Genomic DNA, 57,671 nt, shown 5'->3' with positions numbered 1-57,671 from the left:
GTGAACCATGGGCGGCGCAGGCGTCATCGACAATTTCCTCGGGGTCTTCACCTCCTACATCAACAGCGGCTTCGGACTGCTCGGCGGCGAGGTCGCGTTCATCGCGACAACGCTGATCGTCATCGATGTGACGCTTGCCGCCCTGTTCTGGAGCTGGGGCGCGGAAGACGACATCATCGCCCGGCTGGTGAAGAAGACGCTCTTCGTCGGCGTCTTCGCCTATCTCATCGGCAACTGGAACAACCTCGCCAAGATCGTCTTCGACTCGTTCGCGGGCCTCGGCCTCAAGGCTTCCGGTACCAGCTTCACCGCGCAGGATCTGATGCGACCCGGCAAGGTCGCGCAGACCGGGCTCGACGCCGCGCGCCCCTTGCTCGAATCCATCTCCGACCTGATGGGCTGGATCGCGTTCTTCGAGAACTTCATCCAGATCGCCTGCCTGCTGTTCGCTTGGGCGCTAGTGCTGCTCGCCTTCTTCATCCTCGCGATCCAGCTCTTCGTTACCCTGATCGAATTCAAGCTGACGACGCTGGCGGGCTTCGTCCTCATCCCGTTCGGCCTGTTCGGCAAGACCGCCTTCATGGCCGAGCGGGTGCTGGGCAATGTCGTCTCATCCGGCATCAAGGTGCTGGTGCTCGCCGTCATCATCGGCATCGGCTCAACGCTGTTCAGCCAGTTTACGGCCGGCTTCGGCGGCGCAACGCCCACAATCGACGACGCCATGGCAATTGTCCTTGCCGCGCTATCGCTGCTCGGGCTCGGCATCTTCGGCCCCGGCATTGCTGCCGGCCTTGTCAGCGGCGGTCCACAACTCGGCGCCGGTGCGGCGGTTGGCACCGGGCTTGCCGTCGGTGGTGCGGCGCTTGCAGCTGGTGGCGCGGCAGGCCTTGCCCTGAAGGGAGGAGCAGCTGCGATGTCCGGCGGTGCTGCCGCCGTGCGGGGCGGTGCGGCAGCGGCAGGCGGAGCCGCCGCGGCCTACAGCGTCGGCTCGCTCGGCCAGTCCGGCGCAGCCGGTGTCGCCTCTGGTCTCGGCGGTGTCGCCCGCGCGGCCGGCGCGGCCACCGTGTCACCCCTGAAACGCGCGACGGCGCGCACCGCCGAAGGCGTCAAGTCCAGCTTCTCCGAAGGTGCGAAGGCAGGCTTCGGGGCGACGGGCGGCTCCTCGACCATGGGCACGATACCCGGCTCAGGCTCCGCAGGCGAAGCCGCCGCCGCAACGCCCCGCGACGGTCCGCCCGACTGGGCCAAGCGCATGAAGCGCCATCAGTCCCTCAGCCACGGAGCCACCCTCGCAGCGCACGCCGTCAAATCCGGCGACAGCCATGGCGGCGGCTCTTCCGTCAATCTCTCCGAAAGTAACCGCTCATGAGCCTCTTCAAACGACCCGCCGCCCACTATGGGAAATCGCCCGAACCCGAAACACCCTACCAGCGCGCCGCGCAGGTCTGGGACGATCGCATCGGTTCGGCCCGCGTCCAGGCCAGGAACTGGCGCATCATGGCATTCGGTTCGCTGTTCCTGTCGGCCGGCTTCGCCGCCGCGCTGGTCTGGCAGTCGGCGCGCGGCACCGTCGTTCCCTGGGTGGTGCAGGTCGATCGACTCGGCCAGGCGCAGTCCGTTGCACCGGCGCCGGCCGACTACCGGCCGACAGATCCGCAGGTGGCCTGGCATCTTGCCCGCTTCATCGAGCAGGTCAGAAGCATCCCGGCCGATCCGATCATCGTGCGCCAGAACTGGCTGCGCGCCTATGACTGGACCACAGATCGCGGCGCGTCGGCGCTCAACGACTACGCCCGCACCAACGATCCCTTCACCAAGGTCGGCAAACAGCAGATCGCCGTCGAGGTTTCGAGCGTGATCCGCGCATCGGCGGATTCCTTCCGCGTGGCCTGGACCGAGAAGCGTTACGAGAATGGCCAGCTCGCGGGCACAGAGCGATGGACCGCAATCCTCACCATCGTCATCCAGACGCCGCGCGACGCCGACCGGCTGCGCGCCAATCCGCTCGGCATCTACGTCAACGCCATCAACTGGTCGCGGGAGATGTCCCAATGAGCACACCTCTGCGCATGTCCGGCTCTCCGGCTTTCCGTACATCCGCTTTGGCGATGATGCTGCTCTCGGCAACGATGCTGGCGGGCTGCGCGACCTTCAAACCGCCTACCATCAGCTACGACAGTGACGTGCCGCCACTCCCAGCCGTGCCGGCGCCGGTCACGGAACAGCCGCCGCGTCCGCTGCACACGCCTCCTGCCTGGACGGTCGCGCATGGTGGAACCGCCGCAAATACGCCGAGCGGCCGCGTGGAAAACGCCAATACTGCGGCGCGTGTCGAGCCGCGACGCGAGGGCTATTATAACGCCATCCAGATCTATCCCTGGAGCGAAGGCGCGCTTTACCAAGTCTATGCCGCGCCCGGCCAGATCACCAACATCGCGCTCGAGCCAGGCGAAAGTCTGACCGGCGCAGGTCCAATCGCCGCCGGTGACACCGCCCGCTGGATTATTGGTGATACCGAAAGCGGTTCCGGCCTCTCGCGCCGCGTCCACATCCTCGTCAAACCGACGCGCCCAGACATCACCACGAACCTGGTCATCACGACCGACCGCCGCATCTACATGCTCGAGCTGAGGGCGGAGGCGAAACCTTATATGCCGGCCGTTGCCTGGGCCTATCCCGCACCACCGGCATCGCAGCGCGGAACGGTCCCGACGACGCCTATCATTCCCGCTGCCGCCGCACGTCACTACCGCTACGGCCTCACCGGCGACACGCCGCCCTGGCTGCCGGTCGCCGTCTATGACGACGGCAGGCGTGTGTATGTCGAATTTCCACGCGGCATCGCTCAAGGCGAGATGCCGCCGATCTTCGTCCTCGGCACCGACGGCGAGCCGCAGCTCGTCAACAGCCGCATCTACCAAAACATCCTGATCGTGGACCGCATCTTCGGAGCCGCCGAACTGCGCCTCGGCAGCGGCAAGCAGCAGCAGACCGTCAGGATCGTGCGAACCGATGGGAAACCTGCATCATGAGCGACACCGACCACGACAATGCCGAACCGCTGGATCAATCGACTCCCGTCGTCGATACGTCATCATTCATGCGTCTGCGGGCGGAACCTCCGCGTGTCACCCGGCTGTCGCGCAAAGTGCTCGCCGGCGTCGCCGCGGTTGCCCTCGTCGGTATCGGCGGCTCTCTCATCTACGCGCTCCAGACCCGCGATCCCGGCAAGAGCGCCGACGAACTCTATTCGACCGACAACCGCACCACGGCCGACGGCCTGGCCGGCCTGCCACGCGATTACACCGGCCCGGTCCTCGGCCCGGCGCTGCCTGGAGACCTCGGCCGCCCGATCGTCAGCGCGCAAAATCAGGGGCATCCTGTCGTGCCGCCCGCCATGGCGGCGCCGGGGCCTGATCCCGAGGAACAACGTCGCCTCGCCGAATTGGAGGCCGCACGCACCAGCCGCGTGTTTTTCCAGGCCGGTCCGGCCGCAACGTCGGCGACCGCTGGCCCGAATGTCCCGGGATTTGCCAGCGCGGGAGCTGGCACACAACCGGGCGCCGAGACGGCTCAAGATCGACAACTCGCGTTCCTCAATGCTCCCGTCGACCGCCGCACCACTGCGGCCGACCGCATCATGGCGCCAGCATCGCCCTATGTCCTCCAGGCGGGCGCGGTCATCTCGGCCGCCCTCATCACCGGCATCCGCTCCGATCTTCCTGGACAAGTCACCGCGCAGGTGACGGAGAATATCTACGATAGCCCGACCGGGCGCATCCTCGTCGTCCCACAGGGCACGCGGATCATCGGCCAGTACGACAATAGCGTCCAATACGGGCAGAGCCGCGTGCTTCTCGTCTGGAACAGGCTCATTCTCCCGAACGGCCGGTCCATTGTGCTCGAACGTCAGCCCGGAGCCGATACCCAAGGCTATGCCGGTCTGGAAGACGGCGTCGATTACCATTGGTGGGATCTCGCCAAAGCGGCGGGGCTCTCGACGCTTCTGTCAGTCGGGTCCGAGCTTGCCATTGATGACCAGGACCGGCTCCTGCGCGCCATCCGCAATGGCGGCCAGGACACGATCAATGATGCCGGGCAGCAGATCGTTCGGCGCCAGCTCAACGTCGCGCCGACACTGACGATCCGGCCCGGATTCCCTGTCCGCGTGATCGTCACCCGCGATCTCGTCCTCGAACCTTACGGAGGCTGACATGACGAAATTGAAGCTCGGCCCGATCACCGAGCAAAAGCCGGTGAAGGCGACGCTGGAACTGCCCGCCTCGCTTCACCGTGATCTCGCGGCATATGCCGAGCTGCTGGGAAGGCAGACCGGCCAGCCTGTGCGCGATCCCGTGAAGCTGATCGTACCGATGCTGGAGCGCTTCATCGCCACCGATCGCGGGTTCGCCAAGGCCCGGCGCGCGAAACACACGGGCGATGTCAGTTCATAAATCCACGCCCTGACGACGCGCCATCGTCTTCGCCATGCTGACAAAGCGCCTGAGCGCCGGATTGTCGTTCTTTGGCGACCACACGCCGTTGAAGGGAAGAACCTCGCCGATGATCGGTCGATAGCAGATGCCCGGCACATGGGCGGCCGTCGCCGCCTCGCTCATGACCGTAAGCCCGCTGCCGATCGCGACGAGCGTCAACAGATTGTCGCGCCCGACAAACTGCGCCTGAATCTTCGGGTGGTGGCCGAGATCCGCGACCCGCTGGACGAGATAGTCATGGACTTCCTGGCCCGGCGGTACATCGCTGACGATGAAGGTCTCGTGCGCCAGATCATGCCACTTCACCTCCTCCTTCCGGGCAAGGGCGTGTGCTTCCGGCAGCACCACGAAAACACGTTCCGACCAGAGATAGGTGGTCTCGCATCGGGGCCACTCCAACGTCCCTGTCAGAAAGGCGATGTCCAACCGGAACTGCCGGATTGCGGCGACATGCTCCGCGGGATTGCCGTCGGCAACCTCGACATGCACGCCGGGATGCTCTGCGGCGAAGGTCCGGAGTAGTTCTTGCAGGAACCCCGAGGCCAGGGACGAGAAGATGCCCACGCGCAATTGACCTTCCGTGCCGCGACCCACCGCGTCCACGATCTCCGCGCCTTCATTGATGTATCGAAGAACCTTTTGGGCTTTCGACAAAAGCCGCTGTCCGGCAACGGTCAGACATACACCGCCGCTGTGACGGTGAAACAGCGCTGAGCCGAGTCCGTCTTCCAGGTCGCGAATCCGGCGGCTGATCGTGGACTCTTGTACGCCCAACGCCACGCCCGCCTTGCGGAAACTCCCATGCTCGGAAGCCGCCACGAAATACCGCAGATGTCGAAAATTCATACTCACACCTGGAAATCGTCCGGGGAGCCCCCTTATCCCGAATGCCTGACAAAGACGCTGCGAGGCTTGTCAAAGCGATTTCCCAGCGTGGCGACAAAGTTCGTCGGCGCTCCCTGGCCATACCAGAGAGCGCCGACCGGCTATCACTCTACGGATTTCTCTATGAATCCAAGTGTATTGGCATTCTCGACCAGCGTCCGAACCTTGGCGCGATCGAGACCGTCGGGCACTTCGGCGTCGATCTCGAGCCGGATCTTCACCTGGCTGCCCGGCAACGTGGTGAGTTGCTCGACGATTGCTTCGACGATCTGATGGATGTCTCGGGCCGGGCGCTCCGGTGAGATCATCACGGCGCCGGAGAAGCGCGTCGGCTTCTTTTCCGGTTGCGGAGCCGAGGGCACGTCATCCGCAGGCTGCCCATCGGGCGCCGACGTGCCGTCGCCGGTTCCTGGGGTAGCGTCGCCGGACCCAGGCTGCACGGGAGCCGGACGATGAGCCTCGGCCACCTCTGGCCTCACGATGACGCTATCGCCATCGATCACGACCACGGCGCTTACCGCGCGCTCGATTGCCAGCCCCAGATAGGTGTCCGACTTTTCGTCCCATCGCTCTGCATAGGCGAAGGGGCCAGGCAACATGCCGCTCACGGCCGCCTGCACAGCCTTGATCAGGACGTCCTGATCCTTGATGCGCGGCAGATAGATGTAGCGGTTGAGATATTCCCGCAGATCTTTCAGCGACAACCACGGCTTGTCGTTCCAGATATATTTCTGGAGGTCGCGGTCGAGGCGCGATGGCCCCAACTCCGTGAGCAGGCCTTCCTCGGCCACCAACTTCTTGCTGGCCCGCGCCAACAACCCGTCCTGAGCCGGGATCTTGCCCGATACCCACTCCCAATCGGCCTGGGCGCTCTCCTGGGCCGGATAATGGAGATAGCACCACGCCTCTTTCAGGCGGGTCTTCATCGTCTCGTTCGCTTCGGCCAGTTTCGTCTTGGCCAGCGCACTATCGCTCTGGGTAAGGTTCAGCCGCTCGGTATCTCGGACGATCTCCCCCCAGGCCAGCGAAGCACGAACAGCGTCTTTCAGATGATCGAGCTGACGGCTTTCCGCGGCAATGAACACCAGCATGTTGCGATAGACGCGCGGCGTGCTGCCGCGTTGCGTGAGGATGTCCTTGGCCTCGACCAGTGCTTCGGAGCCATCGCGGCCGTTGTGGGGATATTTGACCCCCAGCACGACGGCGCGAACACCGCCGGCTTCATCGGGGACTTCGGCCGACGAAGCCGGTGCGACCTGCACGGCATCGAAATGCCCGCGATCGGCAAGGCCGTTCACATATTTTCCGAGTTCCGCATCGATCGTCACGTCGACCAGCGCCGCCTCGATCTGGGCGGCCTTGTCCGCCGCGATGCGATTGAGGCTCGCCGACATCGAGTACCAATACCGGCCAAGATCGGCGTGCATGAACTTGGCCTGGTTGGTCAGCCGCCGCAGCGCATCGCCGAAGATCGTCGGGCGTTCGCCGGGCTGTACGACGCCGAGGTTGATCTGCTTGTCGTCGAGGCCGGTGTTCTGTTGCTGCGCTGTGGGCGCGGTACCCATGAAGATCGCGCGCGCGACGCGCCGCGTCGCCGAATAGCGGTTCAGATTGGGCGCCGACTGATCGACCTTGTAGGGCGTGGAGGTTGTGCCATCGACATCGCCGGCGATGATCGCCTGCCAGCTCACGTCAAGATAGTGAAGCAGTTCCGGCTCTACACGCGGCGAGCTCACCGCCACGCTGCCGGGCATGATCATCACCGACGGGTCGGCATTCATCCACAACTCGTGAATGGCCTGCGCCATCAGGCGCAGCACGCCGCGCGTGCGCTGGAATTTCTCGAGCGAGCCCCAGCTCGTATAGAGTTGATCGAACAGCTCGGGGTGGATCGGATACGCCTTTTCCAGCTTGCGCCGATAGTCCTCGTCCGCGCAGCCTTGCGGAAAGTCGTTGGCGTTCTCGCGGTAGAGCTTGGCGAACTGCTTCAGCGTGTTGTCGCGATGATGGAACTTGTCGCCGGGAATGTCCTTGAATAGCCGCCGTCGGACAATCTCATAGCTCTCCTCCTGGCTCGCTGGCCGCCACGAGGATTCCACGCGGCTGAAGGTCTGCTTGAGACGCGCCAGCGCTTCCTGACCGCCTTCGCCGCCCACCTCGATCTGCGAGGCCGGCAAAGATGCGACCAGCAGTGTGCCGGGACTGGCCTTAACCGCCTCGGTCAGCGACTGGACGAAGGACAGGTTGGCATCGAACGACCCCGAGGGCAGCCCCTCGACCTTGTAGATCTGACGCAGGTAAGCGACCCATTCGTCGATCAGGATCAGGCACGGTGCGTATTTCTTGAAGAGCGCCTCCAGCAGGTTTGAACCCGGCGCAATGCCGCTGGCGTCATTCTCCGCAACCATTGCATAGGCATCGGCGCCGCCAAGCTGCCAGGCGAGTTCCCCCCAAGTCGTGCGAATCTTGCGGTCGCCCTCGGCATGGAGGACGTCCTGTGGTCCCCGCGACGTGCCGACGAGCACGGCCCGGTTGATGCCTTTCGGCACGCTGAGCCCCTGTTTCTCGAGCAATTGATCCAGGCCGGAGAGATCCTGGACCGGGGTCGGCCCCGCCATGTGATAGAGCGCCAGCATCGAGTGCGTCTTGCCGCCGCCGAAATTGGTTTGCAGCTCGACCACGGGATCACCGCCGCCGCCGGACAGCCGCTTCGCAGCCCCGACCAGCAGGGTGCTCAGGCCCTCCGTCAGATAGGTACGGCTGTAAAACTGACGCGGATCGCGGTATTCCGGTGGCGCGCTCCCCGAATGCACCTTGGCGAGGTCGGCAGCGAACTCTGCCTGTTGGAACTCGCCGGTGGCGACATCCTGGTGCGGCTCGACGACTTCACGCCACGGCAACAGTCCCGCCACGGTCTCGACCGAGATCTCGAGGCGCTGGGTTTTCCGCCGCTCCTCATTGCGTTGAAGCTCGGTAAACTTCGTGCGCAGGATGGTGTCGCGCATCTTGCCGAGCTGATCGGCCGTCTCGCCGGCGCTGATCGCCTCCATCAACCGACGCATGGAATCGAGCGCGCGCTCGGCGTCATCATAGGTGAAAGTCTCATTGTGCGAGAGCTTGTTGCGGACGTCACCCAGCTCGTTGACCAGCGAGCGTTCGGCGCGACCAAGCACCGCCTTGAACGCCTCGCTCCAGAAGCGATCCATGGCGTTGAACAGCGCGGCCTGGTCCCAGCCGACCTCACCATTACTGTTCGGCCTCAGGCTCGGCAGCTTCTCCAGCACCTGAACCTGCCAATGCCCCTTGAGGGAGGTTTCGAGGCGCTTTTCGACGAAGGGAATCAGCGCCGCCGGCAGCAGCTCCATTCCTTCAAACACATATTGGCGCGTGCTTTTTGCCACGTTCCGTTCCCCCTTAAATATCCAGCCGGATCTGACGATCGCCGCTTGTGTCGTGGATGGCCGCCGCGGCCTTTGTTAGCTCGGTCCAATCGGCGATCAGGGCGTTGTAGGCCGTGGCCTCCTTCGCATCCTTCCGCTTGTTGGCGCAGATGTCGTAGAGGCAATAGGCGAGATCCTTCACCGCCTCGGCCTGGGTAATGATCTTCTTCAAAAGGACGGCGGTGTCGTGGGAAATGCCGTCTTTTTCGTGCAGACGGACCAGATGCTGGAGACACTCCCATACCGTCAGGTGTCGGTCCTCTTCCGGGTCCCAATCCTCGTCGAGTTCGTCACGGGCGAGGATGCGGACCTTGCCGGCGGCGCTATCTACGATCCCGGCGTGCTTGACGCTTTCCACCGCGATGCCGCGCGCACGGGCAAGGTTGTCGGCGACACCATAGTCCCCCTTGCCGTTCCCGTGCTGCTCGAACCAGGTGATGGCGAACCGTGTGTCCGCGTCGAACTCACCTTGGATGCCCCCAAGGTACTCGTCGAGTTCCTTGTTGATGAGCTGAAGCGCAGTTTTCACGCTCATCGGATTGTCGTCCGATTCCAGAACAGCCTTGTAGCGCGAGAATACGCCCATGCCGGGGCCGATGGCTGATTGCGGCATATCTGCTGGTGCAATGGTGGCCGCCTGAAGCTCTGAGATCGCCGGCGGCAATTCACGTTTCAGGGCACGGATGAACTCGGCACGCGTGACGACCTCGGCCGTGCCCTCCTTTTTCCGGCACACCAAGACGACCGAATTTGCGAGAGCATTGGTGCCAGTAGCAATTGTCCGGGCTGAGCGCTCCGTGCGGACGGGCCAAGTTCCAACAATCGCGTAACCCGCTTCAATCACAGCCTGTAGGAAGGTTGCCCATCCAGTCGAACTCAGGCCGTCTTGCTCGACCTCGCTTTGCTTAAAGGCATAGTAGATTGTCGCAGGAAACGATGAAGACGATTGACGGGCCAGGCTGGATATAGCCGCCGTCATACCCGTCAGGAAATGCTCCTCAGCATTCGCTTTCCCGCCGTGTCGATATGGTGTCGCGACCAACTCTTCTTCTTTAGGAACAGAAATAGTGCTCCCAAGATCAGGATAAACATCCTTGATATTACGCCTAAGCCATACATAGAAATAATCGGACAGATCAGCGTAGCCGATATTGTCGTAGTATGGCGGGTCAGTCGAGACGACTGCTCCATTCGGCAAACGTACATTCTGCGCGTCGTGCTGAATCTCAGTACCGACAGCGTTTGGACTTAGCCCGGAGAGAGCCTTCCAGACCCAATCGACGGCGCCGAGATAGTTTCCGGTACTATCGCTGAAGACATTGCATTCAGCGAAATCCCAAGTCATCGGGATCGCCTGCCGAGCAAACGTGAAACGGATGAACTCCGATGACGACCATGTGGCGATCGAACTTCCAGCATCCGCAAGCCGGTCAATCGCAAACGACAAATACACGCTGACAGCTTCAGCATAGGCTTTGGCACCTATGCCGCCATCGCGCAGCGGGGTCGGTTCAGAAGAGAGCCCGGCGACCAATGCGTCGGTTTGGATCTGGGTTCGCGCTTCTTGGACCAACTCGCTAAAGGTATTCAGCGCGACCAATTGTCGGTCGGTGAACAAATCACCGAAGGTCGCCAAACCGTAGTCCACAGTCCAGAAATTCCGTGGATCGTTCGGCAAACTGGTTCCCGGTTTCCACTCGGGTTTTGCGGAAAAGGCCAGATGTTCGTGTGCCTCTTCAGGTGTGACATACGCCCGGCCACGATTGCCTTCCGCAACGATCGCGATCAGCGTCTGCCCCATGTTGCCAGCGCGGCCATTGCTTTTCACATAGTCAGGAGTGATCGCCGTATCCGAGATAAGGCAGCGGAAATTCGCACCGCGACCTGCCTTGGTCCCTTCCTTAGCAGCAGAGAGTTCGGCTTTTGTGCCGCCATGCCTGATGCGATAGGAGATGGCCTTCGCCTGTTTGTCGACAATCGGCTCTACCCACGTCTCCTTCCCGGCCTTAGTGCTGAGCAGGAAGCTCGATGCGATCGGAACCTGCACGTTGGAGAAGGCAGGATCGGGGCTGGGCACCGTTCGTGCCCAAATCCAAGCGATCACCGTCCCTTTGCCGCCGCCGTGCTCTTTCGGCAGGTCCACCTGCGGGTAGAGATGGCCGATGCGCTCCCACGCCTTCTCGCGCATCCATTCGCCATAGTATTTGACGTCCTCGGCGAGACCCTCGGCGTTGCGATAGAACTGTCGGTCCTTCGCGCCGGGATGGATTGGTTCCTTGTCCTTGAACTTCGGCGGGATCTCGATCATCGCTTTGCCGATCATCACCGCGACCGGGTTCAGATCAGACCCATAGGCTGGCAACCCGAGGCGCTGCGCCTCCAACGGAATCGATCCACCGCCCGAGAACGGGTCATAGACCGGCGGCAACTCACCACCGCAGCTCTTGCGGATCTCGGCACGGGCGCGCTCCAGCACCTCCTCGTTGGTCGAGTTCTCCCACTTCACTAGGTCTTCGATGATGGCGAACAACCGCTTGCGCTCGACCTCCTGTGCTTCGTGCGTGGGGAATTTCTCGAGGTCGCTCGACGGATCATCGACAAGTTGGGCGAACAATACGGCCCGGCACGCTGCCAGCGGCCGCCGCGCCCACCACAGATGCAACGTCGACGGATGCCCGTGCCGGATCGACTTTTCGCGTGCAGAGGCGGCGTTGATCGCTTCGAGCGGGATCGCAACCTCGATCAATTTCTTCTTGGTGTTAGTCGTCGAGGTCATAAACAAGCCTGTAGGTTGCGGGATGGATGGTCAGTTCGCCGCCGTCGCGCAGAGCGCGCAGGCGGGCGCCCGTCATTTCGACAGGACCACCTTCCGGGTTGATGAGAATGAACGAATAGAGGTCCGGCTTCTGGTCGAGCAGACCCCAGAGGTCGGCCTCCAACTGGAGCGGTTCGTGCTCCAGGCAATGGTCTTTGGGATAATAGTGCCGCAGAACCTCGCCGCCTGCCGCGCGGCGTTCCCACGGAAAGCGCGTGCCGTTTGCGCGGCCGATCCAGCTCCCGTCCGCATGGAAGAAGCGATCTTCGCCATCAGCCTTGTAGCCCTGGGCCAACGCAAACCGCGTCATGACGCTCGGTCGGGGAGGCTTTGGTGCGGCACGGGGCTTGGTCGCCACCTCCGTTTCGATCAGCTCTCGATCCGGTTCCCCGGTCGGTGAGACGGGTTCAGGCTGCGGTGCCGACTCATCCTCCTCCGCCGGGTGGAGATCATCCGCATCAATCGGCTCGGCATCATTGCGAGCGTCTTCCGCAATCTGGTCGACACTGTCGTCATCGCCGCGTTCAGCAGCGGGCTCTACCTCGACGATCGGTGCGGCGACGATGTGCTCTGGGCCGAGAGTGAAATTCTCTTCGAGATATTCCCTGATGTCCTCCGGCGAGCGCTCGAACGCATAGGCCAGCGCCGCGCGAATATCTGAACTCAGGCTCCTGCCGATCTCTTCCGGCACCCGTTTTGCGAGCTTGGCCTTGGAGAGCGGGCTGACGAACAGCTTTCGCTCGAGCCATAGGATGTCGGTGAGCCGCGCGGTGCCGGCCGGGACGCCATCGAGATACGGAACGACCTCCAATTTTGGAGTCTGGACCCAGCTCGTCGCAGCGATCGCCTCCGCCAGCGCCCGCACACGTTCGGTCTCGCCGGCGTCGGCAAGCTCAATCCGTCCGAGTTGATTTCCGAACGCGGTGAGCCAGGCGCGGCGATCGTCCATGCCGACGAGCAGCGACGGCTGATTGAAGTGTTCCTCGACAAGGTCCGAGAGCGCCGGCAATGCCGAGAATGGCGGCGCCTGCACGACTTCTCCCGATAGCCGCTGAAAATCGGCGGTCTTGCGCTTGACCCATTCGTGCAGGTGGCTCCACCGGAACAGGGTCTGCATGCTCAGGCCATAGGCGAGCGTCTCGACCGATGCCCACTCGCCTACGAGGTTCAGCCAGTGTCCGCACTCCTCCCAGATGCGCGTAGGGTAACGGACCAGCAGGGTGCGAACCCGCCGGGCGTCGTCGGTCGACAGCCCCTTTCCCGAGGCCAGTGTTCCGAGCCATTGCAGCGCTAGGTCCGCCGATGGGCGATCTGCGACACCGACACGATGCCACAGGCTGAGATCGAGCACCGACGCGCGCACGACCGCAGCGCCGGGAACATCCTCCTCGTCCCCCGCTAGGAAGATGCCGCCGGACGTCACCCACGTCCCGTCCTGGGCGAGGATCAGCTTCTCCGCCTTGAAGGCGGTTCTGATGTTCTGTGCATCGACGGTCGAGCATCCGTCGAGCATCTGATCGAGGCGGCGATACCATTTCTCGACCTCATGGGCCGGAGCCCTGTCGGATTTGGCCAGGGCGCGCAGCCGGTCGAGCAAACGCCCGGGACCGCTCGGCGTGCATCTGACACCGAGAAGATCGAGCAACGGGCGCGTCGTTTCGCGATCAAGCAAGCCATGCACGAAGGGCTCGACATCGATCAGCGCCTCCGTCTCCGGTGTTCTGCGTACCAGGTCCGCCGGAAGCTGGATCATGTTGCGCGTGTCGGGAAGGCAGGGCTTGGCCCGCAGCTTCAACAGCCAGTCGGTCAGCAGGCGGTCCGATGAAACCGATCGCGTGGACCCGGTGGTCGCCACCTGTGAAAAGCGAGCGTTGACGGCCCGCGACCAATAAATGTCGCGCTGATCCAGGATCTTGCCGACGATCTTCGCCCAGATACCTGCGTCCGTCTTCGCCAATCCCTCCCAATGCCGCCAATAATCGGCAGGGAAATCCCAGTCCTCAACGACGAACTGGTTGGTGACGTAGGGATAATAGAGCGCGCTGCGGGCGCCACGCGCCTGCACCTCCGATGTGAGCTGCTGTCGCCCGTAAAGGCTCTGCCGCTTCTGGGCCAGGGGCGCCATTGTCTGAAGCCCCGACCGGCCAGACGACACCCAGCGCAGCCAATCCTCCCGCGTGCAGGACTTGAAGCTCGCGACATAGTCGCCGTGCAGGAGCTGCGTCTTTCGGGCGGCCTCCGGCAGCAGCTCCTCCAGCCCGCCGTTCTCGTCGAACAACACCCCCTTGCCGATCCCTCGGAGTGTTCGATCGGCGCAGGCATATCGGAAAGAGTCGCCGATCGTGACGCCGAGCTTGGCTGCGATCTGGGCAAGCTGGACGCATTCGGCGAGTTTCGGTTGGCCAGAGCCGAAATAGTCGGCGGCGACCCGCTCAATCACCGCGTTGACGTCGCTCGTCCCGTCGAGGCCGATCTCCTCTAGGACCGCGAAGGCCGCCTCGACGGGGTCATTGCGGGTTCCGCCTTCAGCCTTGTCACGGCGCTGATCGGCGAGGAATCGGGTCCAGTTCTGGTTGAGGACGATCAGATGGCTGGCGAGGAACTCCCAGTCCTCTTCCGACTGAAGCAACTTCTTTTCGCCGAGCCGAACGATCTCCGATGCCGCATAGAGCACCTCCTTGCCCTGCACAGGCACGATCCGCAGGGCGTCGGCATCATGGCACTGCCATCCCGTCACCTCGGGCGCGATATAGATCCACAGGTTCAGAAGGTGACGCCAAGTCGCCGGTTTCGGCAGATGGTTGCTGCGCAGACGCTCAAGCAAGTCCGACTTCGAGAACTCCTCGATCAACCCCCAGTGAACGAGCTTGGTCCGGTTCTTGGCTGAGACATGTTGGCAAAGCGCCGGCCGGGACTTGGCGTCGAGCAGCGCCATCGCCTGGTCAGCCGGCCAGATGTCGAAGACAGGCCGCGGAACGGTGATCGCGGCCTTTGCCTCGACCAGTCTCCCCTCCTCGGTCAGGAGGATCGATTTGCCTTCGACTGCTGCGTCGAACGCCAATTCGACGATCGCGCCGCATGCTCCTTCGAGCGAAGCCGCCTCACGGTCGACGTCCGGCAACAAACCATAGGCGTCCGCACGGTCCTGGGGGCCAGTCTTCGTCTGCTCCAGCCACTCCATCATGGCGCTGGCGGCTAACTCGCCGGCGCGGTTCAGCAGCCAGCGATTGGTTGGCGAGGTCTCCGGGTCTTTGATCTTGAGACGCGCCGGGTCCTGGATGAAGGGCGCGTTGCAGGCAAAAGGCAGCGCCGTTTCGACGCCGGTCGGCAGCACGACATAGAGGCGGCCCTTCGCACCCAGCACGATCTCCACCCGGCAGGGCGGGAAATCACCACCATCCTCTGCCCCCAGCATCCGCTCCTTGCGGATCTCGTCGAGCGCCTCGGCCGGAAAGGATTCCTCGCCCGACCGCACGAGGAGGAAGGGATCTTCCGCTTTCTCATCCAAAGCCATCCATTCGCTCTCGGCGATGGGGCCAGGCCCAAGGCTCTGCCAATGCACCTCGCTGTCGCCGATCTGAAGGCGGCGAATCTTCTTGAAGAACAGCAATGACACCGGGCTCTTCAGCCACTCGTCGAGGTTCTTTTCGACTTCTCGGCGCAGCAGCGGGTTCGCAATCGCAACTTCGACGCGCGTGGTTCCCGTTGTCGGATGACGGCTATCGATCCAATGTGGCTGGGTGAACCGCACACGCTCGAAGGCCACCGCCAGCGTCGGGGTGAACAGTTCAACCCGATCGCCCAGGCTGAACGTGCTTTTGAAGCCGATCCCACGAAAGCCGATCGTGTGCAAGGCGCGCTTGTTGGAATAGCCGAAGCGACAAATTGAGGCGAAATGGGCCTCAATGAAGTCCTCGCCATTGTGCTCGAACACAAAGCGATCGTCCTCGATCGACACCCGCGCTTCACTGGCGCCGGCGTCGTCGGCGTTCTGGAGCAACTCGGACAGAATGTGCCTGGGGCTCTGCACTTGCTTGAAGAGCTGGTGCCAAGGGCCAGCCAGTTCCGGGTCCGCCTCAAGCTGATCCCAACGCTTGGTCGCGCGCTCCTGGATCGACCGGAAATAGTCGGGCGGATCGGCAGCAATGGTTTCGATCTGACGGCTTACGCTCATAGCGAAAGCTCCACCGTCGAAGGTGTGGCGACCAATTCCGGGCCGCGCGGCGGCGCGGTCTTGCGCCAGCCACCCTTGATAGTTTGGATGGCGGAGATCGGTAGCCGCCGCCCGGCAGGCAGCTCGTGCAGATCACAAACATGCCAGAACACCGCCCAGTGCCCCTGATTGTCGGCGGAATATTGGCCCGTCGTCGGCGGACGATGCGCCATTCCCTTTGAATGCTTGCCGTTTCCGCTTTCTTCGCACCCGACATACCAACCAAGCCAGGACACGACAAAACTGAGCTTGGCAGCCACATCCTCGTGCGACGGATAGATCAAGACTGGCACGCGCGCACCGCCGCGCAGTTCGTCAACCTTGCGAAACAGCTCCCATTTGCGCGACCCGAAGGCGACAAAACCCGTGGCGCTGGCAATGACGCTCCCCGATTGAAGGTGCTCCAGCGGCACAGGGGCCAGGATGGAAAAATCCGCGATGCCGGTCATGTCATCCCCTATGCCGGCTCTTGCGCCCGCTCCAGCAGGCGTCGGAGGTCAAACTGGATCGCGGTCTCAAGGAACGACGGTTCCCGTTCCACGAGCGGGCCGCGCACATAGCGCGGCGCGTGGGCAAAGCCTGCGTTGACGGAGACGATCGCCAGAATGAATTTCTCCGGCTCGTGCAGCGAGGTAATGACCTCCTGGCGCGTAACCATCACGCTGTCCGCGCCGTCGATGCGCCCTTTGACCTCGATGAAGCGCAGATGCCCCGACCTCGGATCGTGGGATGCGATATCGTAGCCGATTTTCTGGGCGGAGACGTCGGCGGGCTCGTTACCCAGCGCGCGTTCGGCGGCCATGACGGCGGCCATCGCCGCAAGCTCGATCTCCCGGCGCGCGGCCGGGTCTTCTGCAAAATGGTTCGGAATGCTCGGCGCCTGACGTTCTTGCAGCAGCCCACGTGGGATGACGACCATGCCGCCCCGCACGCGCGGGGGCTGCGACGAGATGAAACGCTCTCGCTCCAGCTGGTCCATACGGCGCTTCTGCCGATCCGCTAGGTCTTCTGCGCGGCGCTGCGCGTTCTGCCAATTCACCCGCGTCTTCTTGCCGGCGCGTTCTTCCTCCTTCAGCTCAAAGGCGCGCGAGTCCCAGTAATTGATCTCCTTCTTGAGGCGTGCGCGTACCTCCTGCTCAACCTTTTCGATCTCTGGCAGACGCCGCGCTTTGACTTCCGCGACATGGCCTTGGGCCAGTTCGACTGTCGCGAACCGGATCGCGGCCTTCTCCAGATCGGTGGTGAGCCAGCTCTCGTCCAGAAGATCGCGCACGCTGACGACCTCCTCCGGGGTCGCCGGCCGCAGATTCAAATGCGGCGCGATACCGGCATTGACGGTGTTTCCGGCCTTGTCGATCGCGGCGAACTGGAGCCGCTGAGAAATCACATGCGGCTTGCCTGCGCTGGTGACGCGACCGTCCTGAACAACATGTTCCAGCAGGAAAATCGCCGACAGCGCATCACCCGCATCTGTGTCATCGACCAGGATCGCGCCCTGCCGCATGATCTGCTCATACTGTTCGCGGATCATGCTGATCACGGCTTCGAGCAGCGGATGGCCGGGACAAACGAAGGCGGCGACAGGCTGCTGGTTGATCTTGTCCTTCTCGAAGCAAATGCGCTCATACTGTGTCTGGAGCGGCGCGCCGGTTCCAATCTGGCGATCCCGTTCGCGGATCCGCACCGGAACATGCGCCACCTCCCAACGCCCTTCCTCCCGGCGTTTGATCTTGCCACCCAGATGCTGGAACGCTTCGACGAAGAAGCTCTGGATATGGTGGGGCTGTAGGCGCAGCGCCTCGGCGCGCTCCATTTCGAGCCGCAATTCCTCGACCCTCGCTTCCGGCATGGTGTCGTTGGTCAGGGCGCGGCGGCGCAGCAGCTCGAGCAAGTGCACCTGATCGACCGCACCATCGACCTGCTGGAAAAGACGCGCTTTCACGTCCTCCTGCTCGCCATACTGGATCGCCTCGAACAACAGATCCTTGAGCGCCACGCCGTCGAACAATTCGCCGAGCACGTCATAGACACGGCCGCCCAGCGCCTCGCGCGCAGCTTCCAGTTTCTCCAACAGCCGCGCGTAAACCTCGCCTTCGCGCGTATCGGCCGCGACGAGATTCCAGAGGTGGCAGACCTCCATCTGGCCGATGCGGTGGATGCGGCCGAACCGCTGCTCGATCTTGTTCGGGTTCCACGGCAGGTCGTAATTGACCATGAGATGGCCGCGCTGGAGGTTCACGCCTTCGCCTGCCGCGTCGTTGGCGATCAGGACCAGCATGTCCTTGTCCTGCATGAAGCGCTCGACGACCTTTCGCCGCTCTTCGCGCGACACGCCGCCGTGGATCACCTCGACGGCCTCGGGGTTGCCGAGCCGCGCCCGCACCTTGTCGAGCAGGTAGTGCAGCGTGTCCTTGGGCTCGGTGAAGATGATCAGCTTGCGGCGATTGCCGGCCGCGTCGATCATCAAATCGTCGTCGAGAATACGATTGAGCTGGCTCCATTTCGTGTCCACGCCCGAGCGCAGCACGCCGAGCGCCATCGTCTCCAGCCCCTTCAGGGTCTCGACTTCCAGGGCGAGTTGCTCGACCGTCTCGGCCGTCGTCGCGCCCGTCGAGATCAGATCCTCAAGCTCGTCGATCTCCTCCTGGCCATACTCCTCGATGTTCCGCAGCATGTCGGCATTGATCGCGGGTTCCGATGCGCCGGCCCTGCGGCCCTTGGCGGCAAGGCGCGCTTCGCCCAGCTCGTTTTCCAGCCGTTCCCGGCGGCGCTTGAGGGACTGGTAGATGGCGGCCGGCGACGAGGCGAGACGCCGCTGAAGGATTTGCAAAGCGAAACCGACATTGTTGCGCTTCTTCCCATCGCCCTCGGCGAAGCGCTGCACGCGGTTCATCTCGGTGCGCACATACTCGGTGACAGCGGTATAGAGCGCGGCCTCCCCTTCCGAGAGCTGATACTTGACCGTGCGCGCCCGCCGCTCGGGGAACAGCGGCCGACCATCGAACTTGAGCAGTTCTTCCTTGGTCAACCGCCGCATCATGTCTTCGGTGTCGGCATAGTGGACACCGTCGCGGAACCGGCCCTCGAACCGATCACCATCGAGGAGCGCCATGAAGAGCTGGAAATCCTCTTCCTTGCCGTTGTGCGGCGTCGCCGACATCAACAGCAGATGGCGGCAAACCTGGCCCAGCTTCTGGCCGACCTGATAGCGCCGCGTATATTTGACCTCCCCGCCGAAATAGGTGGCCGACATGCGGTGGGCTTCGTCGCAGATAATCAGGTCCCATTCGCGCGCGCTCATGAGCTTCTCCTGAAGCTCCTCGTTGCGCGCCAACACGTCGAGACGCACGATCAGCCGATCCCGATCGCTGAATGGATTGCCCGACCGCGAGTTCTCGATCATGTCGCGGGAAAGGATGTCGAACTCGAGATTGAACTTCTGGCCGAGTTCGTCCTGCCACTGCTCAACCAGGCTGCCCGGCGCAACGACGAGGCAGCGTTCCAGATCGCTGCGGGCGATCAGTTCCTTCATCAGCAACCCGGCCATGATGGTCTTGCCGGCGCCGGGATCATCGGCAAGGAGGAAGCGCAGCGGCTGGCGCGGCAGCATCTCGCCATAGACCGCCGAGATCTGGTGCGGCAGCGGATCGACCAGACTCGTATGTATCGCCAGATACGGGTCGAAATAATGCGCCAGCTTGATGCGGTTGGCTTCCGTCACCAGGCGCAGCAACGCGCCGTCGGCATCGAACGACCACGGTCGGCCGTTCTGCTCGACCTCGAGACGGTGCTCATCGTCGCGATAAAGAACAGCCTCGGCCACAGCGCCGTTATGATCACGGAAAACGACGTTGATCGCCTGGTCGCCGATCCAGTCGACCGAAATCACATGCACAGGCTGCGCCGAAGCGACACCGCGCACGGACGCGCCGTTCTTTACCTCCTCAAGCCTTGCCGCCATTGCTCGGCTCCCCCCAGTCCTTCATAGCTGAAGCTCCGCCTTCTCAAGCGCCGCTTCAGTTTCCTTGCGGTTTATTGTTACGATATGCTGTGTATGGGCGCTCTGTTTCGCAGCGTCACCAAGCAAACCCAGGCGCTTCAAAACGTAAAAGAGCATGGCGTAGCGAACCGAGAGCACGCCATTTCCCTGGTCCAGCCCATAATCCTTGGCGACGACCTTCTTCTGGCTCGCCGTAAGCCCCGGATGCGGGCCGATGATGACATCGAAATAATTGTTCCAGAGCCAATCCCGATCACCGGCCTCGCCGGGCTCGCCCTTCGCACCAACGTCGAGGATGCGCGGCAGCAGGAAATCCTTGAACTTGTGTTCGAGGTGGCAATAGGCCCGCGCGTGCCAGCGGAAACCATCGTACCCGAAGGCATGCGGCGTGATCCGCCGCCAAGTGGGTTCAGGCCGCAACTTGTTCATCGACTGGTAGAAGACGTCGACCGAGGCGCCCTCCCGGCTCGCGTCGAGAATCTTCCGCAGAACCTTGATGTCGATGTCCCGCCTGGGGGTCAGCGCCACATCGGCGCTGGGGAGCGCCGCGATCCACGAGTCGCTCGCGGGTACAGCCCCCTCGGCAACCGAGCGTAGCTGCGACAGATAGATGTATGGGTCCGGCTCAAGGAACCGCAGCACGAATTTTTCGGCGGCGACGTAGCGCTTGGCGCGGGTGTCGTACTCCATGTTGCCGGGCGCCCGCTCCTGATAGAGCGTCAAATCCTTGGAAGCCTGCGGAACCGACACGCCGAACACCTCGACAAGGTCGGCCCGGTTGATCGAGCCCTCCCAGAACAGCCGGAACTCGATGAACTCGAGTCGGCGTCCCACCCCCCACTTCAGCGCCGTCGCGGCTTCCGCCATGTGCCTTGCCTCGCCTTAATGAGGATAAAAACTATATGGACTTCCTATCACAGTCCGTGTAATTATTATTCCCATTAGGGGGATTCGTCAATGGTCTATCGGTCACAGCCATCGGTGCAAAGCTCGCAGCGGTACGGCTTGATGGATCGGATCTCTGGCGCAGCGCACAACCCCGAGCAAAACCCGGAAGGAGGACGGTCATGACCATCGCGCATCGATCCACCTTGGTCGTTCACGGCCGCCTCGCCATGCGGGAGAGCCGCCTTGCGGCGGGGCGCGCCGGCCGGCACGGCCTCCAGATCATGTCCTTCGAGCAGGCCGCCGTCCGGCTGGCCGGCGGTTTTGTCCGTCCGATCGATGACGAGAGTCTGCGTTCGGCCATCCAGGCGGCCCTGTCCGCGACGCCGATGGGCGAACTGGAGAGCATCAAGACGCTGCCCGGTATGATCGATGCGGCGGCTGACACGTTGCACAAAGCCTGGCGCGCGGGCATCGACCTTGCCGCACATGCGGCCGATGACCATCCACGCCTCGCCGCCATCGCACGACTGGAGGCGGCCGTCCTCGACCAGCTTCCGTCCGGCATGCTGCGGCCACTCGACATCGCCGCCGCCGCGATTGAGCGCCTCGCCCATGCGCCAGCGGTCCTTGGTCCGATGGAGATCGTCGGGCTCACCGAACTCTCGCCGTGCTGGCGGCCGCTGCTCCAGGCGCTCACCACTCACATTCCCGTGCAGTGGACGGCCGGCCCGAGGAGCGTTCCCGCATGGCTGGACGATACGGGCGTCACGATCTCACGCGCACCGGCGCAAGCGCCGGGGATCAACGCCGTCAGCGCGGCGACGGCCTATCACGAGGCCATTGAGGCGATGCGTTGGGCGCGAGGCCTGCTCGCTTCGGGCGTTGCCCCCTCGGAGATCGCCATCGCGACCGCCTCGCCAGCCGACTATGACGATCATTTCCTGGCTTTGCGCGCTGATGCCAATATCGACCTTCACTTCGTCCACGGCGTCCGCACCGTCAGCACCCGCGATGGTCAGGCTGCGGCGGCGCTGGCCGACATCGTGGTTCGCGGTCTGTCGCAGTCGCGGTTGCGGCGGCTCGCAGCGCTCTGCCGGGACAGCGGACCTTTCGCATCGCTGCCCGAAGGCTGGCTGCGTGTTCTGCCAAGCGATGCGCCGCTCTCGACGCCCGGCGCCTGGAACCGCCTGCTAGGCCGGTTGGCGACAGAGGACTGGCCCGATGGCGCCGACCATACCCCGGCTTTGCGCTTGGCGGTCGAGACGCTGGCGAAAGGACCAGAGGCCGCCGGCGAGATCGGAGAAGCCTTCCTCAAGGGCCGAGCCCTCGCGATCTGGCGCAAGGCGCTGCTCGCCGGCCCCACCGCCTCGGTCGATGCAACGCTCGAGACCCTGAAACAGGACGATGGACTGGAAGCCTGCGTCTGCATCGCCTGGATGCCGGCCAGTGCGCTTGCGGCGTCGCCACGCCGCTTCGTACGGCTGCTTGGCCTCAATTCGTCCCGCTGGCCGCGCGGGATCGCCGAAGACCGGCTGATCCCCGACCATATCATCCCGACACAGGTGCTCGATCCGCTGCCGGTCAATCTCGCCGACCGGCGCGATTTCGAGACGATCCTCACCACGACAGGCGCCACCGTCGTCCTCTCGCGCGCACGGCGCGACAGCGACGGGCGCCTCCTGGGTCGCAGCCCTCTGCTCGCCGGACATGGCGAGGAGACCTATCTGCGCCGCAACGCGACGCCAGCGCACGCCTTCAGCGAGACCGACCGCCTGATGGCCCGGCCCGAGGAATTCGTCGCAGATCCGCAAGCCGTCAGCGCGCAAGGCTGCTGGCGTGACTGGCGGCAGGTGGAGATCACGTCCCACGATGGCCTGGTGCGGGCGGACCACCCGCTCGTCCTCGCCATTCTCGGTCGGACCCAGTCCGCCAGCTCGCTGCGCCGATTGCTGCGCAATCCGCTCAGCTTCGTGTGGGTCTATGCGTTCGGATGGCGCGAACCCCAGAGCAGCGCCGAACCGCTCGTGCTCGACGCGCTCGGGATCGGCGATCTTGTTCACCTCGTTCTCGACCAAGCCCTGCGCGACCTCGAAACCGGAGGTAGCCTTGCCGCTGCCGACGCACAGACCATCGAAGCCGCCGTGGCTCGGGCCGCGCAAGCCGTCGCCGCCGACTGGGAGAGCGAGCGCCCGGTTCCACCAGCGGTCATCTGGGGTCGCACCCTTGACGACGCCCGCGCGCTGGCCAGCCGCGCTCTGTCCTATGGCGATGACCTTCTGCCAGGCGCGCGTTCCTACGGCGAGGTTCCCTTCGGCGGCTCACCTCCGAAATCCGATGCGGAAACGCCCTGGGATGCGAGCGCGCCGGTCACGATTCCCGATGCCGGCTTCAATATCGCCGGCTACATCGACCGGCTCGACATCGCGGGCGATGGCAAACGCGCCCTCGTGCGCGACTATAAGACTGGACGACCGCCGCGCGGCGACATCCGATTGAACGGCGGACGCGAGCTTCAGCGCTGCCTCTATGCGTTCGCGGTCAAGGCGCTGCTCGGTGATGACGTCACGATCAGCGCCTCGCTGCTCTATCCGCGCGATCCCGTCGATCTCCAGCTCGACGATCCCGAGGCCGTGCTCACGGAGATCACCGGCTATCTGCGCGCGGCACGAGCAAGTCTCGCCAGCGGCGCGGCCCTGCCTGGACCGGATACCGGCGGCGACTACGACGACCTCGCCTTCGCCCTGCCGGCCAATGCCAGCGCCACCTACTGCAAACGCAAGATGCCGGCCGCCACGGAGCGGCTCGGAGAAGTCACTCAGGTCTGGGAGGCGGAATGATGAGCAACCTGTCCAAAGTGCTGAACGACGATGGTGCGCGTCGCCATGCGATCAGCCTTCATGATCGCTCCATCCTGGTCGAGGCCGGCGCGGGTTCAGGCAAGACCGCCGTCATGGCTGGGCGCATCGCCGCCATGCTTGCCGAAGGCGTCTCCCCGCGCGCCATCGCCGCTGTCACCTTCACCGAACTCGCCGCAAGCGAATTGCTCTCGCGTGTCCGCGAGTTCGTCGCCGACCTTGCGGCCGGCGTCATCGCGACCGAACTGCGCGTGGCGCTGCCCAATGGCCTGTCGGAGGCCCATCGCCGCAATCTCACCGCCGCCAGTGCTGCGATCGACGAAATCACCTGCTCGACCATCCACGGGTTTTGCCAGCGGCTGATCAAGCCCTATCCGGCGGAGGCCGACATCGACCCCGGCGCCGGGGTGATGGATCGCAACCAGGCCGACCTCACTTTCCTTGAGATTGTCGATGGCTGGTTGCGCGAGCGCCTGTCTGGCGGACAAGGTGGCATCCTGGCCGAGATGGTGCTGCATAGCCCCGGCGAGACGGTGGCGCTGATCCACAAGATCGCGGAGAACCTGCGCCGCCGCCCCACGCTGGCGGCCCCGGCCGTCTCTCCGCTTGACGGCCACCTGACAGCGTTCCGGCAGGCTGCGGCGGATTTTGCCAGCTTCATGGATGGCACGGCGGCGGCAGAGCCGGAAACGGTGGCGATCGTCGAGCGGCTGGCCGGAATGGCCGCAGCCCTGGCGACCGCTCCCGACCCGGCGACGCCCGCGGGCCTAGTCCAGCTCCTGACCTCGCGGCCCCACCCGGACCTTTGCACCAAATCCGGCACCTTCGCGTCCTATCGCAAGAAGGGAAAATGGGCCGCCTCCGCCAAACAGGCCGGTCTTTCCAAGGCCGACGCCGATCGGCTGAACGACGCGGCCGAGATCCACTACACCGCCTGCTGCGATGCCTGGAGCGCGCTTGTGCAGGCCGCCGCCGGCCATGCCCTCTCAGCGCTGATCGACGAGGCGCATCCCATCCTGCAACGCTATCGCCACCACAAGCGCGCCAGCGCCCAGCTCGATTTCGACGATCTGATTTTCGCCGCGCGCGGCTTGCTGCGCGATCACGATGCCGTGCGCCGGGCGCTGGGAGAGCGTTTCGCCCATGTCCTCGTTGATGAGTTCCAGGACACAGATCCCCTGCAAACCGAGATTTTCTGGCGTCTGTGCGGCGAGCCGGTCGATGGCGATGACGATTGGACGCGGTTCCAAATCCGGCCAGGTGCGCTCTTCCTGGTGGGCGACCCCAAGCAGGCGATTTATCGCTTTCGAGGCGCCGATGTCGGAGCCTATGTCCAGGCGCGCGACGCCTTCCGCGCCCAGGACGCCGACAGCCTTCTATCAATCTCGACCAATTTCCGCTCCTGCGCCTCGATCCTCACCTTCGTCAACGAGCGCTTCGAGGCAGTCCTTTCGGCCGATGGACAGCCGGGTTTCACCGCGCTCGACCCGTTCCACGATGACCGGGGCGACGTTTGCGTAGCCGCCCTAGACATCGCGGTGGCCGACGAAAACGGTAAGGCCAGCGCCGAACAGCAACGCGACGCCGAAGCCGACGCCATCGCCGAGCTTTGCGCCCGGCTGATCGAAAGCCAGCCCATCATCGACCGCCGCAGCGGCGCAGAGCGCCCCTGCCAGCCAGGTGACATCGCCTTGCTGGCGCCGACCGGCGCGGAGCTGTGGCGCTATGAGGAAGCTCTGGAGCGGCGCGGCATTCCCGTGGCGACCCAGGCCGGCAAGGGTTTGTTCCGCCGCCAGGAAGTCCAGGACCTGATCGCTCTGACCCGCGTCCTGGCCGATCGCCGCGACACGCTCGCGCTCGGTGCGTTGCTGCGCGGGCCTCTGGTCGGCCTGTCCGAGGAAGAGCTGCTCGACATCATCTGGGGGCTTCCCCGCTCGGAAGAGCAGCCTGACCGGATTCCACGCCTCGACCTCGGCATCGACCCGGCCGTCATCGCACACCCGCTCGCGCGCGAGGTCATCGAACGGCTGCAATCGCTCTCCCGGCGCGGCAACAGCACGACCCCGCACGAATTGCTTTCGCAGGCGGTGGACGTGATGCGCGTCCGTCCGCTTCTCCTCGAACGGCATCGCGGCCAAGCCGAGCGCGCGCTCGCCAACGTCGATCTCTATCTCAGCCTGTCGACCGGCTACGCCGTGCGCGGTCTGCGCGCCTTTGCCGAGGCCATGGCGACAGCGTGGTCCGACGAGGCCCGCGCCGTCGAGGGACGACCCGATGCACAGGAGGAAGCGGTTGCGCTCTTCACCATGCACGCGGCCAAGGGGCTGGAATGGCCAATCGTCATTCCGATCAACACCATGACCGGCGTGATGGCGCCCGAAAGCGCCGTCCTCGATCGCCAGACAGAGACCTTCTATTGCCCGGTCCTGGGCGTCCCACCCGAAGGCTATGACGAGGCGCGCCAGGCGGAAAAGGAAGAGCTGGACCGCGAACGCATCCGGCTCTGGTATGTCGCGGCCACCCGCGCCCGCGAGCTTCTTGTCCTCCCCCGGCTCGACACTACGCCGTCGAAATCGGCATGGATCGGTCTCGTCGATCTATCGCTCGCCGACCTTCCCGGCCTCGATGTCTCGCATCTGCACGCCAGCCTCACGGCCGCGCGCGCGGGAGTGGACAACACCCAGACACGCGCGATCTTCGCCGCCGAAGCTGAAATCATCGCTGCTGCACAGACGCGGCTGACCTGGCTTGCACCCAGCCGCGATGAAAACACCGCCGGGACCGTGCTCCGGGAAGAGGAGGCGTCCCTCTGGACCGGCTCTGCTGACGGCCAGCCCCCCGAACTGGAAGTCGTCGCCCCGGTGCAGGGAGGCAGGGAGCGCGGGCTGATCCTCCACAAGCTCATCGAAGAGGTGCTGACCGGGGAAACCCCGGAAGCCGAGGCGGCGCTGATTGAGCGGGCGGCCGATCTCATCCGCTCGATTGGCCGGTCGCCTGTCTCCGATCCAGCCACTGGGCTGTCGGCCGACGAACTGGCGGCCTGTGTCGCTCGCACTCTGGCCCTGCCTGACATCGCCGCCTTGCGACCCGGTCTCCTGGCCGAATTTCCCGTCTATGCCGCCCAGGCGAATGACGGCGTGGAAACCGCGACGGCCGGGATCGCCGACGCGCTGACAGTTGGAGAAGATGGCCAGCCAGTCGTGGTGGTCGACTGGAAAAGCGACGTGAACCCCGACGCTCAGACGCTCGATCACTATCATGCGCAGGTGAGCGCCTATCTGAACATGACGGGCGCCGAGCGCGGACTGATCGTGCTGATGACGAGAGGAACGGTGATTGCCGTCTCGCCTTCGCCGCAGACCGTGTCGGCCTGACGGAAGGCGACGCGATGGCCTCCCGCACGCGCTCCAACGGCCCCAACCAGGACGACCTTTTCAATCCCGAGGTCGAACTGCTCTTGCCGGCTCGGCTTGTCATCGACGGCAAAGTGCTGGGAAGCCCGGTTCGTCAGTTGGCCGTTCCTGCGCGCCGGGTGCGTTGCCGGCTTCGTCCCTTCGCCATCCGCCGCGTCAATGGTTACGAGACAACCCTGGAATCCGGCGAAATTCTGAAGGTCATCAGCGCAAAGACAGCCACGCCGCTGGAGGCTGATCTCATTCTGTTCGTGCCAGGGGCAACGGAGCCGGAACAGATCGTCGAAGCACTCGAACTGGGTGCAGGCCGGTGGATGAATGCTTTGCCGATCGGCATCAACACGCTGGATCGTTCCGCGCGCGTCGAGCGGCTCCAGGCGGTTTCTGCCTCCTGGATCGACGCCATTCATTTGCGCGAAGGACGGGCTGCGGCCGATGGTGTGCCGGCGCAGCCTGGCTTGCGGCGGCCCCAGATCGGCGCGCTTCATGCCGCGCTTGCCCATGCGACGCGATCGACGGACCCGGCCACCATCGTCATGCCGACGGGTACGGGCAAGACCGAGACTATGCTGGCGCTCAATGCCAACCGGCGGTTCGAGCGCCTGCTGGTGGTGGTCCCCACCGATGCTCTACGCGAGCAGATCGCAGGCAAGTTCGAGACCTTCGGCGTCCTGAAACAGCAGAAATGTCTCGATGAGACCGCGGCCTTTCCGTTGGTCATGCGGCTCTCACACATTCCGGCGAGCGAAGCCGAAGTCGATAAAATCTTCGACAGCGCCAATGTCGTCGTCACGACGATGCAGATCGCGGGCCGCGCCGAAGCGCCGGTGCAGGAACGGATGGCGGCCCGTGCCTCCGCACTTTTTATCGACGAGGCGCATCACATCGGGGCACGGACGTGGAAGTCCTTTCGCGGGCTCTTCGCCGAGCACGAGCCGCCCATTCCGGTGATCCAGTTCACCGCCACCCCGTTTCGTGAGGATGGTGGCCGCGTCGATGGGGAGTTCATCTACACCTATCCACTCAAGAAGGCGCAGCAGGAAGGCTATTTCAAGCCGATCCGCTTCGAGGCCGTATTCGGGCTGGATCAAGCCGACGCCGACCAGGCGATCATCGACAAGCTCGGCGAAGTGCTCACCTCGGACCTGGACGCCGGCCTTAACCATCTGGCGATGGCCCGTTGCAGCACCATCGAACGCGCCAAACACCTGCATAGCCTCTATGCGGCGGCCTATCCGGACTACCGGCCTGTCATCGTCCACAGCCAGCAATCGCTGAAGGAGCGGCGCGAAAATCTGGCAGCGTTACGCCGCTTTGAGAGCCGGATCATCGTATGCGTCGATATGCTCGGCGAGGGCTTCGACCTGCCCGAGCTGAAGATCGCTGCATTACACGATCATCACAAGAGCGTGGCGGTGACGATCCAGTTCGTCGGCCGCTTCACCCGCCAGGATCCGACCCTGGGTGATGCGACGGTGATCGCCAATACCGGCATCGACGATGTCGATCGCGCGCTGGCCAAGCTCTACGCCGAGGACGCCGACTGGAACGCGCTGGTGGAGGCGCTCAGTTCGGCAAAGATCGAACGCCAGGTTCGCCGCGCCGAGATGTTCAAAGGCTTTTCGGGCGATCTAAGCGACATTCCGCTCCAGACCCTCGAGCCGAAAATGAACGCGGTCCTCTACCGAACGTCCTGTGACGCCTGGGATCCGTTCCGCGCGGAGGAACTCTACAATCCCGGCGTCTATCTCGGCATGAAACTGAACCCGCATCAACGGGTCGCGATCTTCGTGACTCGGGCGGAGGAACAGGCGCGCTGGACCTCGGCGCAGCAGGCAGTGAACGTCACCTGGGATCTGCATATGCTCCACTGGGATCAGGCAAGTGGCCTGCTCTATATCAGCAGTTCCGCCAAGGGACCGTTCGACCGCCTGGCAAAGGCGGTTTGCGGCGATACGACGCGCCGCGTGGAAGGCGAGGAGGTGTTCCGCAGCCTCCACGGTTTCAAGCGCCTCATCCTGCGCAACCTCGGCCTCACCCACCATCAGGGGCGCGGCGTCCGCTATTCAATGTATATGGGCGTGGACGTCGCCGACGGCCTCGACAGCGCAAAATCCCAGTCGCGGATCAAGAACAACATCTTCGCCACCGGCTTTCTCGACGGCGTGCCGGCCTCACGCGGCTGCTCGGCGAAGGGCAAGTTCTGGTCCAGCGCCAAGGTCCATGACCTGACCGACTGGGTGGACTGGTGTCAGGATGTCGGCCGCACGGTGAACGATCCCAGCATCACGACCGACGGCGTTTTCAAGAGCGCGATGCGCCCCCACCAGATCAGCCAGCGCCCGGCTGTTCCGCCCGTGGCGATCCATTGGCCTGAATCTTTGATTATGCAGTTCGAGGAGCGGATCGAGATCTCGTTCGGCGATGAGCCCGTAACCTTCGCGGAATGCGATATCGAGTTGCTCGATAACGCTCGTTCGGGACCGCTGTGCTTCGCCGTGCGGAGCGATGAGCACGCGGCCGAGTTCGAGATCGTCTTCAGCGACGGGCATGCCCGCTACCCCCAGCGCGCCGGCCCCAAGGCGACGATCAAGATCGGCAGCAAGGTGCAGACGCTTTCGGAATCCTTCGGTGAGGATTCGCCACAGATCGACTTCGGCGATGGCTCGCTGCTCATCTACAGCCACCTCTACACCCTGCCCGAAGGCGAAACGATCGAACCATACCCGTCCGACAAGATCGAAGCCTGGGATTGGTCGAAGGCCAATATCCGCGTCGAGTCGCAAGGCACGAGCAAGCGCCCAGACTCAGTCCAACGTCTCGTCATCGACACGCTGTTGGCGGACCCCGATCCCTATGATGTGATCTTCGATGATGATGGCAAAGGCGAGATCGCTGATGTCGTGGCGCTGCGAATAACCGACAGCGTCGTTTCCGTGACCCTGTATCACTGCAAGTATTCGGGCGCGGATACACCAGGCGCGCGGCTCAGCGACCTCTACGAGGTTTGCGGCCAGGCTCAGAAGTCTGCTCGGTGGCGCGACCGGCCGGGCCGCATGCTTCAACACATGTTGAGGCGCGAAAAGATGCGCCGGGACCGTGGTCTCAGCTCTCGGATTGAACAAGGCTCAGCCGCCGCGATCAAGAAACTCAAGGTCGGGTGGCAAGATCACCGCTTCGAGTTCGACGTCCGCATCGTGCAACCTGGACTATCCCGGCAAGCAATCGGTGAAGAAGGCTTGCACCTGCTTGCGGGAGTCGAGACCTATTTGCTCGAAACCCGCGCCATGAGGTTGAAAATTATTGGTAGTGAATGATGCCGTAGGGCATCGGCAATATTCTTGAGATGTAAGTTTTTACCACGCCGTGGGGGCAGGCTTCGTGTCATCTTTTGGGTTCACCTTTTTGTCGCGCAAGGCGCTGGGCCAGGCGGAACAGATGATGTTCGGCGGCGCAGCGGGGGTGCGCGATGAGGTCGGATTCCTCATCGTCCACCAGCGCTATGCCGATCACTTCTTCCCCGGCACGTCGGTTCTGCACACACGGCTGCGCTACGCGCTTCTCATCCCCTGGCTTTACCAAACCCTTCGGACGAAGCGCCCTGTTCCCAAGGACTTTGGCCAAGCCTTCTCCGATCTCGAACATGAGCTGACCGGCCGCCTCAAATATATCGATGGGGTGGGCGGTGAGAAAGATGGCGTGATCGGAGGTGAGGTCTTCCCCCGAGTAATCAGCCAGCCACCAGCCTATGTCTATTGGACGGCTCTCGCTAAATGGGGACTGATCGGCGCCCGCCCTGATGGCCGGCCGTGGAGCCGCCCGGATATGGCGAAGCTCTTGGCAGCATCCGGCAAACGCGCCCTGCATGACGATGACGGCAAGCCCTTCGAGACAGTGGCCTGGCCAATCTCGGGGTTGATCGATGCCCCCGGCGACTGGGATGGCGGAGGAAAGCTTACACTCGACCTTTTGCCGCCGGAGCAGATCTATCTCGCAACCAAGCTGCGCGCCGTTCGCTCGCCGACTGATCCGGGCGAGCCATCGCTCTTGTCGAAGCTGGTCGGAAAGTCTCTCGGCGAGGCCGACCACTGCTGGGACAGCGAAATTCTTGCACTTGCCGGTAAGGAGGCCGCCATGCTGAAGCGGGCCGGCCAGGCGGCGGCGCTGTCCGCGATTGGCAGGGCAATTTATGCGGCTCAGGTCGAGACACTCAAGGAAACACGCGACAAGCGACCACAGCCAAATTTGCACCGCGCCGCGCTGAAAGACGCCGTCGAGCAATGGGGCGGGCTGGCCTCCCGGCTGGATATGGACCTGTTTCTCGCCGAAATCGGGCACCTCCCGCCTGCGGTTGAGGGCGTTTTGCAAGAAACTTCGGCCTGGGTTCGGGCAAATAGCAAGGATCCGATGCCGCTGCTCGACGTGTATGCGCGGGCGGAGGTCAGCAGGAAGGATGATCGCGCGCGTCTCGCCAGCAACCAGTTCGGCGTCGATCGGCGCATGGAATGGCAAGGCGAGCGCCATGGTCGCGCCGAGCCGCTCCATTATCGCTGGGGGAATGTGAAACGGCTCCTGCGTGATCTGGAAGCTGTCGCATGAGCGATCGGCAAGCTTGGCACGGCCAACCCTACCTCGACGAACTGCGGCCCGGGCGATTGGAGACGGTCAAGCTCGCGTTGTTCGCGACCTACTCGGTCGACCTGTCCGCGGTCGCTGCGGCGTTGCTCGCCCTGATTGGTCGTAACAATGACAAGGGCAGTGGAACGGCCGTCGATTTTGCCGAAGCGATCGACAGGCTGCGCGATCACGTCAAGATCATCATCCAGCGCGGGCGGATCGCCCGCCCGGTCGCTCTCCCCCGGATCGCGGGCATCCTCGATCAGTTCATCGTTGAGCAACCCTACGATGAACACGAGCGTAGCTGGCATCCGAAGATTGCTTTGGTTGCCTATAACTGCCCCAAAGGGGAAACCCGCTGGAAGCTCTGGATTGGCAGCCGAAACCTCACGCGATCTCAGGATCTCGACGCCGGCGTTTTGCTGGACGGCAGCGAAAAGCGCGCGAAGGGGCGGGTTCGGCTCCCTGGCGTCGGCGCGATCGGGAGCACCCTCGCACGCTGCGCATCGCGCGAGGATGCCGATGACATCTCGGAGCAACTGGAGTCGATCTGGTGGGACGCACCGGACGGTTTTCGCCTACGCGGCATCCTCAATGGGCTGGATGAAGGTGTTCCCTTGCCAGCGGAGCCACCGTCCGGCCCGGTCGATGGCATAACGATCATCAGCCCGTTCCTGTCGCCCGACTTTCTGAAAAAAGCGGGCAACTGGGGGGCCGCGGGATCCAGAACGCTGATTTCGTCGATGCCGGCTCTTGCCGAAATGGCCGGCCGATCCAGGAAGTCGCTGACCGGTTTCTCGAAAATCCTGGCCTATGCGGCGCCGGACGTGCTTGCTGACCAGTCCACACTCGCTCTGCCCGGCACCGAACCTGTGGCCGAAGATGATGTGGAGCCGGCGCCCCTGGCCCTCCATGCGAAGATCTTCTGCTTCCACTCGGGCGAGAAGACCATCTTGAGGGTCGGGAGCGCCAATGCCACCGAAAGGGCATGGTCGGGGCGAAACTCGGAAATCATGGTCGAACTCGAGGCGGGCGAAGCGTTCGCTTCCGGCCTGGCGTTCCTGGTTGGCAAAGCGACGCCTGTCACCATAGAGGAACTCGCCGCCACGGACCTGCGCAGCATGAGTGCGGCCGATGCTCTGGAAGAGTCTCGCAAGGTGCTCATGGCCTCCTGGGACCCGGTTCTGCGCCGAGACGGGGAATGCTTCTCTATAGACGCGCGGGCACTTCCTTCGCTCGCTTACCCCGACCATGTGCTGCACGCCGGATCTGCAAATGGCGATCTGCTGCCTTGGCCGACCGATGCTGTCCGCCTCGGTCTTGGGCCGATCCCGTTGTCACTCCAGTCTGCCTTCATTCAGGTCCGGATAAGCGGCCCAGACGGCGCTTTACGATGGATGCAGCGCGTCACCGTCGATCCGCCTCTCGAAGAGCAGCGGGATCTAGCAGCGCTGGCCAGCCACATGGGACTTCGCGCGTTTCATGACTGGATGCGTGCGATGCTCGGCGGCGACACGCTTCCGGTCGGTAGCGGTGCATGGGATGAAGATGTCGGATCGCGGGGCAACCGCCCCCAAAGCCTGGGTTATGACCGCCTCACATTGGAGGATATTCTCACGGCTTGGGCACGCGACCGAAAAGCCTTCGGCCGGGTCGATCGCCATTTTGCGCCCTATGTGGATGCGCTTCTCGCCCACGGCGAAAATCTGAGCGAAGCGGAGAGAGCTGACTTGAACGAACTCGCTCAGATCTGGGCCATCGCGCGCTCCCGGCTTGCCTCATGAGCGCAAGATCGAAACCCTTCCAGGCCGCGACGGTCAAGGCTGCAACTGTCGCCCTGTCGGGAGGCAACCCACTGCGCCGGTTCCTTGTCGCGGACGAAGTCGGCCTCGGAAAAACCGTTGTCGCCCGAGACACGCTTGCGGCATTGGCGAGCAAAGCGCGTAAGTTCACGGTCTATTATATTACGAGCGGGCTCAAAGTCGCGGACCAGAACAAGGCCGAGCTGTTGCGCTTCCTCGAGAAGGACGACGCCAAGGACGCACTCTCCATCATCGACCGTGTCGGTCTCATTCCGTTCGAGGAAAAGCGCAAGGGAAAGCTCCGGCTTTATGCCTTTACGCCCACCACATCATTCTCCAGCTCGCAGCGCCTCTACGGCGGCAAGGCTGTCGAACGCGCGTTCATCAAGCTCCTGTTGGACGAACTCTACCCCGGCCTGACCGCGGCCTTTCCTGAAGGCTATATGGAATATGGCGCAACGTCCGGCTGGCCATGGGCGTGCGAAGAGGCTCAGGGCAAGTTCGACAATGTCTCCGCCCTCTTCAAGGCGGCCTATGGCCGAGCGTTGCGCGCGGAATTTGGCAAGCCGGCCCGTGAAAACATTCTGCACGCGATCGATACGAGCAAACATGGTCAGAGCTTGGGCCGGATGCGGAAGGCGCTCGCTCAAGCCGCTTTGGATTCCGCCCCGCCCGATCTCGTAATTTTCGACGAGTTCCAATGCTATCGCGAACTGCTCAATGCAGGCGCCGATAATCCCCTGGCGCGTCAACTGCTGGCGGGAACAGATGGCGGGACGCCGCCGCCGATCCTCCTCCTGTCCGCCACGCCCTACCGTTTCTATGCCGAGCGCTGGGAAAGCGGCGCTGGGGCTGCCCCCCATGTCGAATTTTTCGAGATTATCGAATTTCTGGGCGGGTCGGCTGTACGCGCCGAGGCCGAATCCCAATTTCGTCGTTTTGGCGATCTGTTGCATTTGATCGGCCACCTGCCGCCCGATAGCCGCACGGCGGCGATCGAAGAGGCGCAAGCGCTCAAGCATCATCTCGAGGCGCTCCTTACACCGCTCATGTCGCGGACCGAGCGTCCGGTTTCCGACCATGCCGGAGAGCCTGCGCCGCCCTCCGTAAGGATTGAGCCCCACGATCTCGACGTCTATCGCCATTTCACCGACCATGTGTCGCCCAAGCTCGCAGGCAGCGCGATCGCCTACTGGCTGTCAGTGCCACTCCCCGCTCAAGCGTTGGGGGACCGATACCAGATTTCTCGCGACATAGATTTTCCGGCCACGCGCAGCGTCCCCCGGCTCGGAGTCACCAATTGCTTCAAACCGCCCAAAGAGGGTTGGGGAAGCGCCAAGCTCCGGGCCCTCAACGGCCTTGTGCCAACGGAGGCCCTTGCCCTCCCGTGGGTGTTGCCGTCGCTGACTTGGTGGGCGCCTTCCGGCCCATGGGCAAAGATAACGCAATCGCCCAAGATGCTGATCTTCAGCCGGTTCAGGGCCACACCGCAAAGCCTGGCAGCCCTTGTCAGCCTTGAGGTCGAGCGCAAATGCGTGGCGAAAAGCAATCTTCCGTATGCCGCTGCGTGGAAGAAACGCCACCTGAATCCGAAGCCGAACCAAGGCCCCACGCTCGCCCTGTTTCACCCAAGCCCCTTCCTGATCCGCGCCGTCGATCCCCTCGATGTGAAGGGCAAGGCAGCGATCAAGCAGATCAGGGCCAGGGCGCGGCAGCAGATTATTCAGGCACTGCCACCGTCCATCGCGCCGGAGGCTCCGAATGCGCGAAGCAACCGACGCCGCAAACCGGCGTGGGCGATCCTCGCGGCCATTGAGCGCGCGCAAAAGGCGCCGCTGGCTCGGGAGTTCGCGGCGGTCCAGAAGAACTGGGGTCGGGTCGCCCCGAAGGATGCGACGCTTCAAACCTTGCTCAAGCAGCGTCAAGAGGCCGAGGCGATCACCTGGCTGAGCCGGTGGGAGCTGGACGCCCTGGTGGATATGGCTCTCGGCGCCCCGGGCGTCGTGACGGGCCGGGCACTCTATCGCCATCTGCCGGACCTTTTCGATTACCAGGAGCAGCATTTCGCGCGACTTGTGCGCTTCTGCTGGACGAGGCTGCGCACCTATCTGGATCGCCCCGTTTTCTGGTCGATCTTGCCCGGTGAGGACGCCACGCAGAAATATCAGAATGCGTGCATCGATGGCTGCTTGGAAGCCGTCCTCGACGAACATTTCTGGCTGCGCAAATCCAAGGTCAATCCTGATGGACTGATCGAGGATCTGTCGGCGGCGCTTGCAGCGAACGTCGGCACTTTCGGGTTCAAGGGCGCGAAGAAAAAGGACAAGATCCGTATCCGCTGTCACGCTGCGGTGCCGTTTGGGGGCACTGAGACAGAGACGCATCGGCAGGATCATGATGTCAATGAACCGCCACCGGCGCGCTCTGAGGAAATCCGCAGCGCGTTCAATACGCCATTCTGGCCCCATATCCTGGCAACGACCTCTGTCGGACAGGAAGGTCTCGACTTCCATAGCTGGTGCGACAGGCTCGGCCACTGGGATCTTTGTTCCAGCCCGGTTGACCTGGAGCAACGAGAAGGTCGCGTCCAGCGCTTCGGCGGACTGACTGTCCGACAACCGCTCGCTCGAAAACTGGGTGAACAAGCGTTGGCCCAGGCACGCGGCCAAGCATCGTCGCCGTGGGATATTATCGCACGCGACGCCGACAAGGCGTTCGCGGACGACAAAACCGGCCTCAGCCCTTGGTGGGCGATGGAAGGTGCGGAACTGAAGCGACATTTGTTCGCGCTTCCCCAAAGCCGCGATATTGATCGTTTCGCAAAATTGAGGACGCAGAGGCTGCTCTATCGCCTTGCTTTGGGGCAGCCGGACCAGGAGGATCTTGTTGATCACCTGACCCATCACGACGTGGAAACGACGCGGTCGCTGCAAGCATTGACCCTCGATCTGTCGGCATTCTCACGACAGAAGCACCGCGATGAATAACGTGCGTGCCGGCCGGCGCGTCCGGCACGCACGTCCTGCTCATGCGGGGCAAGCGCCCCCTCATGCGGCTGGCTATATGTGGACCAGCCTGGTGGGCTTCATGCGGGTTCGCCGCCATTCCCACCACCATGCTTGATCCGCCCCACGGTGCGGCTTCTCCCATGGTCCCCGCGCTTATCGGGTCCGGGTCCCCATATCTGACTCAGGCGCCCGGCGTTTCCGCGATCGGGCCGAGCGTGTCGATCTCGGCGATCTTCTGAAACTCGCCGAGATAGTCCTGTTGATGGGTCGCCAGCCAGCGAACCACCCGGTTGTTCGCCAGTAGCTTGGCGACATAGCCGCGGGCGACGGTCAGATGCAGATTGTCGATGCCGTAGGTTTCCTCGACAGACTTCACCTGGGTCTGAAGCGCGGCCAACTCGCGTTCCATGCGGGCGATCTGCTGGCCCGAGGGCGTTGGCTTGCCTCCCCCTTTTCCTTTGCGGGCGGCGGCGAGTTGGTTCTCGGACGTCGCCGCACGCAGCGCGCGCGCAAACATGACCGTGAAGTTGTTCTGACCGATCATCAGGTCTGCGGCTTCGATCTGCCTAACCGACGTCATCTGGCGCAGGATGTCGAACACCTTCATCGAGCAGGGCGTATCCTTCAACATCTCGGCCGCCTCGGGGCTGATCCCTTCCAGAAGCCGGAATCGCCGCAGCACAGACTCGACCTGAAGGTTCAAGGCTGCGGCGATGTCGGTCGATGACACGCCCCGGTCCATTGCCCGCACGATCATCCGATGCTCCTGGATCGGCGGGATGCGATTGACGCGCTTGTTGTAGGTGTAGGTGTCGTCGTCAGCCGCAAGCAGGCACTCGACCTCGGAGATGCCGAGTTCCTTCAGCGCCTCAAGCCGCAGATGACCATCGAGGAGAAACCAGGTTCCGACATTCTTTTCGTCTGCCATGACGACGGGCGCTTCGATCAGACCAATCGCTTTGATCGAACTCAGCACCTGCGAATAGGATCGGCTCTCCCTGGCGCCGGGCGGCAACGTCTTCAGCGGAACGATCGCCGCGACGGGGATCGTCAGAAAATCGCGGTCGAAGCCAAAATGGATACGACCGTCATCCCGATCCTTCGGTTCTTCAGTCATGATCGTCTCCCGACACACGGGCCTTGAGCGCGCGTGGCATGGTCGCCAGCCCCTCCGCCCTCAACAGATTGATGAAGCCGTCATTGCCGAGCAGATCCTTCAGCGCCTCGACGACGAACAGCAGCCGGGTCTGGGTGAAGTCCGACTTTTTGACCAGAAGACGCTGCTTTTCCGCCTCCCGCTGATAGACCTGCATGAGATCGGCGGCCGTCATCCGACGGACGCCGGTGCCCTTTCGGCCCAACCGCCCGACAGGCAATCCACCCTTGCGCTGGCTGCGCATCCGCATTTCCAGCAGACGTCGAACCGCGGCAAGTTTCTTGCCCCGAAGCTTGCCGGTCTCGTAGGCGTCGAGGAGCAGGTTCTGCGCCTCTTCCGTTTCGGCTTTGGAAATCTCCATTGCCAAGGTGATCGGAATGAGCCCGGTTTCTACGGCGGACACCAGCCGTTCCTCGCCACGCTCGAGTAGCGACGCGATCATGTTCACCCAGGATGCCCCGACACCGATCTTCTCCGCGATGGCAGCGTCGTTGTAACCGCGAGATCGTAGCGCGCCGATCTCCTTCATGAGATCGATAGGCCGCGGCGTGCGCCGGGCGATATTCTCGACCAGGCTCATGACGAGGCACTCGCTTTCGCTGGCCTCGATCACCACGGCCGGAATCTCGGTCTGACCAAGCATCTGGAAGGCTTCCAACCGGCCCTCACCACAGACGAGATCATATCTCGGCCCGCCTGCGCCATCGCGGCGGCTCACCGTGATCGGCCTCTTCAAGCCGATGGCTTCGATGTTGTTCACGATCTCCCGATGCTGGCGCTTGTTGCGTGCGCGAGGGTTCAGAACCGTGATCCGGGAGATAGGGATCATTGCGATCTTGTTCGGTCGAACAGCAGGCATCAGGCGGCCTCCCCAAGAGGAACAGGCGCGGCGATGTCATAGAGAAGCTCAAGGTCGTCGAAGCGGTAGGCATCGAGCGCGAGCGCATTCTCCTCTCCTAGCCGCAGCTTTTCGGAGAGCATGTCAATGCGGGGGAACAGATAGAAGTCGAACGGCGCGCGATTGGCTCTATCCATCCGCGCGACAATCGTGATGTCGGGCGCGAGCGAGGTATCGAAGTGCAGGTTCCACCGAAGGAGCCCGGTCGGCGTCTCGATGCACCGCGCGATCACCAACGAGACGCTGAACTCACCGTTGACGACTATCCGGTCGGCCTCGAGATCCTGCCAGGCATCGCTGCCCGTTGCCCGCAATCCGTCGAGCACCTCACGAAGAATACCGGGATGGAGCTTTCGCAGTTCGCGGTTGATTTCAACGTAGCGGTAATCGCGATCCGGCGTGAAGCCCACGAGACCGTAGGCGCGAAGCAGGCTGCCAAAGCGGGAGCTGTAGGCGCTGCTGGACGGCATCCCATCGGATTCGTCGATGACGATGCCGGAGAGCAAACCTTTTTGCTGATAAAGCGCCCTCAGAGATTGCAGCATCTCTTCGTCGCTCAGCCGGAAGGAGCGCACACCGATGATGGTCCTGGCCGCCTCGAACAGTTCGCGTTCGATGACGGCCGCAAACGCATCCTGCGCCCTGATCCACATACCGGGATCGTTCCGGACGCGCTTCTTCTTCAGCTTGAAAGAGCGGCGGTTCCATACGTTGTCGCCGACATATTTCTCGTTGATGAGAATCTGGTGGACGGTTCCCCTGGTCCAGGGTCGCCCAAGGTCGGTGGAAATACCCCGCCTGTTGAGATCGGCCGCGATCTCGCTCTCGCTATACCCTTGATGGACGAACGCCCGGTAGATTTCGCGAACCAGATCGACTTCCTCGGCCGGGCCGAGTGTCAGGATAACGCGGTCAGTCTGGAGACTCTTCTGCTCGCCGCGTTCAAGACACCCCTTGATAGCGCCGTGCTCATCGATGAGCGTTCGCCGTAGTCCGAAACCCGCCGGGCCTCCCTGACGATACCCTTTCTCGATCAGGCGCCCCTGGCCGGCGAAAACCTTGACGGAAAGCTCACGGCTATATTCCCCGGCCATGGCGCTCTTCACGCCCTTGATGATGGCCGCGATCGGGCTTCCGTCATTCTCGAACTGTTCGGCGCAGTATTGGACACGAACGCCGGCGCGCTTGCAGATATATTCGTAGTAGGCGCTTTCGTCGGTGTCCTGGAAGCGCCCCCAGCGGCTCACGTCGTAGACAAGAATCATCTCAAAGTCGGCGCGGCCTTCCACGACGTCCGCGATCAGCCGCTTGAACGCATCACGACCATCGACGCTGAGCCCGCTCTTTCCTTCGTCGGCGTAGGTACAGACGATCTCGATTCCGCGCGCCTCGGCATAGTGCTTGATCGCGTCGGATTGGTTTTCCGTCGAATACTTCTGATGATCCGTCGACATGCGGACGTATTCGGCAGCCCGAAGAGGACGTTCGGGCTGCTCTGACCGATCATTATCGTAGTCTCTCCGGCTCATCACATTACGCCTCACGAACTTGCCTGCGGCGGTCCGGGCGACCTACCGCCGCAGCGCATGACGGGCCTCTGCCGTCACTCCGCACTGGAACAGTTTAGCTGCGGAGAAAACGGAAGATGTTGCCGAAAACGGGCAGGAAATTACCCCTATGGACAGGCGTTCTTGGCGGACGCGAAGTCTATGCGCGGACCATCGCTGAGCTGCTACGCAAAGAGCATGGCGACAGTCGCCGCGCGATTAAGCAGCTCATGCGCCAGACGGACGCAAGCGAGCGAACCGTCAAGCACTGGCTCTCAGGCCAGCACGGGCCAGACAGCGTCTATTTCCTGCGGCTGGTGGTCTCGTCCCCAGTCATCAGGGCCTTCGTTCTCGGCCTGATTGATGGGCCGGCAGCCATCCCGCTGACCGGGCCAGTGGATCGCATTTCCCTGGTCAGAGCGCGCGAAGCCTATGCCGCCGGGGAAGCCGCAGGGGGACGATTGGCAACGGGCGCGCGGAAAAATGTCCCTGAACGTGTCCCTGAACGCGACCCTATAAATGTCCCTGATCGGGCCGAACTCAACGAGCGGCAGCACTGGTTTCTCGACCGAGTCGCGGCAGGTCGAAGTGACGCACGGGATATTGTTGCAATGTGGGCGGTTAGCCTGAAAACCGCGCGTCGGGACATCGCCGCGCTCAAGGTGGCTGGTCTCATATGCTACGTCGGCTCACGCCGGAAGGGCCGGTATCGACGATCATCCAAATAAACCGATTGGAGGTCTGGCTGGGCGCGGCGATGGCCGCGCCTTATCCGATATGCACGCCAGAGCGCGATACTGTTCTACGCCCCTCAATCCGGGCTTTCTTTCAACGTCGTCTATCGACTTCTATCCGTCGAACCCAATGGCTGACGGAGTCCTCTGATGAAATCACAAGAACCTCTCGCCGTGACACGGACCATCCGGCGCCATGAGCTTCGGCAAATCGTCCCGTTGGCCGACACGACCATCTACGACATGGAGCAGCGCGGTGAATTTCCGCAGCGCTTCTATCTTACGTCTCGCTGCGTGGTCTGGGACCTCGCCGAAGTCGAAGCCTGGCTCGAGGAGCGCCGCCGCGCCTCGCGCGCGAAAACCGTGAAACGCGCACCCATGCCCGATGTCCAGCTTCGCAAGACCCGCCCCATCAAACATCCGGCTCGGGCGTAAGCAGGTCCATTGTCGGCGGATAAAGGGTCGGCGTGTATTTCTCCCCCACGACCCAAGCGTCCACGATGTTGGACCATTCCTGGATCATGTGCCGGCGCTGATGCTCATATTCCGCCTTGTTGTAGATGCCCCGTGAGGATCGGCCATCCTCGTGCGCCAAGCACTTCTCGATCCAGTCGCTGTTGAAGCCCAGTTCGTTCAGCAGAGTCGAGCCGGTGCGTCGGAGATCGTGAACCGTAAAGGACTCCAGCGGCATTCCTTCCTTCTTGGCCCGCACCACCACCGCCGTCGTGACCCGATTGAACGTGGCCCGCGACATCGGCGCGTCAGCGTCGTAGCGCGACGGCAGGACGTATTTCGAGTTACCGGCGCAGGTCTTGAGAGCGATGAAGATGTCGAGCATTTGCTGCGATAGATAGACGTTGTGCGCCTTCGAGCGCTTCATTCGCTCCTTGGGGATCGACCAGACGGCGTTCTCAAAATCGACCTCGTCCCAGACTGCATCCTGCAATTCGCTCTTTCGCACCATCGAGAGCAGAATCAGCTTTATCCCGAGACGGATCGTCGGCAGCGTCGGGACATGCTCAAGCTGTCCGAGCATGATGCGGATCTCCGCGGGAGATAGCGACCTGTCCTTCGGCACGAAGGTCGCGATCGACGATGGGCCAACCTCGTCGGCCGGGTTGGCGACCTTCTCCCCGTGCAGGATGGCGAAGGCGAAAACCAACTTCACAATGTCTCTGACGTGGACCGCTGTTGCCGGCGCCCCGCGTTCCTTTACCTTCGCGCACAACCCGCGCAGATCCTCTGGCAGGATCTCGGTTAGCAGTCGATTGCGAAACGCCGGGAGGATGTCGCGCTCGAAGATCGACCGCCGCATCGCGCGTGTACTGTCCGCCATCCTCGCTTCCTGAAGCCAGCGTTCACCGAACTGGCCGAAGCTCTTGGCTTCCTTGATCCTCCGCTTCTCGCGCTGCTTTTCCTGCGCCGGCGAACGACCCTCGGAAATGGCGCGCTTGGCATCAATCAGCTTCTCACGCGCCCGGGCCAGAGACAGACCCGCCGGGCCATAACGACCCAACGTCAAGGTCTCCCGACGGCCGTTGAGCCGGTAGTCCAAGCGGAACACGATTGAACCCGAAGGTTGGACCACGACGTACATACCGTCACGATCCACAATCTTGTATAATTTATCTTTTGGTTTCAGTGCCTTGATAGCGGTGTCGGTCAGCATCTGCACCCTCCAGACCGGTCAAAAAATGCAGGAGAGCAACCAATTATACCGTCAGGCCAAAATTGCGCCGCCTGAGAGGATTTTATTTAGCACTTACAGTTGCTTAGGCCAAAAAATATACCGTCAGAAGCTCTCTTGCCCCTGACGGTATATGCGTTTTTCGGTTGAGACAAGACGCGCCATACCGCCGGCCACACCGTCAAACGGGAGGCTAACCCGGCGATAGATGCTGAAAGTATCGGAGAGATTTCTTCAGCATTTTCATTGGCTTATGTCGTATTATAGCGTGATTTCGGATACGTCTGGAGGGGCAAAAATTATTCCCATTCGATCGTGCCTGGCGGCTTCGAGGTGACATCGTAGACGACGCGGTTGATGCCGCGCACCTCGTTGATGATGCGGGTCGCGGCCTGGCCGAGGAAGGCCATGTCGTAGTGGTAGAAGTCGGCGGTCATGCCGTCGACCGAGGTCACCGCGCGCAGGGCGCAGACGAATTCGTAGGTACGGCCGTCGCCCATGACGCCGACGGTCTGGACCGGTAGCAGGACGGCGAATGCCTGCCAGATCGCGTCATAGAGGCCGGCCTTGCGGATCTCGTCGAGATAGATGGCGTCGGCCTCGCGCAGGATCTCGAGCTTCTCGCGGGTCACGCCGCCGGGGCAGCGGATGGCGAGGCCCGGTCCGGGGAACGGATGGCGGCCGATGAAGCCGTCGGGCAGGCCGAGCTCACGCCCGAGCACGCGGACCTCGTCCTTGAACAATTCGCGCAGCGGCTCGACCAGCTTCATGTTCATGCGCTCGGGCAGGCCGCCGACATTGTGGTGCGACTTGATGGTGACCGAGGGGCCGCCGGTGAAGGAGACGCTCTCGATGACGTCGGGATAGAGCGTGCCCTGGGCGAGGAAATCGGCGCCGCCGAGCTTCTTGGCCTCTTCCTCGAAGACCTCGATGAACAGGCGGCCGATGGTCTTGCGCTTCTTCTCCGGGTCGGACTCGCCCTCGAGCGCCGAGATGAAGCGGTCGGAAGCGTCGACGAGGATGAGCGGCAGGTTGTAGTGCTCGCGGAACATCGCGACGACGTCGGCCGCCTCGTGCTTGCGCATCAGGCCGTGGTCGACGAGGATGCAGGTGAGCTGGTCGCCGACGGCCTCGTGGATGAGCAGTGCGGCAACCGAAGAGTCGACGCCGCCCGAAAGGGCGCAGATGACCTTCTTGTCGCCGACCTTCTGGCGGATCGCCTCGACCGCGTGCTCGCGATAGGCGCGCATGGTCCAATCGCTCTCGATGCCGGCGATCCTGTGGACGAAGTTGCGCAGGAGCTTGGCGCCGTCCGGCGTATGCACGACCTCGGGGTGGAACTGCACGGCGTAGAAATTGCGCTTTTCGTCGGCGATGGCCGCGAACGGCGCGCCGGTGGAGGTGCCGATGACGCGGAAACCGGCGGGGATCTCGGTGACGCGGTCGCCGTGGCTCATCCACACCTGGTGGCGGGTGCCCTTGGCCCAGACACCCTCGAACAGCGGGCTGTCGTCCTGGACCTCGAGATAGGCGCGGCCGAATTCCCGGTGGTGGCCGGCCTCGACCTTGCCGCCGAGCTGGGCGCACATGGTCTGCTCGCCATAGCAGATGCCGAGCACCGGGATGCCGGCGCCGAAAATGGCGTCAGGCGCGCGGGGCGAACCGATGTCGACGGTGGAGTGCGGGCTGCCCGAGAGGATCACCGCCTTGGGATTGATCCGCTTGAAGGCCTCTGCGGCCGACTGGAAGGGCACGATCTCGGAGTAGACCCCGGCCTCGCGGACGCGACGCGCGATGAGCTGCGTCACCTGGCTGCCGAAGTCGATGATGAGGACGGTTTCAGGGTGCTCGGAGTTCTTCATGGCGGGCGTTTAAAGAAAGAATCAGTTCTGTGCAATGGGCTCGATTGCATGGGTGACAAGTACGGACCGCAATGGACGCTCCGGCCAGACCGGGCGGTCACTCCGACCGGGCTTCGGCGAGGCTGCGCAGCGCCGCCATCAAGGCTTCGAAAGGCCCCTCGCCCAGCCGGTCGCGATAGCGATTCTCGATCTCCAGCTTGATGCGGTCGCCATCGTCGAGCGCGGCCAATCCCTTCGGCGTGTAGAGGACGAGCTTGCCGCGCTTGTCCTCGGGGTCGGGGGCGCGCTCGATCACCCCCTCCGCCTCAAGCCCGTCGAGCAGCTGCTGCACGGCCTGCTTGGAAATGCCTGCTCGATCGATGAGCGCCGCCTGCCTGGTGCCGCGACGGGCGATATGCCCGAGCAGCCCGGCGCGGCTTTCGCTGAACCAGCCGTGGCCGGCGGCGCGCATCGTATCCGCGAACTCCGCCTGCCAGACGCGGCTCGCCTGCCAGAGGCGCCAACCGACGTGGTCGGGCAACGGTCTTGCGTCATTTTCGTCAAGTTGCTTGACCATTTTCCCATTCGTGCATATCGTCAAGACACTTGACTATCTGATAGCGGAAGGAAACGACAATGGCAATTCTCGACCAGGCCTCGCTGAAGGTGCTGATGGCAGGCACGACCCACGTGCTCGAGCGCAACGGCAAGGAAGCCTACGTCTATTTCGAAGCGGGCGACGTCGCCCACATGCTGCTCGACGACGGCGAGGCGAGGACGGGCGTGTGGAAGCTTGCGGATGGCGGCTATGTCGTGGACTGGGACAATGGCGCCACCGGCCGCTGGGCTCTCGACCACGAAGCCGGCGCAGTCACCTATGTCAACCAGGACCGCGACGTCAGGGTGAAACTGCTCGGCGTGCTGTTCGGCAACGCCAAGGGTTTGCCCCGCGCGGCCGGCTGACTTGCTAGAACGTCAGCTCGCCCCTGGCGATCGCCTGGGCGAGCAGATGCACGGCATGGGCCAGCTTCTCGTCGACGAGATGCAGGTATTCGGTCCAGTCGTCGACATGATGGATGTCGCTTGCGCCGTCGGAAATGCCGCGCAGGCCGATCAGCGGCACGCCGAAAAGCTGGCAGGCGCGCAGCACGGCGAAGGTCTCCATGTCGACCATGTCCTCGGCGAAGGCGTCGTAGGCGGCGCCCGAAATGATGGCTCCGCCGGTCGACAGGCTGGCCTCCCTCACGCCGGGGATGCGGAGCGGAAGGGGTAAGGCGGCCGGCAGGCCGAGGAAGGGCGTGGTGCCCTTGGCGAAGCCGAACGCGGAAGCATCCATGTCGCGGTAGGACACCGAGGTGACCTGGTAGACCTCGGTCTGTTCGAGCCTGCGGCTGCCGGCGGAGCCGAGGCAGACGACCAGATCCGGCAAGGCATTCGCAGCCGCCAGGCGCGCCAGCTCGGCGCCGACCGCGACGCCGGCCTCGACCGGCCCCACCCCGGTCATCAACGGCGTGAACAGCTTGCTCAGATGTTCGCCATATTCGGCGTCTACGGCCATGACGAACAGGATGTTGCGGCCCGAGAACTGCACGACCTCGGCCATAGGCCTCACCCCTCGATGCCGTCGCGGCCGACGACCACCATCATCGTGCCGGTCATGGTGGCGATCAGCTTGGCCTCGCCGTCGGCGGCGAAGGCATAGGCCTGGCCGTCGGCAACGACGATGGTGCGGCCCGGCTTGGTGACCGAGCCGCGGAACAGGAACCGCTCACCGCGGCCAGGCGCCAGAAGGTTGACCTTGAACTCGATCGACAGCACGCCGGAATTCTCGGGCATCAGCGAATAGGCGGCGTAGCCGCAGGCGGAATCGAGTGCCGCCGAGATGACGCCGGCATGCAGGAAGCCGTGCTGCTGGGTGAGGCCGGCAGAAAAAGGCATCTCGATCTCCACCGTGCCCGGTGCGACCAGCGTCAGCTCGGCGCCGATGGTGCGCATGGCGCTCTGGCGCGCGAAGGAAGCCCTCACCCGCTCATCATAGTTCGGTGCCGGAACGTTCTTGGATGCCATGTCTAACTCCTCCGCCACGCTTATCGCAAAGCGAGGAAAGACAGGCAATCGGAAATGCTGCGATGCAACACGGGTGGAACCGCGCCGCTCGTCCAATGGCGATCAGGCGGCCCGGCGCATGGCGGCGAAATAGAAACCGTCGGTGCCGCTCCGCATCGGGGTGAGCGACAGGCCCTGGCGGCCGAAGCGCACGGCGCCCTCCTTGCCCGGGAAGCGGCTGGCCCACAAGGCACGGTGATCGACGGCCGAGAATGCCCCGGCGCGCGCGAGGAAAGCCTCGACCTGGTCGGCGTTTTCCTCGTCGAACACCGAGCAGGTGATGTAGACCATGAGGCCGCCGGGTTTCACATAGGTGCTGGCAGCGTCGAGGATGGCCGTCTGCTCGGCCTTGCGCACGTCGAGCTGTCGGTCGGTGAGCCGCCATTTGGCGTCGGGCCGACGGCGCCAGGTGCCGCTGCCGGTGCAGGGCGCGTCGATCAGCACGATATCCATGTGGCCGGACAGCTCGGCCAGCTCGGACTGCCGGGCGACGACCTGGACATTGCGGTTGTCGGAGCGGCGGAGGCGGTCGAACATCGGCGCGAGCCGCGACTTCTCCGAATCGTGGGCGAAGATCTGGCCGCGATTGTCCATGGCGGCCGACAGCGCGAGCGTCTTGCCGCCGGCGCCGGCGCAATAGTCGAGCACCTGCATCCCGGGCGCGGCCCCGGCTAGTTCGGCGGCGAGCTGCGAGCCCTCGTCCTGGATTTCGAACCAGCCCTTCTGGAAGGCGGGCTCGGCCTGGACGTTGGGGTGGCGGCCGCTGCCGTCGATGGGCGGAATGCGCACGCCATGCGGCGCTAGCGCGGTCGGCGCGGCCTGCGTTCCCTCGAGTTCGGCGATGACCCGGCCACGGTCGGCCTTGAGCGTGTTGACGCGGATGTCGAGCGGCGGGCGGGCGGCAAGCGCCGCGCCCTCCTCCACCCAGTCGGCGCCGAAAGCGCGTTCGAGCAGCGGCGCACACCAGTCGGGGCTGTCGGCGCGCACGACGTCGGGCGCGTCCGTGAGCTTGCGCTCGGCGATGGACTTGAGCTCGGCGGCTGTCAGCGGCTCGGGCGCGAACTTGTCGCCGTCGAGCGTCTGGTTGAGGGCCTCGGCCGACTGGTTCCATTCGAGCAGGAGCGCGCCGAAGCCGAGGGCGCGGGAGGTATCGTCGCCGACCAGCCAGCCGGCGGAGCGCTTGCGGCGCAGCGCGTCGTAGACGATGTTGCCGATCGCGGCGCGGTCGCCGGCGCCGGCAAAGCGGTGGGAAAGCCCCCAATCCTTGAGCGCATCGGCGGCCGGCCTGTGCCGCCGCTCGATATCGTCGAGCACTTCGATGGCCGCAGCCAGCCTTCCGCCAAGTCGCATGTCCGGTGATCCGTCTTCGGTTGACCCGTTTCAGGCCTAGCTAAACAGCGACGGCGAAATGCACAAGCGGCGGCGGGCCGGAAACCGGGCCTATTTTTTTCACGGGGGACAGTCGGCAGTCCCGGACAAAGCCGGTGCCCGGGGCGCGCGCGCGTCAACCGCCGACGGCCGCCGCTATTGTCGCGTTGAATGCGGCGAGCGCGGCCTCGTCGGCGGCACTACGCTTCCTGCGTGACTGCACCAGGCAGGCCTGCGAGCGCAGGATGATGCCGTCCGACAGGATCTTCAGGTGGTTGGCGCGCAGCGTCGAGCCGGTCGAGGTGATGTCGACGACGACGTCGGCGGAGCCTGCCGCGGGTGCGCCTTCTGTCGCCCCCAGGCTCTCGACGATGCGATAGACCTGGATGCCGTGCTTCTGCGAGAAGAACTGCTGCGTCAGCCGCCAGTATTTGGTGGCGATGCGCAGCCGGCGGCCATGGCGCTGGCGGAAATCGGCGGCGACGTCGTCGAGATCGGCCATGGTGTCGACGTCGAGCCAGATCTCCGGCACGGCGACGATGACGTCGGCATGGCCGAAGCCCAGCCGGGCTGCGATCTCGGCCTTGCGTTCCCAGTCGGCGAGGTTTTCGCGGACGAGGTCCTCGCCGGTGATGCCGAGGTCGACATTGCCCTGGCCGATCTCGCCGGCGATCTCCGAGGCGGAGAGGAAGGCGATCTCGATGTCCGGCCGGCCATCGACGGTGGCGCGGTAGCGGCGGTCGTCCTCGGGCAGGTTGACCGTGAAGCCGGCCTTGGCCAGCACGTCGAGTGCCTGCTCCTTGAGCCGCCCCTTGGACGGCACCGCGAGCGAGATTGTCATCAGCGTGCCTCCCTGAGCGCTTCGATGCGGTCGAGCCAGACGGAGAAGCCGACGCCGGGAATGGGCTTGCCGGCGCCGAGCAGCGTCAGCAGCCGGTCGTAGCGGCCGCCGCCGGCCAGCGGCCGGTCGGCCTCGGGGCCGGAAATCTCGAAGACGAGGCCGGTGTAATAGTCGAGCGGCCGGCCGAAGGCCGCATCGTAGCGGACCGTGCCGGCGGCAAGGCCGTGGCCGGCGATCGCCTCGGCGCGCGCGGAGAAATTCTCGAGCGCGGCCCCGAGCGTCAGTCCGGCAGCCGCGGCGAATTCATTGAGCGCGGCAGGGGCCGCGTCCAGCGCGACATGGATCGACAGGAAGCGCTTGAGGGCCTCGAAGGCATCGCTCGACAGGCGCACGCTGCGCAGTTCGGCCCGCTCGATCAGGCGGCGGGCGATGTCGGTGGGCGTGCGGCCGGCGGACGGCGACAGCCCCGCCTGCTCCATGCCTTCGGCGATGTGCGCCGCCAGCGCATCGAGGTCGCCGTCGGCGACGAGCGAAGCGACCGGCTCGGCGAGAGCGGAACTGCGGGTGGGTGCTGCCAGATCGTCGAGTGCGGCGGCCAGCTGCTCCGCCGAGCCGAAAGCGCGGGCGAGCCGCATGCGCCAGCCGCGCGGCAGGCCAAGGGCCGCCAGCACCGCCTCGAAGATCGCCTGGTCGCCCAGGGTAACCGTGAGGCTCCTGCCGGGCAGGCAAAGCGTGAGAAGCGCATGCGCGTCGGCCACAGAGCGCGCATCGGCGACGGCGATGTTCTTGTCGCCGAGGTCCTCGACGCCGGCCTGGAAGAACTCGTTGCCACCCTCGCGACGCTGGCGGAAGACCTCGCCGAGATAGGAATAGCGGCGCGGCGTGCCCGAGCGGGTGCGGATGTGGTCGAGACAGACCGGGATGGTGAATTCCGGCCTGAGGCAGAGTGCCGAACCCGTCTCGCTTTCGGTCAGGAAGATGCGGCGGCGCAGGTCCTCGCCGGCCATGTCGAGGAACGGATCGGCCGGCTGCAGCACCGGCACGTCGACCGCATCGGCCCCGCGCGCGGCAAAGAGCTTGAGGATGTCGGCCGCGATCGCCGGATAGCGCGCGTTCATGCGGGCACCAATGTCATTGCGGCAGAGGTTGGCGCTCGATGTTGCCCCCCTCTGGCCTGCCGGCCATCTCCCCCGCAAGGGGGGAGATCAGCCTTCAGTTCGCTTGCAGCCGATCGCCAACGCCCCAGATGCGGCGCATAGGTCGGAACTGCCGATCTCCCCCCTCGTGGGGGAGATGGCCGGCAGGCCAGAGGGGGGCGCGACGAGGCGCTGAACCCACTAGCCACGGCTGCGCTCTTCCGCCTGCGCGGCGAGGATCTTTTTCACCTCGGCGACAAGATCGGCTTCCGGCACGGTGATCTGGGCCGGACGGGCGGCACGCCATTCGGCGTTGTCGGTGATCTCGGCCGAAAGGCGGGCGCCTTCGATCAGGTCCTTGATCTGGACCTCGCCCCTGCCACGCTCGTCACCACCCTGGATGACGACGATGCCCGAACCGCGACGGTCGGCATATTTGATCTGCGCCTTCATGCCGGCACCACCGAGATACATTTCGGCGCGCACGCCGGCGCGGCGAAGGTCGGTGACCATTCTCTGGTAGCGGCCGAGGCTTTCCGTATCCTTGTCCATGACCAGTACGACCACGGGAGCGATAACGTCGGACGTGTCGAGCTTGCCGAGGTTCTTCAGCGCCGTCATCAGGCGCGACACGCCGATGGAGAAGCCGGTGGCCGGCACCGGCTCGCCGCGGAAGCGCGAGACGAGACCGTCGTAACGGCCGCCGCCGCCGACCGAGCCGAAGCGCACGACCTGCCCCTCGTCGTTGGGGATCTCGGCCAGGAGCTCGGCCTCGAAGACGGGGCCCGTGTAATATTCGAGACCGCGCACGACAGAGGGGTCGATCCTGATGCGGCCGTCGTCATAGCCGGCAGCAGCCGCAAGCGAGCCGATCTGGGCGAGTTCGTCGACGCCTTCGGTGCCGCGCGCATTGCCGGCGACAACGGCGCGCAGGTTCTCGACGGTGGTGGCGGCGTCATCGGCGCCGGCTTCGGTGAAGGCGATGACGATGTCGATCGCGGCCTCGTCGAGGTCCGCACCCCTCGTGAAGTCGCCCTCGCCTTCCTTGCCGCCATCCCAGCGGCCCTTGCCGAGCAGCAGCCTGACGCCGTCTGCGCCGAACTTGTCGAGCTTGTCGATGGCGCGCAGCACGGTCAGCCGGCGCGAGGCGTTGGGATCGCCGCCGAGGCCGATGGCCTCGAGCACGCCGTCGAGCACCTTGCGGTTGTTGACGCGGATGACGTAGTCGCCGCGCCTGATGCCGAGCGCTTCCATCACGTCGGCCATCATCATGGTCATCTCGGCGTCCGCCGCGACGCCGGGCGTGCCGACGGTGTCGGCATCGAACTGCATGAACTGGCGGAAGCGGCCGGGACCCGGCTTCTCGTTGCGGAACACCCAGCCGGAGCGATAGCTGCGGTAGGGCTTGGGCAGCCTCTCGAAATTCTCGGCGACGAAGCGCGCCATCGGCGCGGTCAAGTCGTAGCGCAGCGACAGCCACTGCTCGTCGTCGTCCTGGAACGAGAAGACGCCTTCGTTGGGACGGTCCTGGTCGGGCAGGAACTTGCCCAGCGCATCGGTGTATTCGATCAGCGGCTGGTCGACCGGCTCGAAACCGTAGAGCTCGTAGACCTCGCGGATCTTCGCCATCATCTTCTCGACGACCCGGATGTCGTCCGCGCTGCGGTCGACGAAGCCGCGCGGCAGTCGCGCTTTCATCTTTTCCGATTTGTCGGCCATGGTCGAATTCCGCGATTTTTCCAGAAGTTTTGGCCGCAGGCGCGGCGCGCCGTGTCGTAACCGAATTGGTGGGGAGCGGCAAGGGTTTGGCGCGAGCGGCGGGCCAACGTCGGAACGACAGGCCGAAACAATCGCCCGCCCCGCCCGACATCGTGCCGAAACAGCTGCGCCCGATAAGGCGCGAAATCGGAAACCGAGGCCATGACGATGCCCAGGACCGCCACTCCAAGAGACGAAATCATGGCGCGGCTGCGCCCTGCCCGGCCAGGTCACGCAAATCGCGGGAATCCCGCGCCGCGCGTTGCCGACACGCTCGTCACCGCCCTGCTCGTGCTCTATCCTGCGCTGGGGACGGTCGGCGTCATCATCGCAGGCCTTTTGTTCTCCGGCGGCGACGCCTAGCCAGGACGGCACTGCCCATGTTGCGCAAACTCCCGTCCCTTGCCGCACTCTCCTTCGCGATCCTAGCAGCCCCGGGCTTCGCCGGCGCAGCAGCCGCCTGCGAGCCCGGCGACAAGCGGCTCGCCGGCCACTACTACCTCAACGGCGTCATGGAGGTGGGGTCCGAGCTTTTGCTCAGGCCCGACGGCAGCTTCGAGTTCATGCTCGCCTATGGCGCCAACGACCAGTACGGCAGGGGCTGCTGGGTCAAGCGCGGATCGACCGTCGAGGTGATCCCCGCGGGGCGCAGCGCCGCCTCGCGAAGGCACACGCCCGACGACCGCGGCTTCGGCGGACTGGTGCTCACCGTGTCCGGCCGTTCGCTGGTCTGGAACATCGCCGGGAGTGGCTACAAGGGGCGGTATGAGCGCTAGGCCGTTTAGCATCGCCTCGCTTTAGAATACCCCCACCCCTAACCCCTCCCTGGCGACGCCAGCCAGTATGAGGCCAAAGCTTCTTCGATACATGTCAGGTCGTCAGATTGTCCCCTCCCCCTTGTGGGGAGGGGTTAGGGGTGGGGGTAATTCTTGCTCTCACCCCGGCCGCTTGAACACCCGCCGCTCTGCCTCGACCTTTGCCCGGCACATGCAGCCCTCGATATGGTCGTTGACCAGGCCCATGGCCTGCATGAAGGCGTAGACGGTGGTCGGGCCGACGAAGGTCCAGCCGCGCTTCTTCAGTTCCTTGGATATCCGCGTCGAGGTCGGCGTCGTCGGGTTGGCGATGAGCGTCGGGTAGTCGACCACCTTGGGCCGCTCGTCGTCGCCCGGCTCGAACCGCCAGAACCAGGCCGCGAGCGACCCCGCCTCGTCGGCGAGGGCGCGGGCGCGCCTGGCATTGTTGATGGTCGAGACGATCTTGCCGCGGTGGCGCACGATCCCCGGATTGCCCAGCATCCGCTCGATGTCGGCCTCGCCATATTCGGCGACCCTGTCGAAGTCGAAGCCGGAGAAGGCTTCACGAAAGCTGTCGCGCTTGCGCAGAATGGTGAGCCACGACAGGCCCGACTGGAAGCCCTCGAGGCAGATCTTCTCGAACAGGCGATGGTCGTCACCGACCGGGCGGCCCCATTCATGGTCATGGTAGTGCAGGTAGTCCGGCAAGCTGCCCGGCCAGAAGCAGCGTGTCGCGCCATCGGCGCCCTGCATGAGACCCGTCTTTTTCTCGTCCATCGTCCACCGCTCGCCAATTGCCCGAAGGCTTTGATTTACCCGCGCTTTACCAGATTCCTGAACGGCCTGGTAACCACACCGAATGGTTTGCTGACAAAGCCGCATTTTAAGCAACCCGATTCACGTTTCGGTGGGATCGGACAGCCAAGGTCGGCTGCGAACGGATCGCTGCTCGCGACCAGGATGTTGAAGAGTGCCGCCATGAAGACCCCTTTGATCCTCGCTGCCTGTGCCACCCTCCTGGCCTCGCCGGCGCTGGCCTACGACCGCTATGCGGAGCGGCCGCCCGTCGTGGTCAGCCCCGACCTTTCGGCGCCCTGGGTGCTGCAGCTCGGCCGCGATCCGGCGGAAGTTGCGCCCAGGCCGCAATCGCGCGAGCCGAGGCTCTACCAGGCGCCGCCGCGCGCGGTGCAGCGCCGGCAGGCGAACCCGGCCCGGCCGCAGCTGGCCGCGCTGCGGGCGCCGGAAAAGCGCACCGTCCGGCCGCAGATGAACCCCATCTACCTGCCGCAGCAAGTCGCCTATGAGGGCGGGGAGAAGCCTGGCACGATCATCATCGATACGATCGAGAACTTCCTCTACCTCGTCGAGGAAGGCGGCCAGGCGCGGCGCTACGGCGTCGGCACCGGCAAGCCGGGCTTCGAATGGTCGGGCACCCACAAGGTGACCGCCAAGCGCGAATGGCCCGACTGGCGCCCGCCGGCCGAGATGATCGCGCGCGAACGGGCCAAGGGACGCGTGCTGCCGGCGAAGATGGAGGGCGGTCCCGACAATCCGCTGGGCGCACGCGCACTCTATCTCGGCTCGACGCTCTACCGCATCCACGGCACCAACCAGCCCTGGACCATCGGCGGCGCCGTCTCCTCGGGCTGCATCCGCATGCGCAACGAGGACGTGATCGAGCTCTACGAGCGCGTTCCGGTCGGCACCAAGGTGATCGTCAGATAGTTCCGCTACGGAGGCGGAGCCCGGCTGCGGAAGCCGGGCCTCCGGGAAAAGGGGCAGCGCCGAGCGTTGCCCCTTTTCCACGTTCGAAGGGTGCCCTTGCGTCAACTTCAGGAAAATTTGTTCAATATAGGTAAAATTTAGACATTGACCGCCCTTCCCTTTGGCGACACGGCGAAGTATCGGAGAAACGACTTGGAGCGCCGCGGCTGAACGGACGCGCCGTGCCCCAGCTACTCATCCTGCGCGCCTTCCGTAGATAGACTTTCGGCCGGCGAGCTGGCCGTTGACCGCCGGAGAGAAAAAGATGCCGCCGCTCGATGACACCCGCTATCTCAAGGGTGGCCCAGTTGCCGCCCGCATCATTGCCGAGGTTCGCGCCGCTGCCCTGCAGGCCACCGAGGAAGGCTTCCGCCCAAAGCTCGTTTCCATCACCGTCGGCGACGTCGAGGCAGTGGACGTCTATGTGCGCAACCAGCGCACCAAGGCCGAGCTCGCGGGCATCGACTTCGAGGAACGGCGCTTTCCGGCCGAACTGACCGCCGGTGAACTGGAAGCCGCGATCCACGGCATGAATGCCGATCCGCGCATCACCGGCATCATCATCCAGAGGCCGGTTCCGCAGCACATTCCCATCAAGGCGATCCAGGCCGCGGTGCATCCGCTGAAGGACGTCGAGGGCATGCATCCCGCCTCGATCGGCAACATCGTCTACAACCAGCTCGACCTCGCGCCCTGCACCGCGGCGGCCTCGGTGGAACTGCTCAAGGCCACCGGCCTCGACCTCAGGGGCCTGGAGGTGGTGGTGGTCGGGCATTCGGAGATCGTCGGCAAGCCGATCGCCTTCCTGCTCATGAGCGAGGGCGCGACGGTGACGGTGTGCCATCACATGACGCGCTCAGTGGCAGCGCATGCACGCCGCGCCGACGCCCTGTTCGTCGCCGTCGGCAAGCCGCGGCTGATCAAGGCCGACATGGTGAAGCCCGGCGCGGCGGTGATCGACATCGGCATCAATGCCGAGACGCAGCCGGACGGCTCGACCCGCATCGTCGGCGATGTCGACACCGATTCGGTCAAGGACGTGGCGTCGTGGATCACGCCGGTGCCCGGCGGCGTCGGCCCGGTCACCGTGGCGATCCTGCTGCGCAACACCATGGTGGCGCTCAACCGGCAGCGCGCGCTCTACAAATCGAGCTTCGCAACCGGCGACGCCAAGCTGGCTGCAGCGGAGTAGAGCCGACGCCTACAGCCTGTAGGCGTCGCTGCTGATCTCGGACACCGCGGCCGGCGCCATGCCGGTCGGCAATCCGCTGGTGACGACGATCGGCGTGCCGTCGGACACGCGCTCGAACAGGTCGATGACGTCCTGGTTGATCAGGCGCACGCAGCCGGATGAGACGGACTTGCCGATCGATGCCCATTCGGGCGAACCGTGCAGCCGGTAGAGCGTGTCCTTGCCGTCCTGGAAGATATAGAGCGCACGTGCGCCCAGCGGATTGCGGATACCCGGCTGCATGCCGCCCTCCCACTCGTTCTTGCCCGGCACCTGTTTGGCGCGGTACGGCTCGAGTTCTGGCTGGCGGTCGATCATCTCGTTCGGCGGGAACCAGCGCGGCCATGCCTGCTTCCACTCGATGACGCCGCGCCCGGCCCATTCGAAGCCGGCGCGGCCGAGGCCGACGCCGTAGCGGATCGCCTCACCGTCGCCAAGCACCAGATAGAGGAAATGCGTCGACGTATCGACCACGACCGTGCCCGGCTTTTCGCCGGTCGGATCGGCCACGATCTGGCGATAGTAGCGCCGGTCGATCTTCTTGAACGGGACGCCCGGAATGTCGTAGCCGTTGTCGTTGACGGCCGCATACATCATGGTCGGATCGCCGAAAGCCGGGTCCACGCTCAACGGCGGCGCCACCGGAGGTTCCGGAAAGGCAGGAGCTATATAGGCGGCCCGTTGGCTGCTTGTGGTCGAACAGGCCGACAGCGCGGCGGAGGCTGCTCCGGTCGCGGCCAGGGCAAGCAACCTGCGGCGGGTAAAAGTCGTCATCAAGCTTTCCAATAATGCTCTCTGCGAACCCTGGAACGCGCCAATTTCGCATGTTCCATGCCCGGGTTTCAATCTGCGGTATCGAAGACTGCCGACCGGCGGCGAAACCGATTGCGAGGACCTCCGCTATCAGAGCATCCCGAAATAGCAAGGTATCCGCGCGTCGCTCTCGGTTAGTTGATCAGCCGATGCCGGCCGGCTTGTCGCCACCATAGGCCCAGTCGAGCAGCTTGACGGTGTGAACCACCGGCAGCCTGGCCGCCGAGGCTATCTGGGTGATGCAGCCGATGTTACCGGTGGCGACCAGCGCCGCACCCGTCGCCTCGATGTTCTTGACCTTGCGGTCGCGCAGGCGGGCGGAGATCTCCGGCTGCATGATGTTGTAGGTGCCGGCCGAGCCGCAGCACAGGTGCCCCTCGCGCGGCTCCTTGACCAAGAAGCCGGCGCGCGCGAGCAGGTCCTTGGGCTGGCGCGTGATCTTCTGGCCATGCTGCATCGAGCAGGCGGAATGGTAGGCGACCGTCAGGCCCAGCTTGCGGGCCGGCTCGGGCAGGTCGAGCGTCGCGAGATATTCGGTGACGTCCTTGGCCAGCGCCGAAACCCGCGCAGCCTTTTCGGCATAGGCGGGATCGAGCCTGAGCATGAAGCCGTAGTCCTTGATCGTGGTGCCACATCCCGAGGCGGTGATGACGATGGCGTCGAGGCCGCCGCGCTCGATCTCGCGCGTCCAGGCGTCGACATTCTGCCTGGCCGAGGCAAGTGCTGCCTCCTCGCGGCCCATGTGATGGACCAGCGCGCCGCAGCAGCCCTCGCCTTCCGGGACCACCACCTCGACGCCGAGCCGGTTGAGCAGCGACACCGTCGCTTCGTTGATGCCGGGCTCGAGCACCGGCTGGGCGCAACCGGTGAGGATGGCCACGCGGCCGCGCCTTACCGCCTTCGGAGTGTGGACGCCGGGCTTCTCCAGAGCCGACGTCGCCGGCACCGACACAGGCGCGAGGCGCAGCATGGCGGCGACCGGTTTCAGTGCCGCAACCTTGTCGAAGGCGCCGGCAAAGGGTCGTCCGAGTTTCGCCAGCTTGAGGGCGGCGCGGAAGCGGCCGCGATGCGGCAGGACGAATGCCAGCAGCGAGCGCGTCAACCGGTTGGCGAGCGGGCGCCTGTAGGTCTTCTCGATATGGGCGCGGGCGTGGTCGACCAAATGCATGTAGTTCACGCCCGACGGGCATGTGGTCATGCAGGCGAGGCAGGACAGGCAGCGGTCGATGTGGGTGACGATCTCCTTGTCGGCCGGGCGGCCGTTCTCCAGCATGTCCTTGATCAGGTAGATTCGGCCGCGCGGCGAATCCAGCTCGTTGCCGAGTGTCACATAGGTCGGGCATGTCGCCGTGCAGAAGCCGCAATGCACGCATTTGCGCAGGATCTTCTCCGATTCCGCGACATGCGGATCGGCGAGCTGGGCTGTGGTGAAATTGGTCTGCACGGCGTTTCGGTACTCTTCTCTGCAGCTAGATCAGCCAGCTCTCGGGGTTCTTGATCGGCTCGCCGCGCCCGATCGCCTGCAGCCCCATGATGCAGCGGACGATGAACCAGACGGCGAC

42 protein-coding genes (2 of these 42 running past the window's edge) are annotated in these 57,671 nt (G+C 64.1%); 19 read left to right on the top strand and 23 right to left on the bottom strand.

Translation table 11 applies throughout. The annotated features are described in order from the left end of the window. The 6 genes in view from trbK-alt to J2X50_RS13995 are tightly spaced (at most 3 nt apart) and all read left to right on the top strand, a layout consistent with a single transcriptional unit that may run on beyond the window. Positions 1 to 4, top strand: partial view of a putative entry exclusion protein TrbK-alt gene (gene trbK-alt, locus J2X50_RS14020; protein ID WP_429095857.1) — the final stretch only. It extends 281 nt beyond the left edge of the window; only the last 4 of its 285 coding nucleotides appear in the window; the start codon falls outside the window, past its left edge; it ends in the stop codon at positions 2 to 4. A gap of 3 nt (positions 5 to 7) precedes the next feature. Continuing rightward, on the top strand, positions 8 to 1,369 hold the full coding sequence (trbL, locus tag J2X50_RS14015; RefSeq protein WP_429095855.1) for a P-type conjugative transfer protein TrbL: 1,362 nt from the start codon (positions 8 to 10) through the stop codon (positions 1,367 to 1,369). After that, a complete protein-coding gene (gene trbF, locus J2X50_RS14010; RefSeq protein ID WP_429095853.1) occupies positions 1,366 to 2,055 on the top strand; it encodes a conjugal transfer protein TrbF in 690 nt (229 codons plus the stop codon). Before trbL ends, trbF begins: the two co-directional genes overlap by 4 nt. Next, a complete protein-coding gene (gene trbG / locus J2X50_RS14005) occupies positions 2,052 to 3,032 on the top strand; it encodes a P-type conjugative transfer protein TrbG (protein WP_429095851.1) in 981 nt (326 codons plus the stop codon). The genes trbF and trbG overlap by 4 nt, the downstream gene beginning before the upstream one ends. Beyond that, complete coding sequence (locus J2X50_RS14000) at positions 3,029 to 4,213, top strand: TrbI/VirB10 family protein (protein ID WP_429095849.1); 1,185 nt, start codon at positions 3,029 to 3,031, stop codon at positions 4,211 to 4,213. Before trbG ends, J2X50_RS14000 begins: the two co-directional genes overlap by 4 nt. 1 nt (position 4,214) lies before the next feature. Then, complete coding sequence (locus tag J2X50_RS13995) at positions 4,215 to 4,454, top strand: DUF2274 domain-containing protein (protein ID WP_429095847.1); 240 nt, start codon at positions 4,215 to 4,217, stop codon at positions 4,452 to 4,454. Here J2X50_RS13995 and J2X50_RS13990 read toward each other — a convergent pair. From J2X50_RS13990 to J2X50_RS13960, 7 genes are all read right to left on the bottom strand, one after another. Beyond that, entirely contained in the window at positions 4,449 to 5,342 is an 894-nt protein-coding gene (locus J2X50_RS13990; RefSeq protein WP_429095846.1) for a LysR family transcriptional regulator, read from the bottom strand. The two genes, J2X50_RS13995 and J2X50_RS13990, sit on opposite strands and share 6 nt — an antisense overlap. 143 nt (positions 5,343 to 5,485) lie before the next feature. Then, entirely contained in the window at positions 5,486 to 8,782 is a 3,297-nt protein-coding gene (locus tag J2X50_RS13985; protein ID WP_429095844.1) for a DUF499 domain-containing protein, read from the bottom strand. A gap of 13 nt (positions 8,783 to 8,795) precedes the next feature. Continuing rightward, a complete protein-coding gene (locus J2X50_RS13980) occupies positions 8,796 to 11,597 on the bottom strand; it encodes a DUF1156 domain-containing protein (RefSeq protein WP_429095842.1) in 2,802 nt (933 codons plus the stop codon). Continuing rightward, complete coding sequence (locus tag J2X50_RS13975) at positions 11,581 to 15,810, bottom strand: sacsin N-terminal ATP-binding-like domain-containing protein (protein WP_429095841.1); 4,230 nt, start codon at positions 15,808 to 15,810, stop codon at positions 11,581 to 11,583. Before J2X50_RS13975 ends, J2X50_RS13980 begins: the two co-directional genes overlap by 17 nt. Then, a complete protein-coding gene (locus J2X50_RS13970) occupies positions 15,807 to 16,298 on the bottom strand; it encodes a hypothetical protein (RefSeq protein ID WP_429095839.1) in 492 nt (163 codons plus the stop codon). The genes J2X50_RS13975 and J2X50_RS13970 overlap by 4 nt, the downstream gene beginning before the upstream one ends. Positions 16,299 to 16,306: 8 nt before the next feature. Further along, the gene (locus tag J2X50_RS13965; protein ID WP_429095837.1) at positions 16,307 to 19,810 is read right to left on the bottom strand and encodes a helicase-related protein; all 3,504 of its coding nucleotides are present in this window, start codon (positions 19,808 to 19,810) and stop codon (positions 16,307 to 16,309) included. Between the two features lie 21 nt (positions 19,811 to 19,831). Next, positions 19,832 to 20,716 (bottom strand): WYL domain-containing protein, encoded by an 885-nt coding sequence (locus J2X50_RS13960; RefSeq protein WP_182926471.1) that lies wholly within the window; start codon positions 20,714 to 20,716, stop codon positions 19,832 to 19,834. A gap of 200 nt (positions 20,717 to 20,916) precedes the next feature. Here J2X50_RS13960 and J2X50_RS13955 point away from each other — a divergent pair, with 200 nt between their 5' ends. The 6 genes from J2X50_RS13955 to J2X50_RS13930 all read left to right on the top strand — a co-directional run bounded on the left by J2X50_RS13955 (position 20,917) and on the right by J2X50_RS13930 (position 36,411). Continuing rightward, positions 20,917 to 23,574, top strand: coding sequence for a PD-(D/E)XK nuclease family protein (locus tag J2X50_RS13955; protein WP_429095835.1), 2,658 nt, complete (start codon positions 20,917 to 20,919; stop codon positions 23,572 to 23,574). After that, entirely contained in the window at positions 23,574 to 26,966 is a 3,393-nt protein-coding gene (locus J2X50_RS13950; protein WP_429095907.1) for a UvrD-helicase domain-containing protein, read from the top strand. Before J2X50_RS13955 ends, J2X50_RS13950 begins: the two co-directional genes overlap by 1 nt. Before the next feature lie 14 nt (positions 26,967 to 26,980). Continuing rightward, positions 26,981 to 30,322, top strand: coding sequence for a DEAD/DEAH box helicase (locus J2X50_RS13945; protein WP_429095833.1), 3,342 nt, complete (start codon positions 26,981 to 26,983; stop codon positions 30,320 to 30,322). 64 nt (positions 30,323 to 30,386) lie between these two features. Further along, positions 30,387 to 31,604, top strand: coding sequence for a DUF6361 family protein (locus J2X50_RS13940; RefSeq protein ID WP_429095831.1), 1,218 nt, complete (start codon positions 30,387 to 30,389; stop codon positions 31,602 to 31,604). Then, entirely contained in the window at positions 31,601 to 33,406 is a 1,806-nt protein-coding gene (locus J2X50_RS13935) for a phospholipase D family protein (protein ID WP_429095829.1), read from the top strand. The genes J2X50_RS13940 and J2X50_RS13935 overlap by 4 nt, the downstream gene beginning before the upstream one ends. Next, entirely contained in the window at positions 33,403 to 36,411 is a 3,009-nt protein-coding gene (locus tag J2X50_RS13930) for a helicase (protein WP_429095827.1), read from the top strand. Before J2X50_RS13935 ends, J2X50_RS13930 begins: the two co-directional genes overlap by 4 nt. 202 nt (positions 36,412 to 36,613) lie before the next feature. On the opposite strand, the gene J2X50_RS13925 is transcribed toward J2X50_RS13930, so the two are convergent. From J2X50_RS13925 to J2X50_RS13915, 3 genes are all read right to left on the bottom strand, one after another. Further along, a complete protein-coding gene (locus J2X50_RS13925; RefSeq protein ID WP_429095826.1) occupies positions 36,614 to 37,447 on the bottom strand; it encodes a plasmid partitioning protein RepB C-terminal domain-containing protein in 834 nt (277 codons plus the stop codon). A 94-nt stretch (positions 37,448 to 37,541) separates the two neighbouring features. Beyond that, positions 37,542 to 38,447 (bottom strand): plasmid partitioning protein RepB C-terminal domain-containing protein, encoded by a 906-nt coding sequence (locus J2X50_RS13920; protein ID WP_429095825.1) that lies wholly within the window; start codon positions 38,445 to 38,447, stop codon positions 37,542 to 37,544. After that, the gene (locus tag J2X50_RS13915; protein ID WP_429095824.1) at positions 38,447 to 39,940 is read right to left on the bottom strand and encodes a recombinase family protein; all 1,494 of its coding nucleotides are present in this window, start codon (positions 39,938 to 39,940) and stop codon (positions 38,447 to 38,449) included. Before J2X50_RS13915 ends, J2X50_RS13920 begins: the two co-directional genes overlap by 1 nt. 191 nt (positions 39,941 to 40,131) lie before the next feature. Between J2X50_RS13915 and J2X50_RS13910 the strand changes: the two genes are divergently transcribed. Then, positions 40,132 to 40,761, top strand: coding sequence for a hypothetical protein (locus tag J2X50_RS13910; protein WP_429095822.1), 630 nt, complete (start codon positions 40,132 to 40,134; stop codon positions 40,759 to 40,761). Positions 40,762 to 40,917: 156 nt separating this feature from the next. Further along, the gene (locus tag J2X50_RS13905; RefSeq protein ID WP_097141520.1) at positions 40,918 to 41,202 is read left to right on the top strand and encodes a helix-turn-helix transcriptional regulator; all 285 of its coding nucleotides are present in this window, start codon (positions 40,918 to 40,920) and stop codon (positions 41,200 to 41,202) included. On the opposite strand, the gene J2X50_RS13900 is transcribed toward J2X50_RS13905, so the two are convergent. The 3 genes from J2X50_RS13900 to J2X50_RS13890 all read right to left on the bottom strand — a co-directional run bounded on the left by J2X50_RS13900 (position 41,180) and on the right by J2X50_RS13890 (position 44,872). Then, on the bottom strand, positions 41,180 to 42,436 hold the full coding sequence (locus J2X50_RS13900) for a tyrosine-type recombinase/integrase (RefSeq protein ID WP_160985201.1): 1,257 nt from the start codon (positions 42,434 to 42,436) through the stop codon (positions 41,180 to 41,182). The two genes, J2X50_RS13905 and J2X50_RS13900, sit on opposite strands and share 23 nt — an antisense overlap. Positions 42,437 to 42,753: 317 nt before the next feature. Continuing rightward, entirely contained in the window at positions 42,754 to 44,316 is a 1,563-nt protein-coding gene (gene guaA / locus J2X50_RS13895) for a glutamine-hydrolyzing GMP synthase (protein ID WP_429095819.1), read from the bottom strand. A 97-nt stretch (positions 44,317 to 44,413) separates the two neighbouring features. Beyond that, positions 44,414 to 44,872: a MarR family winged helix-turn-helix transcriptional regulator gene (locus J2X50_RS13890; protein ID WP_429095818.1), complete on the bottom strand. Its 459-nt coding sequence runs from the start codon at positions 44,870 to 44,872 to the stop codon at positions 44,414 to 44,416. 59 nt (positions 44,873 to 44,931) lie between these two features. Between J2X50_RS13890 and J2X50_RS13885 the strand changes: the two genes are divergently transcribed. Beyond that, entirely contained in the window at positions 44,932 to 45,258 is a 327-nt protein-coding gene (locus J2X50_RS13885) for a hypothetical protein (RefSeq protein ID WP_429095816.1), read from the top strand. A 4-nt stretch (positions 45,259 to 45,262) separates the two neighbouring features. Here J2X50_RS13885 and J2X50_RS13880 read toward each other — a convergent pair whose 3' ends face one another. From J2X50_RS13880 to hisS, 6 genes are all read right to left on the bottom strand, one after another. After that, positions 45,263 to 45,898, bottom strand: coding sequence for a 5'-methylthioadenosine/S-adenosylhomocysteine nucleosidase (locus J2X50_RS13880; protein WP_429095815.1), 636 nt, complete (start codon positions 45,896 to 45,898; stop codon positions 45,263 to 45,265). Between the two features lie 5 nt (positions 45,899 to 45,903). Further along, entirely contained in the window at positions 45,904 to 46,362 is a 459-nt protein-coding gene (locus tag J2X50_RS13875) for a PaaI family thioesterase (protein WP_340036439.1), read from the bottom strand. A gap of 102 nt (positions 46,363 to 46,464) precedes the next feature. Continuing rightward, positions 46,465 to 47,751, bottom strand: a complete 1,287-nt coding sequence (locus J2X50_RS13870; RefSeq protein WP_429095814.1) for an RsmB/NOP family class I SAM-dependent RNA methyltransferase — start codon at positions 47,749 to 47,751, stop codon at positions 46,465 to 46,467. Positions 47,752 to 47,905: 154 nt separating this feature from the next. Continuing rightward, a complete protein-coding gene (gene hisG / locus J2X50_RS13865) occupies positions 47,906 to 48,610 on the bottom strand; it encodes an ATP phosphoribosyltransferase (protein WP_429095813.1) in 705 nt (234 codons plus the stop codon). Next, complete coding sequence (locus tag J2X50_RS13860; RefSeq protein WP_429095812.1) at positions 48,610 to 49,728, bottom strand: ATP phosphoribosyltransferase regulatory subunit; 1,119 nt, start codon at positions 49,726 to 49,728, stop codon at positions 48,610 to 48,612. Before J2X50_RS13860 ends, hisG begins: the two co-directional genes overlap by 1 nt. A gap of 219 nt (positions 49,729 to 49,947) precedes the next feature. After that, positions 49,948 to 51,465 carry a histidine--tRNA ligase gene (gene hisS, locus J2X50_RS13855; RefSeq protein ID WP_429095811.1) on the bottom strand — a complete coding sequence of 506 codons (1,518 nt, stop codon included), beginning with the start codon at positions 51,463 to 51,465 and terminating at the stop codon, positions 49,948 to 49,950. 201 nt (positions 51,466 to 51,666) lie between these two features. Between hisS and J2X50_RS13850 the strand changes: the two genes are divergently transcribed. Together J2X50_RS13850 and J2X50_RS13845 are read left to right on the top strand one after the other, a co-directional pair. Further along, positions 51,667 to 51,867 (top strand): hypothetical protein, encoded by a 201-nt coding sequence (locus J2X50_RS13850; protein ID WP_429095810.1) that lies wholly within the window; start codon positions 51,667 to 51,669, stop codon positions 51,865 to 51,867. 17 nt (positions 51,868 to 51,884) lie between these two features. Beyond that, a complete protein-coding gene (locus tag J2X50_RS13845) occupies positions 51,885 to 52,280 on the top strand; it encodes a hypothetical protein (RefSeq protein WP_429095809.1) in 396 nt (131 codons plus the stop codon). Between the two features lie 159 nt (positions 52,281 to 52,439). On the opposite strand, the gene J2X50_RS13840 is transcribed toward J2X50_RS13845, so the two are convergent. Beyond that, positions 52,440 to 53,078, bottom strand: a complete 639-nt coding sequence (locus J2X50_RS13840; RefSeq protein ID WP_429095808.1) for a DNA-3-methyladenine glycosylase I — start codon at positions 53,076 to 53,078, stop codon at positions 52,440 to 52,442. A 201-nt stretch (positions 53,079 to 53,279) separates the two neighbouring features. Between J2X50_RS13840 and J2X50_RS13835 the strand changes: the two genes are divergently transcribed. After that, positions 53,280 to 54,026 (top strand): L,D-transpeptidase, encoded by a 747-nt coding sequence (locus J2X50_RS13835; RefSeq protein WP_429095806.1) that lies wholly within the window; start codon positions 53,280 to 53,282, stop codon positions 54,024 to 54,026. A gap of 304 nt (positions 54,027 to 54,330) precedes the next feature. Beyond that, the gene (locus J2X50_RS13830; RefSeq protein ID WP_429095805.1) at positions 54,331 to 55,257 is read left to right on the top strand and encodes a bifunctional 5,10-methylenetetrahydrofolate dehydrogenase/5,10-methenyltetrahydrofolate cyclohydrolase; all 927 of its coding nucleotides are present in this window, start codon (positions 54,331 to 54,333) and stop codon (positions 55,255 to 55,257) included. Positions 55,258 to 55,266: 9 nt separating this feature from the next. Here J2X50_RS13830 and J2X50_RS13825 read toward each other — a convergent pair whose 3' ends face one another. The 3 genes from J2X50_RS13825 to J2X50_RS13815 form a co-directional block, all read right to left on the bottom strand. Further along, a complete protein-coding gene (locus J2X50_RS13825) occupies positions 55,267 to 56,070 on the bottom strand; it encodes a L,D-transpeptidase (protein ID WP_429095804.1) in 804 nt (267 codons plus the stop codon). 181 nt (positions 56,071 to 56,251) lie between these two features. Next, on the bottom strand, positions 56,252 to 57,553 hold the full coding sequence (gene glcF / locus J2X50_RS13820) for a glycolate oxidase subunit GlcF (RefSeq protein WP_429095802.1): 1,302 nt from the start codon (positions 57,551 to 57,553) through the stop codon (positions 56,252 to 56,254). Between the two features lie 25 nt (positions 57,554 to 57,578). Then, a protein-coding gene (locus J2X50_RS13815) for a DUF4870 family protein (protein ID WP_429095800.1) crosses the window boundary here: on the bottom strand, positions 57,579 to 57,671 show its 3' portion. 285 nt of this gene lie beyond the right edge of the window; the window shows 93 of its 378 coding nt (coding positions 286-378); its start codon lies beyond the right edge, outside the window; the stop codon is at positions 57,579 to 57,581.

The sequence above is a fragment of the Aminobacter sp. BE322 genome (genome assembly GCF_050433525.1).
In the GTDB taxonomy this organism is placed as follows: Bacteria; Pseudomonadota; Alphaproteobacteria; order Rhizobiales; family Rhizobiaceae; genus Aminobacter.
The sequence above is the reverse complement of the archived record's forward strand: the minus strand, read 5'-3'. Positions and strand labels throughout refer to the sequence as shown.

Coding starts and splice junctions, on each gene's coding strand:
- J2X50_RS14000 (WP_429095849.1), top strand. CDS start 3,029: ATGAGCGACACCGACCACGACAATGCCGAACCGCTGGATCAATCGACT.
- J2X50_RS13915 (WP_429095824.1), bottom strand. CDS start 39,940: ATGTCGACGGATCATCAGAAGTATTCGACGGAAAACCAATCCGACGCG.
- J2X50_RS13960 (WP_182926471.1), bottom strand. CDS start 20,716: ATGGCGGAAGCCGCGACGGCGCTGAAGTGGGGGGTGGGACGCCGACTC.
- guaA (WP_429095819.1), bottom strand. CDS start 44,316: ATGAAGAACTCCGAGCACCCTGAAACCGTCCTCATCATCGACTTCGGC.
- hisS (WP_429095811.1), bottom strand. CDS start 51,465: ATGGCCGACAAATCGGAAAAGATGAAAGCGCGACTGCCGCGCGGCTTC.
- J2X50_RS13945 (WP_429095833.1), top strand. CDS start 26,981: ATGGCCTCCCGCACGCGCTCCAACGGCCCCAACCAGGACGACCTTTTC.
- J2X50_RS13890 (WP_429095818.1), bottom strand. CDS start 44,872: ATGGTCAAGCAACTTGACGAAAATGACGCAAGACCGTTGCCCGACCAC.
- J2X50_RS13850 (WP_429095810.1), top strand. CDS start 51,667: ATGACGATGCCCAGGACCGCCACTCCAAGAGACGAAATCATGGCGCGG.
- trbG (WP_429095851.1), top strand. CDS start 2,052: ATGAGCACACCTCTGCGCATGTCCGGCTCTCCGGCTTTCCGTACATCC.
- J2X50_RS13970 (WP_429095839.1), bottom strand. CDS start 16,298: ATGACCGGCATCGCGGATTTTTCCATCCTGGCCCCTGTGCCGCTGGAG.
- J2X50_RS13825 (WP_429095804.1), bottom strand. CDS start 56,070: ATGACGACTTTTACCCGCCGCAGGTTGCTTGCCCTGGCCGCGACCGGA.
- J2X50_RS13870 (WP_429095814.1), bottom strand. CDS start 47,751: ATGCGACTTGGCGGAAGGCTGGCTGCGGCCATCGAAGTGCTCGACGAT.
- J2X50_RS13930 (WP_429095827.1), top strand. CDS start 33,403: ATGAGCGCAAGATCGAAACCCTTCCAGGCCGCGACGGTCAAGGCTGCA.
- J2X50_RS13845 (WP_429095809.1), top strand. CDS start 51,885: ATGTTGCGCAAACTCCCGTCCCTTGCCGCACTCTCCTTCGCGATCCTA.
- J2X50_RS13880 (WP_429095815.1), bottom strand. CDS start 45,898: ATGGCCGAGGTCGTGCAGTTCTCGGGCCGCAACATCCTGTTCGTCATG.
- J2X50_RS13965 (WP_429095837.1), bottom strand. CDS start 19,810: ATGGCGGCAAGGCTTGAGGAGGTAAAGAACGGCGCGTCCGTGCGCGGT.
- J2X50_RS13920 (WP_429095825.1), bottom strand. CDS start 38,447: ATGCCTGCTGTTCGACCGAACAAGATCGCAATGATCCCTATCTCCCGG.
- J2X50_RS13860 (WP_429095812.1), bottom strand. CDS start 49,728: ATGAACGCGCGCTATCCGGCGATCGCGGCCGACATCCTCAAGCTCTTT.
- J2X50_RS13995 (WP_429095847.1), top strand. CDS start 4,215: ATGACGAAATTGAAGCTCGGCCCGATCACCGAGCAAAAGCCGGTGAAG.
- trbF (WP_429095853.1), top strand. CDS start 1,366: ATGAGCCTCTTCAAACGACCCGCCGCCCACTATGGGAAATCGCCCGAA.
- J2X50_RS13840 (WP_429095808.1), bottom strand. CDS start 53,078: ATGGACGAGAAAAAGACGGGTCTCATGCAGGGCGCCGATGGCGCGACA.
- J2X50_RS13910 (WP_429095822.1), top strand. CDS start 40,132: ATGTTGCCGAAAACGGGCAGGAAATTACCCCTATGGACAGGCGTTCTT.
- J2X50_RS13975 (WP_429095841.1), bottom strand. CDS start 15,810: ATGAGCGTAAGCCGTCAGATCGAAACCATTGCTGCCGATCCGCCCGAC.
- J2X50_RS13955 (WP_429095835.1), top strand. CDS start 20,917: ATGACCATCGCGCATCGATCCACCTTGGTCGTTCACGGCCGCCTCGCC.
- hisG (WP_429095813.1), bottom strand. CDS start 48,610: ATGACAATCTCGCTCGCGGTGCCGTCCAAGGGGCGGCTCAAGGAGCAG.
- J2X50_RS13950 (WP_429095907.1), top strand. CDS start 23,574: ATGAGCAACCTGTCCAAAGTGCTGAACGACGATGGTGCGCGTCGCCAT.
- J2X50_RS13905 (WP_097141520.1), top strand. CDS start 40,918: ATGAAATCACAAGAACCTCTCGCCGTGACACGGACCATCCGGCGCCAT.
- J2X50_RS13980 (WP_429095842.1), bottom strand. CDS start 11,597: ATGACCTCGACGACTAACACCAAGAAGAAATTGATCGAGGTTGCGATC.
- J2X50_RS13935 (WP_429095829.1), top strand. CDS start 31,601: ATGAGCGATCGGCAAGCTTGGCACGGCCAACCCTACCTCGACGAACTG.
- J2X50_RS13830 (WP_429095805.1), top strand. CDS start 54,331: ATGCCGCCGCTCGATGACACCCGCTATCTCAAGGGTGGCCCAGTTGCC.
- J2X50_RS13900 (WP_160985201.1), bottom strand. CDS start 42,436: ATGCTGACCGACACCGCTATCAAGGCACTGAAACCAAAAGATAAATTA.
- J2X50_RS13990 (WP_429095846.1), bottom strand. CDS start 5,342: ATGAATTTTCGACATCTGCGGTATTTCGTGGCGGCTTCCGAGCATGGG.
- J2X50_RS13885 (WP_429095816.1), top strand. CDS start 44,932: ATGGCAATTCTCGACCAGGCCTCGCTGAAGGTGCTGATGGCAGGCACG.
- trbL (WP_429095855.1), top strand. CDS start 8: ATGGGCGGCGCAGGCGTCATCGACAATTTCCTCGGGGTCTTCACCTCC.
- J2X50_RS13835 (WP_429095806.1), top strand. CDS start 53,280: ATGAAGACCCCTTTGATCCTCGCTGCCTGTGCCACCCTCCTGGCCTCG.
- J2X50_RS13875 (WP_340036439.1), bottom strand. CDS start 46,362: ATGGCATCCAAGAACGTTCCGGCACCGAACTATGATGAGCGGGTGAGG.